The organism is Chitinophaga sp., from assembly GCF_039596155.1.
In the GTDB taxonomy this organism is placed as follows: Bacteria; Bacteroidota; Bacteroidia; order Chitinophagales; family Chitinophagaceae; genus Chitinophaga.
In genome coordinates, this window is sequence record NZ_JBCNKF010000001.1 from 346,029 (window position 1) to 403,699 (window position 57,671).

Consider the following 57,671-nt stretch of genomic DNA (forward strand, 5'->3'; position numbering starts at 1 on the left):
AGGGAATATTACCATTCGCCAGCTCTTTTCGCATACAAGTGGTTTTCCCGGTAACAGTCCGAACCACTATGAATCCAGTGCATTCATGACACTTGCATCAGCGGTAGATTCTATTGCTGTCAATACAGCACTCATTCACGCCCCCGGTGAAAAATTCAACTATGGTGGAGTAAGCATGCAGATTGCAGGTAGAATTGCTGAAATAGTATCCGGTAAATCCTGGCAGGAATTGTTCAACGAAAAAATAGGAAAACCCTGTGATATGAAAGCGAATTATATTATCATGAGTTTTCGCAATCCTATGATCGCGGGTGGTGTGAGAACCTCTGCTACCGATTACATGCATTTCCTGGAAATGATTGTGAACAAAGGTGTATATAATAATAAAAGAGTCCTAAGCGAAGGTGCCGTCAACACTATGCTGCAGGACCAGACCAACGGCGCTGAAATAGAAAATACTCCCTATCCCCGAAATCCGTTTTCACCTCAACCAGATAAACCCGTTCGGTATGGTATCGGTAACTGGATTGATGTAGTTACTCCTGATGGAAAAGTGCTGGAAACAAGCAGCCCAGGTGCTTTTGGTACCCATCCCTGGCAGGATGAAGTACATCACGTAGCCGGTATTATCTTTACCAGAACAGAATTAAAAAAGAGTTCACTCGTAAGTTTACAGATCCGCCAGATGATCAGAGACATCCTGAACAGCAAGCCTTAACAATTTCTTAATATTAAAGCTGTTTCTTTGCCATCAGTATGCGTATCATCTTATTGTGCTTATTATTGGCAGTGAACAGTGCTTTTGCACAGGAGGTAGATCAATCGGAACAGACTACGCTCGAATTTCCCGACTCCGCCTTTTCGAAATTAAAGGAAGTATACAGTAAATCTATTGAAGAAAAAGATCATGTCACTACCGGCGTGTCACTTCAAAAGATGGGTAATATCTGTTATTACCTGGGCAATTATCCACAGGCACTGGAGTATCATCTCAAAGCTGACAGAATATTCCGTGAACAAAACCGGAAAGACCTGCTTGCTGCCAATCTGAATGATATGGGGATCTTATATTATTATAACAGGCAGATCCCGCTTGCCCGTAAACAATATGATGAGGCCTTATCAATATATAAGCAAAGCGGAAACAGGGAAGGGCTTGCGGTAACTTACGGCAAGATTGGACACTTATATGAAAAAAGCGCTAAATACGACAGCGCTTTTGCTTACCAGCGTAAGGCTTTATCGCAATACAGCAGTCTTGCGATAAAACAGGGGATGGCTAAGATCTACGAGAACATAGGCAGTATCTACGAAGACCTCTCAAGTTTTGACTCTGCATATTATTACTATAGTCATGCATACGATCTCTATGAACAGGAGCACCAAAGTGTAGCCAGCATAGAAGTGTTAAATAACCTGGGAGACATTTTCCGTAAAACCGGCCGATACAATGAAGCCCTCTCCCGTACCCGGCAGGCACTCATACTGGCAGAAAAGACAAATGACCTCTACGAAAAAGGCGCCGCTTACAGGGACTTAGGCAAGACCTATGCGCTGATGCAGCAAAAAGACAGTGCTTACCTGTATGCAGAACTCTCCCGCAAAGCCACTATCGATATTTACTCCCTGGAAAATAACCGGCAAACCGCCTTTCTCAGTGTATTGTTTGATATTAATAAAAAAGATGCTGAGATCATCGGACTGGAACATACCAGAGACATACATATTATAGTGACCATCGCCACCGTTGTAGTCATTATCTTATTATTGGTATTAGGAAGGGTGGTCCTCAGCCGCCAGCGGTTAATGCATGCTACACAGCAGAAACTGATGCAGACTGCACTGGAAAATAAAGAACTACAGGAGGATAAACTGAGACAGGAACTGGAGATAAAAGGAAAAGAACTGGCATCCAATACCCTTCATATGATCCAGAAAAACCAGTTACTGGAAGAGCTGAAAGGGAAACTGGAAGTAATGGCCCGGGATGATAAAAGGGACCAGAAAAAACAGATCCAGCAGGTACTCCAACAGATCAATGTAAGCTTTAATCACGACGAGTATTGGAATGAGTTCAGAGATGTTTTTGAACAGATCCACCAGGATTTCTTTGCAAACCTCCGGAAGAAAAAAGAAGACCTCAGTTATAATGATGTGCGCTTAGCTGCCCTGATCAAGTTAAATATGAACTCAAAAGATATGGCCACCTTGCTGGCAATATCCCAGGATAGTTTGCGGGTATCGCGCTATAGGTTGCGTAAAAAATTGGGTTTGGATGAGGGAGAAAGTCTCTCTGCTTTTATTCACTCGTTGTAACAAAACAGGTGCTGTGGAAGGCAAATACAATCGCACAATACCACCGCCTTGTTACGGTAACAATTTGTTAATGTACAATGTGGTGATTGGTTTTCAATGACTTAAAGTGTGTTGTTGCTGTCTTGTATACGCTCCTGTTCACGCTGTTACATTTTGTTTACGCCTGTTTTTGGGTTTCGAAACGCACATTTTTCAACTTGCAGCAGCTTTTTAAAACTGCTACAATGAAGCGACAATTCTTTCTTTTTATCATGCTGATTGTTGGGACACTTTCAGCCTTTTCTCAAAAGATCAACATGACCGGTCTGGTCGTTGATCAACTTTCCGGCGACCCTTTATCAGGTGCCAGCATCACCATCGAAGCCGGAGGAAAACAACAATCTGTAGTTTCTGGCCTGAATGGCGCTTTCATTTTTAGAAACCTCCCTGAAGGTTCTTACCCCGTACATGTAAAATATGTAGGATATAAACATTTCTCCGGTACTATTTCAGCCGGTGCACCGCTCCGGATATCCCTGGAAAGAGAAGAACGCGCCCTTCATGCTGTAGACGTATCCGGTAAACATGATAAAACAACTGCCGCCTCCGCTATGCAGGCCGACAGAAGAGCCAACGTAGTGATGAACTCCATTGCTGCCAGAACAATTGAAATCTCTCCTGACCTCTCCGTTGCAAACGTTTCTCAGCGTATTTCCGGCGTTTCCCTTGAAAGAAGTACAAATGGTGAAGGACAGTATCCGATCATCAGAGGGATGGACAAACGTTACATTTACACCCTTGTAAATGGTATCAAGATCCCCAGCCCGGACAATAAGAACCGTTATGTACCACTGGATATCTTCCCTGCTGACCTCCTGGACAGACTGGAAGTGATCAAGTCGCTCACACCTGACAGGGAAGGTGATGCCATCGGTGGTGCGATTAATATGGTGATGAAAGATGCGCCTGATCAACTGACCATCCGTGCTAATGCTGCTGTAGGCTATGCCGATAAATTTGCCCATCAGGACTTTACCACCTTCGATCACAGCGCAAGCCTCGATCGCTCGCCAAGAGCTACCAATGGTGCCGGTTATCAGGCTACTATGAAGGACTTCCCTAACAGTGCCTTCACTTACAATACGAAACAAAATCCGATCAATACCCTTTTCAACCTGTCTGCAGGTGGTCGTGTGTGGAAAGATAAACTGGGTATCATCGTAGCCGGGAGCTACCTGAATAACTACAGGAATGTAAATTCTGTATTCTTCGATACTGAAACAGATATGAACAATGGCGACGCGAAAGTAACCAGCATCGAAGCCAGGAATTATTCTATTCAACAGCAACGTAGCGGCCTGCATACCAAATTTGACCTCAAACTGAACGATAAGAACCAGGTCAAATTGTATGTAGCTTATATGAACCTGGCTAAGAACGAATTCAGAAGTAAATCTGACACCAACCTGATCCTGGGTCGTACCGGCGAAGGTACAGGTCGTATCAGTAACAGTTACAGAACTTACCACGATGTACAGCAGATCTTTAATACTACCCTGAGTGGTAACCACGAGATCGCCCCTCATTTGCACATGGACTGGTCTGCCGTGTATAGCAAAGCATCTGACAACAGACCTGACGAAGCTACCCTGAGCCTCACTACCGGCGTAAGCAAAGATGCAACCACCGGTGCACTGGTACAGGCTCCGCTCTACCTGGATGGTACTTCTACCCGCGAGTTCACCCGTAACTCAGATCAGGATAAAGCAGGTTACCTGAACTTCACATATAAAACAGCGATCGCAGAGGCCAAAGTTGACTGGTCTGTAGGTGGTATGTACCGCAACAAAACCAGAACCAGTACGTATGATGCATACACCCTGCGTCCTACCGATCCAAGCACGCAGACTTACAACGGTAATATCAATAATAACAACTTCACCGTATTCAATGGTGAAGGTACTTCTACCAACGCACTCAACTACGACGCTACTGAGAACGTAGGTGCCGGTTATGCCATGGCAAAGATCAGCTGGCGCAAGCTGGAACTGACTGGTGGTGCCCGTTATGAGCACACTGACCTGAGCTGGAACAGTGCAGTACCTAAAACCGTTTCCGGTAAAACCGGTTCTATTAATTATTACGATGTGTTACCCAGCGGTTTGTTGAAATACACCATCGATAAGCACCAGGCACTTCGCTTATCTTATTATTCTGCTATCAGCCGTCCAAACTTCTACGAAGTGATCCCACATACCGGCGGCGATCCGGATGCTGACTACCAGGAAAGAGGGAACTCTAACCTGAAGAGAACGACTGCTGACAACTTTGACCTCCGCTATGAATATTATCCTCATGGACTGGACCAGTTACTGGCAGGTGTATTCTACAAAAGGTTGAACAATCCGATTGAATATGCCCTGGAAAACGTGGGTACCAACGTATACTATATGCCTGACAACTTCGGTAAGGCCAGCAACTACGGTTTTGAACTGGATGTTACTAAATACCTCCGCAAGTTTGGTGTAAGAGCAAACTACACATATACACATTCTGCAATCACGACTGCAAAGACTTTATACTATAGCACCGGTACAGGTACATCGCAGAAACAGGTAGATCAGACAAGACCATTACAGGGCCAGTCAGCACACGTCGCAAACGTTTCCCTGTTATTCAAGGATGACAACAAACTCGGTCTGAATGCGCAGCTGGCAATGGGATACACCAGCAGAAGGATCAATACTGTATCTCAGTTCCTGGACAATGATATCTGGCAGAAAGGTTTCACACAGATGGACTTCTCAATCGAAAAGAGGTTCTGCAGGCGTTTCGCGGTATATGCAAAGGTGAACAACATCCTGAACACACCTTACGAACTGGAGATCAGGCAGCCTTATACTGCAAGCGGTGTGACCGGTAGTGTACCTCACCAGACACTGGGCAGGAACACATTTGTTCGTAAAGATACCTATGGTGCAAACTACCTGCTGGGAGTAAAATTCAAATTATAAGACCAACAAAATCAGACTACAATGCAAACGAAGAATATACTGCTGTTAGGCTTACTGGGAGTTGCTTTCAGTGCCTGTCATAAAGAAGAATCTGTAAAGGTATCTACAGCCGCTGTCACTGTAGGTCAGACCATTACTTCAGATACTTTGTCCGGCTCTGTAAAAGGAACCCTGGTATCTGGTCACACTTATTATTTCAGCTCTGATATCACGATCAATGCAGGTGATACGCTGTTGATGCAGGAAGGTACTAAACTGATTGCACTGGGTGACGGTAAAACGACCGCAACAAGCCCTCAGATCACGAATAACGGTACCTTCATTAGCCTCGGTACACAAGACAAAAACAACTTCATTACAGTACTGGACAGCCTCCGTACTACCTCACATATCGGTGCCGGTTTCTGGGGAGGCATTCAGTGCGGAGCAAGCAGTGGAGATGTGATCATCAAATGGACACACCTGGAATTTGCCGGTGGTCCTGCTGGCGATGGCGCCGATCCGGCTGTATTTGCTTCCGGTGATCCACGTAACTTTTTGAGCTATACGAATATCAACGGTCATGTGATCGTAGAAGATTCCTGGTTCTATGGTAGCACCGATGATGGGATCCGTATCCTCCACGGCAACATCAGCTTCATGCGTAATACATTTGAAGCATGTGGAAAAGCTGGCGGCGAGTCATTGAACATGAAAGCAGGCACAGTGGGCGATGTAGCGTACAATGTGTCCATCGGTGCTGCAACCAATTCATTCAAGGCTTCTAATAGTGGAGGTGCCACTATTCAGACAAATGTGTATGTATATAACAATACTATCCTGAATGGAGGGATGCGTCAGGTAAAATCTGGCCGTGGCGGTTCTATCAACTTCGAAAAAGGTGCACAGGGTAAGATTTACAATAATATTATCATAAATTGCCGGTTTGGATTGAGAATTACATCAGATGCAGATACAACCGACATTGCGCATAACAACCAGTATTATTATGCGAATGCAAGTTACATGATCAAGCAGTTCAATGCCACTGATGGTGTAGCAAAAGCAGGCAGTGCAGACATTAGCAGTGCAGCAGTAAAAGATAAGAACCCGCTCTTTGGTTCATATGATGTGGATCAGTTTGATTTCTCTACAGTGACGCCTCCACTGGATATCTCAAAAATGCCGTTGACAATCATCACTGCCAACGCTTACAACTGGACACTGCTGCCAGGTTCTCCGGGCCTGAGAAAAGGAGACGCAGATAGCTTCAAAGCGCAGGCGAAAGTAACAACAGGCGGTATCTATGGCGCTACCATTCTTCAACCAGGTGTCGATATGGGTGCTTATCAGTCCGATGGAACAGGCAACCAGCACTATACTACCAGTTTAGCTTCTAAATAATGAGCATGTATAAGATCGTATTCTTTTTATTTTTGAGTGTGACTGCTGCAGGGCAGAATTATACAGGAACAAAAACGCCATATCCATTTAAACAGGCTGATTATACACCGGTGCCCAAAGGATACAGTGCTGTATATGTGAACTATACAGGCCGGCATGGTGCACGGTTTATGACGAAAGCTGGTAGTGATGTAAAACTCCTGGCATTGCTGAATAAATCATCACTAACACCGCTGGGTGATAGTATAAAGGTGATGACGGCACAGTTCCTGGAGATTGAAAAAGATAACTACGAAAATATCAGTTTGCTGGGCGATGCAGAACAGCATGACATAGGAGCACGCTTGCGTAACAGAGAAGCCACCGCTTTCATTGGCCGTGGTGTAACAATTGAAGTAACGCATAAAAAGAGAACCCGGCAGAGTGCAGACGGCTTCCTGAAAGCATTTGCTGATTACAAAGGAAAGAAGGAATTTAAATTAGTACAGGACACAAATGAAAATGTGCTTCGGTTTTATGACCTTTCACCTGCATATAATGCATATAAAGATGGGAAGGTGATCACCATAAGAATAGATTCATTGCTGCAGGATCCTCGTACTAAAGAAATCGCATCGCATGTAAGTAAAAGGATCTTTACCGGGCCGTTAGCTGAAAAGGAACAAGCTGCAGTAACTGAATGGTTATATGACCTCTACAGTATCCAGTTCTCTCTGGTAATGGAAATGCAGAAAGCGAATGTGCAGTTTGATTTCGGAAAGGCTTTTACAAAACCAGAGCTGCAATGGCTGGATAAGGTAAATAGCGCGGCTGATTTCCTGGAGAAGGGTCCAGGCATTGATACGTTGGGGATACAAGCAAGAATAGCGGCTCCTTTATTGCTGGACCTGGTGACTTCAACTGACAACCTGGTAAAAGGAAAGGTAAAGAAAGATGCTTTATTAAGGTTCTCCCATGCAGAAGCAATATCCCCGTTGGCTACACTAATGGGAATCCCCGGGGCCAGTGTACCCGCTGCCAGTATTTTTGATTTTGATAAACACTGGCATGCTGAGGATATCATTCCTTTGAGCGCGAATATCCAGTGGATTATTTATAGTAATGGGAAACAATTTCTTATCAAAGTTCTTTTGAATGAACGGGAAGTAGCCCTGCCGGTAAAAACCAATACTTATCCATATTATAAATGGGAAGATGTGAAAAACTACTACCTGTCCAGGTTGAAAAAGATAGGAGTGAAGCCGGGAGATGATATGCATAAATACTTATTGAACGTACAATAAACATATTCAATTGAATTGCCGGGGCCAGGCCCTCCCAAAAATGCTTCTGCCGAAAGGCAGAAGCATTTTTTTTGTTATTTAAAACCAATCCCTATATTTGTGTAATAATTACATTATTGTGCACCTATGGCCTAGTCATGTGATAACCCATTAATAACAATTTAGAGGACAATATAATATATGAATCGACATCTATTTGCCACTGTATCAGTATTGTTATGGACTTTGTTTGTCAATGCCCAGGATAAGGATACAATCACCCGGAAGAAACTAGACGAAGTAGTTATCTACAAAGCCAACACCATCACACCGGTCACCTACCAAAACCTGAACATGAAAGTCATTGACCAGAAAAACACCGGTCAGGAACCTCCATTCCTCCTTTCTGAAACGCCCTCTGTTACCGTGTATTCAGATGCCGGCTCCTACCAGGGCTACTCCTATTACCGGATGCGCGGCATGGACCAGACCCGCATCAATACCACCCTCGACGGTATGCCGCTCAACGAACCGGAAGACCAGGGGGCTTACTTCTCCAATTACCCTGATATACTCAACTCAATCAGCAATATCCAGATCCAGCGAGGCGTCGGTACCTCTAAAAACGGTGCTGCCAGCTATGCCGGTAGCGTGCAACTCTTTTCACCCGACCTGCATGACACTGCAAAAGTGACCATCGGTGGTGGCTATGGCTCGTACAACAGCTATCGCGTTTTTGGTGAATACCAGACAGGGGTTAAAAATCACAAAGCCCTCTATGTACGTGCCTCACAGGTGGCTACAGATGGCTATAAGTATCATGCTGCCAACAACTCACAATCCATCTTCGTAAGCGGTGGATTATTCTATGATAAAAGCACCTGGAAACTCAACGTGATGGCTGGTCATCAAAAGAATGACATGGCATGGCTGGGTGTTGCCGATACACTTATCGCAAAAGACAGGAGAACCAATGCGAACCTGCCCGATGAAAAAGATCACTTCTTCCAGGGCCTGGTGCAATTACAAAATACCTGGCAGCCGACTGCTCACACTACGATCAGCTCCAGCGTGTATTATACTTACCTGAAAGGCGGTTACGGATTTGATGTAAACAATTACATGGGCCTTCCATCAGAAGGCTACCTCTTTGATTACAATTTCCAATCCCACTTTGTAGGTTTATTCAGCAACTATACGCTGTCAAAAGAACACTTCAAATGGACGACCGGCATTCACGGTAACCTATACAACCGTCGTCACCTGGGTACCGACAATGTAGATGGTGAACTGTATCGAAACAAAGGATATAAAAATGAATTAAGCGCGTTCAGTAAAATTGAATATTACCTGAATCGCTTCACGCTGTACGCAGACCTCCAGTATAGGGTCACTACCTTTGATTATAAAGGCAGCGTACCATTTAATGAAATGCACTGGCAGTTCTTTAATCCCAAAGCAGGGATGAACTACGCTGTTAATAATTACACCAGCATCTACTACAGTATTGGCCGCACAGGCCGTGAACCCACCAGGAATGACCTGTTCGCAGGCAACGACGATCTGCCTGCAAACAGTACCTTCCAGCAGCAAGCTGAGTCTGTCGTGGATCAGGAACTGGGTGTCCGGATCAATCGGCAACATTTCAATGTCCAGTTGAACGGTTATTATATGAACTTCAATAATGAAATCGTATTGAACGGAAAGATAGGTCCAAATGGCCTGTTGCTCACAGACAATGTAAAGCGTAGTTACAGAACAGGCATTGAACTAAATGCATCCTACCAGTGCCACGCATTCCTTTTCAGCAACAACAGTGCTTTCAATCACAGCCGTATTGAAGAAGAGAAAACAACTTTCAGCCCTATTCTCACTCCCCGGTTTATCATCAACCAGGAAGTTGCCTATCAGTATAAAAAACTGGATCTGGCAGTCTCCGGCAGATACCAGGACCATTCTTACCTGGATTTCGCAAATACCAACACCATCAAAGGATACGTTTTAGTGAATGCCAGGGCTGCATATACCATCGGTGGCTGTACACTCAGTTTGTTCGTGAACAACATTACCGGTGCTAAATATTACAACAACGGTTATGTAGAAGCAGATGGTACCCGCAAATTATTTGTACAGGCACCCACCAATGTGTATGCTGCTTTTAAATACAGCTTCTGATGAATTATCTGGATATACACAATATTGCCTGCACCATCATGGGATATCCACTCAGTTATATCGAACTGCTGGCTACCCTGTTCGGCCTGATCTCTGTCTACTATGCATCCCGGGGTAATGTACTTACCTGGCCCACAGGTATCATCAACGAAGTCGCACTGGCCGTTTTATTTTACCAGGTGCAGTTGTATGCCGATATGTTCTTACAGGTGTACTTCTTTATTGTAACGATCTTTGGATGGTATCACTGGAAAAGTAATACCGCCGATGTACCTATTACAAGACTTAATTCCAAAGGGGTACAGCTATACATTACCTGTCTCGTTATTGGTACGATTATTTTAGGTACGGTGATCAGGCAATTACATGTGTGGCTCCCTGCATATTTTACTATGCCTGCAGCTTATCCATATGCTGATTCTTTTGTGACCGTAGCCAGTATTCTGGCAACCATGCTGCTCGCAAAGAAGCAACTGGAAAACTGGATGTTCTGGATTGTCGTAGATGTAATTAGTGTAGTACTATACCTTATCAAGGGAATTAATTTTTTATCATTAGAGTACCTACTTTTCCTGGGACTCGCATCCTGGGGATTGTGGCAGTGGCGTAAAAAAGTGCGTTATGCGTAAGGCGTTTGTATTCGGAAAATTTATGCCTTTTCACAAAGGTCATGAGGCAATGATCCGTTTTGCCCTCACCAAATGCGATTTCCTGACAGTATTGATCTGTGTCAGCGACCAGGAGGCAATGCCGGACGTTTTAAGAAAATCCTGGATGGATGAGACATTCAGAGAGGAGCAGCGTGTTGAAATCCTGACGTATCATTATAATGAGAACAAGCTGCCCAGTACTTCTGTCACCTCCGAAAGTGTATCCCGGGTATGGGCAGCGGCATTCAGGGAATTATTGCCTGGTTATTCTCTCTTAGTCACTTCGGAACCCTACGGCGAACTGGTAGCGGGCTTTATGGGTATCACACATATCCCTTTTGATCCGGAGAGAAAACTATTTCCTGTATCTGCTACTATGGTGAGGAATCACCTATGGGAAGCATGGCCTTACCTGCCTGACAGTGTAAAAAATACGCTGGTAAAAAAAGTCGTGATCCTGGGGACAGAATCTACCGGGAAGACAACACTCACCGGCCGGCTCGCTGCACACTTCAATGCAGCAGCCGTGAGCGAGGCAGGGCGTGATATCGTAGCAGACTCCAACGATTTCAGTATGGATGATCTGTATGCCATCGCTACCTCACATGCTAATAACATCCGGGCAGCCGACGCTCCTTTACTCATCATTGATACAGATATTCACATCACCATTTCCTATGGTGAATATACCTTCGGGCAAACAATGCAGGTGGATAAAGACATCTTCGCTATCAACAAAGCAGACCTGTATCTCTATCTGGCGAATGATGTTCCGTTTGTACAGGATGGTACACGTATGGATGAAGCTGCAAGAAATGAATTGGATAGCTCACATAGGCTGGTACTTGCAAAGTATGGGATTACATACGAAGTGGTCAGTGGAGATTGGGGAGAACGATTTGAGCAGGCTGTAAGTTTAATAAATCGCCTTGTAAACTTTCGTTCACAAGGCGTAAACTTTTCAAGTGTCACACACAGTTAAGAGAACAAATTGTGGGACAGATGTGACCGCAACTGGAATTACTGGCAGCGTCTTTCACGTTGTTGTTTCCTTTAGCTTGATTGTCAGTGGCTAAGCTGGAGATTTTAAGCTTGCCCAATTGGAGTTTTTTTGAATGGTTCTTTTTCATAAAATAATGGATATTTTGATCTACAGAAGATAATATATTTTCTTCTCAATAGCAAAAACGGCCGGCTTACCAAAGCCGGCCGTTGCTGTTTAACAGGTTACATCCCGAAACAGGTAAAAAGCATCAATCAAAAAAACTATTACGCGTTAGGACACTTATTAGAAACCGAGAAGCCTACCGCTTTCACGCCATACCACGGGAATTGTGTATTACTGTTCAGGATTACCCTGGTCTGTGCAGAGATGCTCAAAGCATATCCACAGGTATCCATTTGCTGCACATCCAGTTGCCAGGGCAGGCTCACATCACCCGTATCACCTATTGCATTATAATGGTGATGCAGTGGTACCGGCGCTGCGCCATTGATATGTGCTGCCGGCTGCAGATCGAAATCCCAGGCGGCAAAGTAAGGATGCGTAGCCCGCAGCTCACCATTGATGAGGTGATTCGTATTTGTTTTATCATAGCAGTGGCAATCACCACCAGTAATGATCAGGTCAATAGATTTAGTGAGGTCCAACGATGTATTCGCTGTGGGACTGATCGTCATTGGTTCATTGCAGATCACGACAGAAAAGGTGTCTGGATATACCACTGTTCCGGTTGCATCATAATGTGAGAAACGAATGGTATAATTACCATCAGCCAATCCGCCAGTGCTCCAGCCAGCGAGGTAATTGTTTTCATTGTAAATGCCCAGTGCCGGATTGGCTTTGTAAATAAACCAGCCATCCGCAGGACTTTGTGAATCTACATATTCCAGGTTCGGATCCGGATTGAAATCGATCATCGAAAAGTTTTCCGCCGTAGATACAGGTGCATACGTATTGTCTGCTGCACCATATTTCTTGTACTCAATCCGGTATTTGAGTTCACCGTTGAAACCATTCCGGTTGATGATGCCATGGAAGCTGACCCATCCGCCATAAGGACGGTTGTTGTCTTTGGTCGGGGTAGAAGAGGCATTCACCAGGAAGCTCACAGGATCAATAGTATCCCGGTCTACACCACCTACCAGCGTGATTTCACCTTCTACATGTGCAGCCTGACCTGTGCGGATCTGTACCACCGCGTCTACCCGGTTTCCCCAGGTGTTCAGTGCATTCGGATCTGTAGTAGAAGGGAGAGCAGACCAGGATAAGACTGCGCGTACCCTGATAATATTAGGAGTAATGCAGCTTTTGATATGCTTGCTCAGGTTAACGGGCAGCTCTACATGGTAACAGATACCCTCCGCGGGAATGTTACTGATATCGTGCACCGTTACACTGGCGGTACCTAAATACTCTGTAAATGTGCCGTTGTTATCCCAGTCGGCCCAGAAGGCAACATGCTCCTGTGAACCCGCATGACACATATCGCCGCTAAAGCCGCTGTTCTTTTTAACCCTGATCACTGCGCCCAGCGTGTCCTGTGCAGTATTTAAACCCACACAGGTCAGTTCTTCGAAGGTCACATCCGCCTGGCCTGCAGGTTGCAGTATAAGCTTGGAGATTGCGCTGATATCTACCTTCAGTTTTGAAACGTCTGCCAGGTTGTAGGCGGCAGCTGCTTTGTAAAATTTTGTCCCATTACTGATCTTCGATGCAACAGTAGCATAGAATGTGCGATGGTCCGGTACAGCTGCCCGTTGATAGGTTGCATACAGTTGTTCCAAAGGTGGCACAGGCCCTACAGGAGGTAAATCAACTTTTGCCTGTAAGTCTATATTTGCCAGAAAGTCTGGCTTTTCTTTCACATTCAGGGCTGTGAAGATGTCTTTCCAGATGATGAATTTTTTGCGGGGAAGTTGAATATTGACGTCTTTCACATTGCCATAATATGGTGTAGCAGTTGGATCGGCAGCGGGAATGCTGTTCCATGATAACACCGCTCTTACTGTAGGTATTACAGCCTGGTTACAGGAAAGGAAACGACGATATTTCTCATCATTGATGTACAGGGAGGTCATATACTTCAACGGATGTTGCGGTCCGGCAGGTACTTCCGAAATATCAGCAACCTTGAAGCTGGTATATCCCATGTCCTGAAAACCGCTGCCATCTTTGAAATCAACAAAGAAGCGAACATACTCTTTAGAGCCATTGCTGCAGAGGCCTCCGCTGTAACCGGTGGCTTGCTTAATACTTACAATCGCATTTAGTTTTCCTTTAGAAGGATTATAACCTACACAGGACAATTCTTCCCAGGTAGTATTGCTGTTAGTAAGAGCAGACTTCGAAATAAACGACTGCAATAGAAAGGTCTGACGGGTAAATAGTTGCTCCGCTGACAGACCGGGGATCTTCAGATTTTCCATGACGTTTTTTTTGGGGTGACGAAACTTAACTTCGTTGTGGTGAAACAAAGTTAGACTCCCCCCAAAAAATCGCCTAGCGTATTAATACGTAATTTGAACAGGTAATACTTCCTAAATACGATATAAGCAGTTTTGCTCCCTGGGATATCCTGGTAAAACTAGCCGCTGCAGCCTGCATCAATCAGCTGTCCATAAATTCCCAGGCACTTTTATAAGCATCTCTGCCTTCCGCATATGCTATGAAGTCTGCATAGAAAGGCAGCTGAGACAGCGTAGCACTATCTCCGATCACTACCAGTTTCTTCCTGGCCCGGGTCATAGCTACATTCATACGACGGATGTCAGACAGGAAGCCGATTTTACTATCGCTATTGCTTCTCGTCATACTGATATAGACGATATCTCTTTCCTGCCCCTGGAAGCTATCGATTGTATTGACCGTGATCCTGTCTCCGAAAGGCTGTAATTCCGGAGAATGTGCCAGTTGCTCTTTCAGGAGCTGGATCTGCTGTTTATAAGGAGAGATAATTGCAATACTGGGGAAATCTGCCGGCTTGTAATGGGTGTTCAATGTAGCTGCAAACTGTGAGAGGTGTTTGAAGAGGAACGCCGCTTCTTCCGGATTCGTGGTACTGGTTCCTTCGGTCTGTTCATCGAAACCGCAACCAGCAGTATCCACGAAAGACAACGGACTATCCCCGGAGAAGAGCAGGTGTGCTGCTACAGAGGCATGTGCCTTCAGTTTATCTTTGTAAAAGATGGAAGAAGAATACCCCATGATAGTGGCATGCATCCGATACTGTTCTTCCAGCAATACGACTGCTGCAGGATGCAATTCAGTACACTTCTCTAATAATGTATAAGCAAGACCGTTACGTGCTGCTTCCTCCGATTTGATGGTTGGGGAGAGCTGGCAATGGTCTCCTGCCAGTACTACTTTCTCTGCTTTCAGGATCGGGATCCAGCAGGCCGGCTCCAGTGCCTGTCCTGCTTCGTCTATTACGACAGTATGATATTTCAGCTGCTTCACAGTGTAATGATTAGCCCCCACCAGCGTGGCAGTGATCACCTGTGCTTTATTGATCAGGTCTTCGGCGATGTAGGACTCTGTGTTTTCCACCGCCTTCATTATATTACGGGCTTCGTCAAAAAGCGCTTTGCGCTGTTCACGCTCTGCCTTGCCAAAATTTCGCTTGTACTTATGCGCCATATCCCTGAACTCACTCGCCTGTTTACGCAGCCGCTTTACCTCTTTCATGCTGTTATGTTCAGCCATTTTACTGTCGAGCGTGAGCGACATCAGTTTTTCAGACACCCTTGCCGGGTTACCCACACGTAATACATTCATGCCTTCGTCACTGAGTTTTTCACTTAGCAGGTCTACCGCGGTATTACTGGGAGCAACTACGAGGATCTGTTTACGGTCCTGTGCATACAGGGCTTTAATTGCCTGTACAAGGGTAGTGGTTTTGCCGGTGCCCGGAGGGCCATGCACAATAGCCAGTTCGTTGGCCGCCAGGATCCTGTTTACAGCATCCTGCTGAGAGGCATTGAGCCGGGGATGCGTAAACCGGGGCAGTTCATTATTAAAGGTCGGTGCTTTGGCACCTGTGAGGATTTGTACCAGCTGGTTTTTTTCAGCGCCTGATGCCTGTTTTAAGGCATTTGTCATCTCTTCGTAGCTGTTGTCGTCAAATGACAGGTCAATGCCTAATTTGCCGTCATTTGCCCATTCAGGGAGCTCATCGGTGCGCAGGGTGATTTTCAGGCGATTACCGCTTTGGTAAGAGACAGTACCTTCTATATTATCTTTCTTCGGGTCATGGTTCGAGAACAGCACCGCAGATACCCCAAAGCGCAGTTGATGGGAAATATCCTGATGGGTAGTGCGTTCTACTTCGACGGTCAGATAGTCGCCACGGCTCATTTCTGTTCCCCTGATGGCAATAGGATACCAGGTAAGGCCATTGGCGCGGCGTTCTGCTACAGATGTCTTTTCTGTTAATGATATGTAGGACTGGCGATCTTCTTCTCTTTCAATCTTCAGCAGATCCAGCAACTTTTTGAAATAATCCATGGGCGCAAAGGTACGCCTTTCAGCAATTACATGGCCTTCTCAGGCGATTCGATCACTGACAGGATATTGCCCGCAGGATCCTCAAACCAGGCGATCAATGGACCCCCTCCTCTGAAAATGCCTTTTTCGTCGGTTTTGATTTCCCCGCCGTATTGAATGAACCGGATACCTCTGCTACTTAGTTCATCTACCGCCTGTTCAATGTTGTCTACCGGGAAATTCAATACCGTATAAGATGCAGGAGAGTGGGTGGGCTTTGGATAGATCAATACCTTCGAATCATTATTGATGTGCAGCTCCATCACGCCCATCGGCCCGTCAGTCACTTCCATACCCAGTTTATCCTGGTAAAAGGATTTCGCTTTCTTGATATCGTTTACTGAGAATCCACTGAAAGCTTTGTTAGTTAGTATCATAACGAGGGTTTTGTTGAACTAACAATTTAAGCATATTCTGCCACCGGACCATGCACCAACCGCTACTATAGCCAGATAAAATCCGGGATGATGTGATGACCACATCTCTACCATTTAAAAAAGTTGTATCAGCAGCCCCGCAGGATCGAAAATCAAACAGCGCCACTACAAAAAATTTAATAAGTTTGCCGGAAACTAACCTACAAACCCGCATGGAAACGAATGTACTTGTACCTACACTGGCCTCCCACCTCGCGACCGCTGTTCAATCGTTTGATTTTGAAGTCCCCGTTACCCTCACCATCGAAGCAGTAAAGGAGACCGTTTATTTACGGGAACTCGAGCTGGAAATTGTTTGTGACGTACTTGGCGAACAGGATCATGGCAATGACGTGAAAGTATATCACCTGGCCTTTTTGATCCGCCTGAAGGGAGATAATATCATGTACGAAGAAATGGCGGCCATAGGTACTAACCCTGAGGAGGCTATGAGCCAGGGAGCTTATACGTTTTTCAGGGGTTTTCTCACTGGTTTCTTCCAATGCCTGCTGGGTTACTATGAACCGGTCTATGAACTGAAAAGTCCTGCCGGCGACAAGTTCCATCTCAACTACAGTCACCTCCAGGTGCAGGGGGCTTTTATGGACGATATGGAAGAGCACCACGACAATACGTTCCCTGACATTCTTTATCCGGCTATCAAAGAGGTTTTTGAAAGAGAGATCACAGAACCTGGTCATGACTACAAAGATTTCTACTGGATCAAAATTTATCTGAGCAGACAACCGGGCGGTAAGTTTATCGGTGAATGTCGCTTCGATAATAATATATGGGATTATGCGCTCAATGAACTCATTGAGTATGATTATAAACTATGGAAAGAAACAGATCGTTTCCTGGGTAAAAAGCAATTCATTTTTATCCGCAGATGCCCTGAATGATAGAATGGAGTTCACTTTAGCAAACATGTATGGGCATTTGAAAACAACACATATCCCTGGTCGGTCAGGCATGCGCATTGTAAAACTGGTGTGGTTTGTGTGGTGATCCATCAAAATTTAAGCATATGTGGTTGCGACCCAAACCTGCATTAACCCAGACAGATGTAGACAATGGACTCCGTATGGTTATCGCGGATGGTTTGGCAGCAGAGGCGATGACAACATTGACGGGTGGCGCTTTTCTTACAGCAATGGCCTTACTGATGGGTGCTTCCAATTTATTAATTGGTATTATCAGTGCACTGCCGGCCTTTACAAATATCTTTCAGTTGTTATCCATCTGGCTGGTACGCCGGTTCAATAATCGCAGGCTCATCTGCGTGGCTTGTTCCTTATTTGCCCGTGTTAGTTTGTTGGTGATCGGTGCAAGTATTCTCCTGGCAGAAAAGTCGCTGACCACCATGATCATCTTTCTTTTTTTCTACTATTTCTTCGGCTCTATTGCGGGGCCCAGTTGGAATGCGTGGATGAAAGACCTCGTTCCGGAAGAAACACTGGGTACCTATTTCGCAAAAAGGACCAGTTACCTGCAAATGCTGAATGTGGTACTGAGCCTGTTTTGTGCGGGGTTAATTGATGTGATCCGCAACAGGTATATATCATTTGAACTGGATGCTTATGCCATCATGTTTGTATCAGCGGGTATATTGGGTATTATAGGTGCTGTTTTTCTCGCCAGAACGCCCGAACAGCAATCTTATTTGAGCAGGGAAAATATGTTCAGGCTCTTCAGTCGTCCGCTGAAAGATAGCAACTTCGTCCATATGCTGATCTTTCATTCTTTCTGGGTATTTGCATTAAATATAGCCACACCATTTTTTACGGTTTATATGATGAAGGGATTGGGCTTGTCTATCTCGTATGTGATCGGATTGAGTGTGATAAGTCTGCTGTGTAATGTCTTTTCTGTAAGGGTATGGGGGTTCTTTTCTGACAGGTATAGCAATAAGACAATACTCGCTCTTGCCACGCCTTTGTATGTAGCCTGCGTGATAGGATGGTGTTTTGTGGGGATCTGGTCAGCATTATGGCCTAACCTCATACTGTTGCTCGTTATTCACATTTTTACAGGCTTGTCATTATCAGGAGTCAACCTGGCACTGGTGAATATTGGTCTCAAGCTGGCGCCGAAAGAATACGCTATCGTTTACCTGTCTACACAAAATATGGTCACAGCTGTGTTCTCTTCGGTTTCACCACTGATAGGGGGCCTGCTGGCAGATTATTTTACCAGTCGTACGCTGAAGATCGATGCCCTGTGGACAGGACCGCATACACATAAACTGTTTCACATAGTGAACCTGAATGAATGGACCTTTTTATTTCTGATCAGCGCGGTATTATTGTTCATAGCAGTAGAGTTACTGGTACAGGTGAATGAGACGGGAGAAGTTGACAAGGAAATGGCTAAAAGAGTGATGAAAAGTAGTATCAAGAACAGCTTAAAGGATTATTTCCTGATCGGGAATATGATAACATTACATGAGCAGTTGTGGGGGATCCTGAGAAGAATACAGCAAAAGAGGAGCGCAAAAAAAACAGGCAGTGTCGTATGATACTGCCTGCTTGCTTTTTGTTTAATCACCACTATTATTTAAGTGGTTTGTGCTGCGGTTGCATTGTATTGTCTCTTTCGTTTCTATGCGTATCCGCAGTTTTTCTCTCATTTTTATCACCTTCCTGCATTCTGTTTCGTCGCTGATCATCAAAGGCCTTTTGCCTGTTTTGCTGATCCTGGGAAGGATGTTGATCATTTGACTTTTTCATAAAATGAAGTTTTAGTGAATAATAAAAATACCGCAAATACAAGGCCAGAAAGAGCGCCAGCATGTTCAGCCACGACTATTTAATGGGTGGCTCATCTGTCCGCATAGTATTGGATCCTGTACGGTTGTCATCGTCGGTCCCCTTATTATTAGAGCCGGTATCAGCCGCATTGGTGATATTTTGCTTACCACCTTTTTTACCTTCAGGTCCCCATTCTATACTTTCGGCGTCATCTTCAGAAATATCATTTTCTTCCAGATCTGCTTCATCCAGAATCGGTGAACCATCCTCTTCTTCGTCGTCATTTACATCCGCATCATTTTCTTCATTCTCATTTGCCTGATCACCTTCATACGAAGCCTTGTTCCTTTGATCATCAAATGCCTGTTCTTTCTGATCTCCTACCGGATTTTCCAGTTGTTCGTTTGTCTTTTTCATAACTACACTTTTTTAGGGTAAAGAATTAATTCCAGCAGAACATAGTGCAAACTTAACGCCATGCCATACGTAGTCTTTTTTCGCAGGTATTTACGTGAGTTATTTCCCCGCATCCCGAAGTGAAAACTACTTCCTGCTGTGTACATGGCATGGCCTCATTATTGTTGATTTAAAAGAAAACGAATTTTATGGCAAACAAGACAAAAAGCACAGCAGATATACAGGATTCCAGGCGCGATCAGGAACGCATGAAACCAGCAACTACCATTATAGACATGCCGGAAGTAAGTGATATACCTGGCCAGGAAGACGTGGAACCGTTGCCTCCCGGAACAGGTCGTGTTGCGACACCTGCATCTGACGATGAAGAAGGTTATGGCGTGCTCGACGACCTGAATGGCAGTCCTGAAGATGCAATAGAAACAGACGATGAACAACTGATTACAGACGAGGGTAGCAATGTAACGCGCCAGGAAAGAAAAGACTTATACGACAGTGCAAACGTAACACCTGGCGATGAAGGTGCCCGTGACCTGAAGCGTGCTCAGTTGACGAATGTCGATGATGAAGGTGAATTGCTGGAAGAAAGGACCAGTCAGTTATCTGGTGAGGACCTGGACATACCAGGTAGCGAACTCGATGATGATAATGAAGAACGGGGTGCAGAAGACGAAGAAAATAATCCTTACAGTGTAGGCGGTGACAGAAATGAATTATAATATGAAACATACATCTCTTGATAAACAAAAGGTACAGGTAGATTTCACATCGATGAATCTACCTGCACCTGTTGCTAATTTCCGGCCTGAAGTATATACAGACGGTGAATTATATTATTGCGTATTAGGGGCCGGAACAGAGCAGGCAATCTTTGGTGAAGGCAATACCCTGGAAGCGGCTTTATTAGACTGGGAAAAGGCATTTCATGAGCGTTCAGGTAAATAATTCCTGCTCGTCTGTATAGTATGTTTTCCTTGAACCTACCTTGTGCGATTGAATAGGAGATCCTCCAGGGCTCTTTTCTTTCCGCGCATGATGTACTTTCATAAAGTCCCGGTATTCTCCACTGATCAGCTGCTTGTCATGTTTGAGGATCTGTTTGATACCGTCTTTCAGTACTTTCTTAATACTGGCAGCCAGTATCTTTATCTTCGAAGCCGGGATTTTATCAGCAATGGAATAAGGAGAAATACGCGCTTCATACAGGATCTCATCTGTATAGGCATTACCCAGACCACGGATCAGGTCCTGATCCATCAATACGTCTTTAATCTTTTTTTTAGAAGATGCCAGGGTTGCAGTAAGAAACTTTGTATTCACCTGTTTGGACATGGCATCCGGTACTTCACTCTCTTCAGGGTTGAGGGTGACCATTGCCTGCCCCTGAAAATCGGTCATGGCCAACCCGCTGCCATCGGCGAATTGCAAAGCGATGATCGTCCATTTAGGGTAATCTTTTCCTTCAAAAAGTGCAGGTTCTCCATGCAACATCAGGTGCCATCCCAGGCGGGCTTTATTATCAAATGCAAGCCGTAGCTGTTTCCCCTCACGATAGATTTCGGTGAGTGTTTGCTTTTCAATCTGCTTTTTGAGCGCAGCTACGGTCGTCTTTAATTTTTTGGGGTACGGTACTTCCAGCTTTTTTACCACTTTCCCCTTCAGCATTTTCGTGAGGTTCATACTGAACACTTCAAGGTCTGGTATCTCAGGCATAACAACAAAGATTTATTCACGCTTAAAATTAACATATCATGAGCAGCTTATCAAATACAACTACTGATCATGAAACGATCAGGAAATGGGTAGAAGAACGAAAAGGAAAGCCGGCACAGGTCGAAGGTACCGGCAATAAGAAAGAACCCGGTGTGCTGCGGATAGACTTTCCCGGCAACGATTCCGGGCGACTACAGGAAATATCCTGGGATGAATTCTTTAAAAAGTTTGATGACGAAAGCCTCGCTTTTCTCTACCAGGAAAAGACTGCAGACGGTGAAGTCAGTTATTTCAACAAGTTAATCAGCAGGGAAAACGAAAGTAAATGAGACAAAAGGGAGGCAATAGTCTCCCTTTTTAATGCAGCCTCGGCTACGGGTTTCAGGCGATCTGATCCTTTACTTCACCTTGTTCCCATGGTTCCTAGAAGTGGGGAACAACTTGCTCAGTTCCTTGCAAACCCCCGCCCACTGCGAAACACTTTCATCCAAACAAACGCCTGTTCACAGTACGTTTCTAAATCATTGAGTACTGTTGGTTTGCTTCTTGTTAATATATAGTAAAGGCACTAAACACTATCCGACGAACATTCCACTTGGTACTTGGCTGAGATCTATCAACGATGCGAAATATATTCACTCACTATAAAATCAAATATCTCTTTGTATGATGACCCGGGTTGGTTCTGAAAATAGATTGAAAATCTTTACATGGCATATTCACGGTAGCTATTTGTATTATTTGTCACAGGGGAATTATGATATATATATCCCGGTAAATGATGAGCGTACACCCGGTTATTATGGTCGTGGGAGGACATTTCCTTTTGGAAGTAATGTAATTGAGATACCTGCTGATATGGTGAAAAGTTACGACTTTGACGTTATCATGTATCAGTCAGTGAAAAATTATCTCGTGGATCAGTACGAGATCCTGACACCTACGCAGCGCAGGCTGCCCAGAGTATATCTGGAACATAATACCCCGCTCAAGAGCCCTTTTGGCACCCGCCATACGGTAAATGACCGTCGTATCTGCCTTGTGCATGTAACACATTATAATAAGCTGATGTGGGATAATAACCGTACGCCGGTTACCGTGATTGAACATGGTGTAACAGATTCAGATATTCCTTACACAGGAGAACTGGATAAAGGTGTAACCATCATTAATCACCTGCCGCAAAGAGGGCGTGCGCTGGGCTGGGATGTGTTCCAGCATGTGGCCAGACAGGTGCCCGTAGACCTGGCAGGTATGGGTAATGAGGCTGTAGGAGGAGGAGAGGTGTTACACCCGCAACTACCTGCTTTCAGAGGCAGGTATCGCTACTTCTTCCATCCGGTACGCCATACCAGTTTAGGGCTGGCTGTATGCGAAGCGATGATGCAGGGATTGCCTGTTATCGGACTCGCCACTACTGAACTCGTTACCGTGATCGAAAATGGAGTGAACGGTTTTGTGCACACGGATCTTGATTTCCTGATCGATAAAATGAAACTACTGATGAATGATCCTGAGCTGGCTGCTCAAATGGGCAAAGCAGCAAGGGAAACCGCTCTCAGACGCTTTAATATAGACCGCTTCACGGCGGATTGGGAAAACCTGTTCAATGCTGTTTGCGCCAATGTACCCGGACAGCCATTCAATATAGACACCTGCAATGCGAATGTAAGCGGAAAAGAAAAAATCATGTAGGATATGAAAAAGAGGATTGCATTTATCAGCGAGCACGCTTCCCCTTTAGTTACCCCGGGAAGTGTAGATGCCGGCGGACAGAATGTTTATGTAGCAGAACTGGCAAAGCAGATGTCCCGCATGGGATATTTGGTAGATGTGTTCACTCGCCGTGAAAGCCCGGAGATGCCATCTGTTACTCCATGGATGGAAGATGTCAGAGTGATCCAGATAGATGCAGGCCCGGCAAAAGTAATGGCGAAGGAAGAACTGTTGCCATATATGGCAGCTTTCAGGGAGGAGATGATCAGCTTTATGGAAGAAGCGCAGGTAACTTATCATCTCGTACATGCCAACTTCTTTATGTCCGCACTCGTAGCGATGGAACTGAAACAACTGCTGGGTATTCCCTTCGTAGTTACATTTCATGCACTGGGACACGTGCGTAAAATGTACCAGGGTGATCAGGACCGCTTCCCGCCCGAGCGCATAGATATAGAATCAGAAGTGATCCTGCAGGCCAGCCAGGTGATAGCAGAATGCCCGCAGGATAAAGAAGACCTGGTTAATTTTTATAAAGCACCGCTCAATAAGATCACTATCATTCCATGTGGAGTGAACCTTGAGGAAGTATATGCCGTGGACAAGGCCAAGGCAAGGGAAGTATTACACCTGCCAGCTCATGATAAGATTATCTTACAATTGGGAAGAATGGTGCCCCGCAAGGGAGTGGACAATGTGATCAGGGCGTTGGGCCACCTGCAAATGGAAGATGTAAAATTGGTCATTGTGGGAAGTAACGTACCTGCATCATCTGCAAAAGCGGATCATGAACTGGAACGGTTACGTACACTGGCAGGTGAACTGAACGTGAGTGACCAGGTAATATTTGCCGGTCAACGGGACAGGCATGAATTAAAACATTATTACTCTGCGGCAGACCTTTTCATTACGACTCCCTGGTATGAGCCATTTGGTATCACACCACTGGAGGCGATGGCATGTGGCACGCCCGTGATAGGGAGTGAGGTGGGTGGTATTAAATACAGTGTGGCAGATGGCAGAACAGGATTGCTGGTACCTCCCAGGGATCCGGTATCATTAGCAGCTGCTATCTTTAAATTACTGCAGGATGATCACTTGCGTCAGGAGATGAGCAGCAATGCCATTAAGCGTATTCATGCCCTGTTTACCTGGGAATGTGTAGCGCGCAAAATGAAGTACCTGTACCAGCAGGTGATCAACGAGACTTATTATGAGAAAAGCCATATTTATTGATAAAGACGGTACGCTGATTCAGGATGTACCTTACAATGTAGATCCTGAGAAAATGGTACTGGAACAATATGCAGGCATGGCTATGCAGCTTTTTCATAAGCAGGGATACATGCTGGTGGTCATCACGAATCAGTCGGGTATTGCAAGAGGATACTTTAAAGAAGAACAATTAGCAGGCGTACAACAAAAAATCAATGAATTGTTACTTGAGTATAATGTACTACTCGACGGGTTCTTTTATTGTCCGCACCATCCAGAGGGAACCATATCTCCATATGCAATCAACTGTAACTGTCGCAAGCCAGGTCCTGGTATGCTACAGGCTGCAGCTGAACAATTAGGTGTTGATTTAAAACAATCGTGGATGATTGGCGACATCCTCCACGATGTAGAAGCCGGTAATCAGGCTGGATGTCGCTCGCTGCTGATTAATAACGGGCACGAAACGGAGTGGATGATCAACCCTCGGCGAACGCCAACATACATTGCCAGCGATCTGCTCGATGCCGCACAATTTATCACTAAAGTAAATGGACATGACACAACAATTTCATTCACTGGTTAATGGTTTGCATCAACCTTCGGTTTTGGTATTGGGCGATCTCATACTTGACACCTATCTCAGGGGTGCCAGCACAAGATTAACACCTGAAGCACCTGTGCCGGTTGTCAATATCACCTCTCACACCTGTGTGCCCGGTGGTGCCGCCAATACGGCTATCAATCTCCGGTACCTGGGGGCAGATGTGACCTTTGCAGCTATAGTAGGAGAGGATACTGCGGGAAAAGATGCACAGGCCTTGCTTTCAAAAGAAGGTATTCATACTTACCTGATCAATTGCAACAGCCGGCATACAATCGTGAAGACACGTGTGATAGCTGGCAGCCAGCTGCTGACGAGATATGATGAAGGCACGGAAATAGCAGTGCCTGATGGTTGTGAAGAAAAACTCATCTCCTTCCTTGAATCCAGTTTTGATAATTATGACGCGATCGTGATCGCTGACTATAATAAAGGTGTAATTACACCAGGTATCATCGCTGCATTGGAAAGATTGAATGCTGATAAAAGCAAGTTCATCGCGGTAGATGCAAAGCGCCTTGATCTTTATCGGCACTTACGCCCATCATTGGTGAAACCTAACTATCATGAGATGATGGAACTCCTGCAATTGCCGGAAACATCCGCTGATCGTGCAGCACAGCTGCGTGATATGGGAAGTACTATAGCCCGCATAACAGGTGCCGGCATTGTAGCACTAACGCTGGACGCAGAAGGCGCATTGATCTTTGATAACGGAGAAGTCGTTTGTCATACACCGGCCTACCCGGTTTCACAGCTAAATGTATCTGGCGCCGGCGATACATATATCAGTGCATTTACGATGGCGTGTTTATCGGGGATGGAGCTCTGCGATGCCGCAGAGATGGCTGCAGCTGCTGCTGCCATTGTGATCGATAAAGATGATACCGCTTATTGTGCCAAAGGCGAGCTGATGGCATTCTACTCTATGCATAATAAGTACCTGGATAGTGTAGACCAGCTGAAAGAAGTATGTGCGGTATACAAAGCCCAGGGAAAACGCATCGTATTCACAAACGGTTGTTTTGATATCCTGCATAGTGGACATGTAAGCTACCTGACCCGTGCACGGGAGTTAGGAGACATTCTCATCGTAGGCATCAACAATGACGAAAGTATTAAACGGCTAAAAGGCAGTACCCGGCCTATTAATCAGCTACAGGACAGAATGGAAGTGCTGGGTGGTTTGGGGGCTGTTAACCATATTATACCCTTTGGTAACCCCGGCGACGATACCCCGATAGAACTGATCAGAACAATCGCTCCCGATGTGTTTACCAAGGGAGGCGATTACACCCGTGAAGGACTACCGGAGGCCGAAGTAGTGGAAGAACTGGGTGGCGTAGTAACGATACTGCCGGTTGTACCGGATAGATCTACGACCTCACTGATCCGCAGGATCCACACATCTCCCGTTTTAAAAGTAGCACAAGCATGAGAGAAACAACTGTTGCTCACCGGCAATGGGCTGGTTGCAAACGAATATTGGTAGTACGGCCCGATAACATGGGCGATCTGCTCATGAGCGTACCTGCTATCAGGGCATTGAAACGAACATTTGAATGTGAGGTTACCGTGTTGACATCCTCCCGGGGTGCAGTGATTACCGATAGCATCCCTGAAATAGATGATACGATTGTTTTTGATGCTCCCTGGGTAAAGACAGCATCTACTGACGACTATAACGAAATCATCGCGTCATTAAGAGCGGAGCAATTTGATGGTGCAGTTATTTTCACGGTTTACAGTCAGAATCCATTACCTGCTGCCATGCTGGTATACCAGGCCGGCATTCCTTTACGCCTGGCTTATTGCAGGGAAAACCCTTACGGATTACTCACCCATTGGGAACCTGAAAAGGAACCTTATGAATATATCCGCCACCAGGTACGGCGTGACCTTGACCTGGTGAGCAGCATCGGGGCTTTTACGGCAGATGAGCAATTACGGGTGGAAGTAGATGAATCTTTATGGGCGGGCATCCGGAATAAGATAGCCGCTACAGGTATGGATATTGAAAAGCCATGGATCATCCTGCATCCGGATGTGTCTGAAGAAAAACGGTTATATCCCGTAGCAGAATGGGCTGCAGCTGTAGAGAAATTATCTGCTAACATAGATTGTCAGTTTTTGTTGACAGGATTACAACCTAATGAAGAACTGATCCAGGCTTTGGAAAACTTTCCTGTGTATTCGCTCACAGGACAACTAAATATTCAGGAATTAATTACATTGGTCAGTCATGCAAGACTGGTCATTGCTGTAAATACAGGTATTATCCACATTGCAGCCGCTACCAATACATCTGTACTGGTGATCTATGCGCTGACCAATCCTCAGCATACACCATGGAATGTGCACAGCAAAGTATTGTATTTCGATGTGCCTGAAAAGCTGCGGAGCAGGAACGAAGTGGTACGATATGCGTACCATATTTCAGCACAAAAGATGCTGCCTCCGGCTACGCCCGAATCTATTGCAATATCGGCCGCTGCGTTGTTTGAGCAAGCAGGTGCTCACTCCAGTTCAGCACGCGATCATAACGCTGCTCTTTTGTCCAATCAATAGTGTAATGCAATTGCTTGTTCAACGGCCCCCAGCGTTCAGGTTCGCCATCCATACTGATCACTATACTCGGCGTTTGCAACGCCGCCGCAATATGCGAAATGCCGGTGCAGTTAGAGAACAATGCCCGTGCATGTTTCACCATCACAGCCAGACTCCCCAGCGTAGTAATGCCTGCTGCATTGATAGCAGTATATTGCATGTGTGATGCAACTTCCAGGGTCAGGGGAATTTCTTCCTTCGTACCTGTAATAACTATCTGCCAGCCTAACGACGCAAAGTGATCTGCCAGCGAAGCGAAAAGCACCGGCGGCCACTGGCGCCAGCTACCTCTTGAACCGGGATGAATACAAATGTATTCCCCCGGGATCAACGGCAACTGCAATTGCTCAAATTCATCTTTATCCTGCGCTGTAATGGGAAATTCCAGTTCCTTTCCCTGTGATGGAATTCCCAGGTGATGCATCAATGCCAGGTGTCTTTCAATTTCATTGATATGTTCCGGGTACTCCAGGAACAATGCCGGATCCGGACAATAATCCTCTTTACGCCAGTACCCCGCGGTATATCGTGCGTTCAACAAAGCCAGCATCGGGTTGACAACGGACCCATTTCCCTGCAGTTGTAATACAAGGTCAAACTGCGCTGCCTGCATAGCCTGTAGAAAAGCGGGGAACCCCGCTATATCGGGTGCCTGTTCTGGTAAGCCCGGATACCCCGGAAATTGTACAAAGGCGTCAAAATAGCCCGGGAACCGTGCTAATAACGATTGCTCCCATGGCAATCCCAGGAGGGTAATATGTGCATCAGGGAATACCGTACGCAAGGCACGGATGGCCGGTATTGCACATAACATATCACCCAGTTGTAAGGCCCTGAAAATGGCAATTTTCTGAAGGTCACCAACAAAGTTCATAAAACATATATGTATTAAAGGAAAAATACCCTGTACCGCCATGCGCCGTACAGACTCCAATAGATGGCTACAAACGGAATAGCCATAGATGTGATGATCATCTCTACCACATGTGCCCTCCGCCGCGTGGTATCTGAAAGTCGCTTTGTGATAAACAACCCCAGCATGATCAGCCAGGTTAACAAACAGAGACTTACCAGTACCATCAATCCTTCGGCAAGACAGATAGCTGCCAGCAGTATCATCGCGATCATAGCATAGTAATTCCATGCAGGTCTGCGCTGAATTTTGCGGCGGTACATGCCGGGAAATTTTTTGTACAACAGTGCATTGTACATGTTCTTCTTCTGTTCCCGGATGCTTACCCCCCATTCTGCTTTGCGCACAGGATGTACGACTACTGCTTCCAGTAGTTTTACTACCGGTACTTTCAACGCCAGTAACCGGAATTCCAGGTCACTGTCTTCTCTCCATGCAATTGTGAATCTTTCATCAAATCCGTGTAAGGCATTCAATACTTCCTTTGTAACAGCACAGTTGGCCGTTACAAAATCAGCGGTCGCTAACTGTGCCGTATTACGCTCATAGTCCGTTGGTTCCCTGGGAATAGGTACAACCACTTTCCCGGAGAATGCAATGGCCTGTCTGCCATCCCAGGCTTTTAAAAAACTGCTGAGCCAGCGACTGTCAGGGAGTGTATCATCATCTGTAAATGCGATGAGTGGTGCAACGGCAGCTTTCCAGCCTTTGTTACGCGCAGCTGCCGGACCTTTTTTCCTGTTCAGTGGAATATATCGCAGGTCCAGCAACCGTTTTTGATGCCAGTCATCTATAACAGTCCGGGTACTTACATCAGGACCGTCGCTTACTACGATGACTTCGAATTCATCTTTGTCAAGGTCTTGCCGTGACAGTGCTTCCAGGCAGGCAGTTAATAAATGCGGACGCCTGTATGTCGGGATAACAACTGATATCTTCATGCCAGGTTTATTTTTCAACTAAAAATGATCCGATGACCAACGCATCGAAAGGTGAAGACCAGAAGCATTCAATAGCATCGCGTGGTGTGCATACAATGGGCTTTCCTAAAGTATTGAATGATGTATTGATGAGCACAGGCACGCCTGTCTTATTGTAAAATGCTTCCAGCAGGTTGTAGTACTGCTCGTGCTGTTGTCTGTTGACGGTCTGAATCCTCGCTGTTCCATCCACATGAGTCACCGCAGGAATCATACCTCTTTTTTCTTCCTTCACGTCATAGACGAACAACATGAAAGGAGAATAGGATGCGCCTTCGAACCATTCACCTGCCTTGTCTTCCATGACCACAGGGGCTACGGGGCGGAAATCCTCCCTGTCTTTCACTTCGTTGAGCCTGGCCTGCATTTCTGCATGAAGGGGAGATGCCAGTATAGATCGGCTCCCCAATGCCCGTGGACCAAATTCCATCCTGCCCTGGAACCAACCGATGATTTTATCCGCAATCAACAATTCAGCCGTTTCTTCTGCAATGTTCGTCATCTTGCGGTAAGGCGTCTTGGTCCATTTCAGGAAAGATTCAATTTCATCATCACCATATTCAGGCCCCCAATATGCATGGTCCATTTTAAAATCCTTCCGGGTACTCCTGCGTTCAGTAGCATCTACCCACATCGCAGCACCCAGGGCTGTACCCGCATCTCCCGCAGCAGGTTGTACCCATATATTTTTGAACAGCCCTGCATCGCGCAGTTTTGCATTTAATACACAGTTGAGCGCAACACCACCGGCAAAGCACAGGTTGTCTGCTCCTGTTTCATTTTTTAGCCAGCTGGCCAGTTCCAGTACGGACTCCTGCAACACCAGCTGTAACGAGTGCGCAATGTTAAAATGATGATCCGTAAAAGGATCGCCTTTTTTACGTGCAGGCCCCAGCAGTTCAACCATTTCATCATCATTGATCGTATAGATCCCGTTATTACGCATGTTGATCATCGATCGGAAGGCATTCGTAAATACAGGCTTGCCATAAGAAGCCAGCGCCATTACTTTGTATTCGTCAGAGGAATGGAGGAAGCCGAGATGAGAAGTGACTTTTTCATACAGCAGGCCTAATGAATGCGGCATATCTACCTGGCTGATTCTACGGAGATCATTGCCACTGCCCATACTAAAAGTCGTCGTTGCCTTTTCTCCACGTCCATCTACTGTAAGTACCGCTGCCTCCATGTAAGGAGAGGGCAGGAAGGCACTGCTCGCATGGCTGAGGTGATGTTCAATAAAGTGCCAGCGATCTTTTGTTACCCCGGCATCTCTGAATCTTTCCTGCAGGTGATGTGGATACCCGTCTATCAGTTGGCCGGGCGCGTTGATAATAGAAGAGAGAAATAAAGGATCCCATGGTGATAGCCACTTCTCAGGCATCAGTCTTTTAGCAGGGTCCAGCGGTAATTCAACTTTCTGTTGGACGACATCATTAGGATCCATCAGCAGATAAGGATCAAAGGAGTAAGCAATATGATCTACATCACTCAAATGGATGTTGGCTGTTTTCAGACAATAATCGATCGCATGGAAAGGTAATTCATATGCAGAAAAAGGGATGGGCCGTTTCCCGTGTTTCACATGTGTAAAACGTTCGTCTTCTGCGGCTGCCAGTAATTGTCCGTTTTTAAGGATGCAGGCAGCGGAATCATGAAAAGCTGCATTGATGCCCAGCGTGTACATAAGCAAAGTTTTTTGTGTCCGGGGTTGCAGCACAAATACCTTGCAGAATGCAAAAAGCACAGCCATGCTGTGCTTTAACTGTTCAGTGTTATAAAATCATGAGAGTTAATTACCCATAGGCAGCATGCTTGCCTACATACCCGGCAGTTTAATGCCATTTTCACGCAAACTATGGATCACCCTGGCGTTGAGATCAAATTTTGTTTCGTCAAATTCCTGCTGAGTCGTCCATGCATAGATCATGATGTGCCATCCATCAGGTTCCAGGTTAGATACGATTGCTTCCGGTTTTGGATCATTATGTACATTGGGAGTTGCTACTGCTTCTTTGAGCACAATAGGTTTCACCTGTTCCGGTGGATAGGCATAACTCAATTTGAGATCTATTTCAATCCGTCTTGTTGCCGTACTGCTGTGATTAATGATCACTTCATTCGAAAGTTTGGAATTGGGAATGATGACAGCCCTGTTATCTGTTGTAATGATGATGGTATTGAATAACTGTATAGAGCTCACAATACCTGTCTGCCCCTGTGCCATAATGGTATCGCCCGCCTTGTAAGGTTTAAGTAGTAATATAATGATGCCACTGGTGAAGTTCTGTAGTGTGCCGGAGAGCGCCAGGCCCGCGGCCACACCGATAGATCCTACTAAAGCGGCGAAGATAGTCATACGGATATCTAACATCTGCATCACGCCCAGTAGCAGGAATATCTGTAAGGTAGTTGTGATAAGGCCGGTCAGAAAAGGGCGTAAGGTAGTGTCTTCACGATGTTTCATCAGGGTTTTTAACAACCATTTCTTTAAAACATGAATCGCCCATTGTCCTGCTAACAAAACAAACAATGCTAGTGCTATCCTGGGTCCGTAGAGAACAAGCCAATGGTAAGCGTTCTCAAGCATTTTATCCATCATAAGTAAGCCATTTTTTATTAACCTTATATGAAATATCATACCAGTCTTAGCAATCGCGTGGCCTCATCTTTGTACCTCCCTTTGTATAAAAAACTAAATTATGGAACCCGTTAATGTAGAGAACAGAAATAAGTATGCGCTGATAACAGGCGCCACCAGTGGAATTGGCTTTGAATTGGCGAAATGCTTTGCACAGGATAGTTACAACCTGATCCTGGTTGCACGTAATGAAGAACGGCTGAATGAAGTGACGAACGAGTTGAAAAAAAATTACTCCATTGAGGTGACTCCCATAGCAAAGAATTTATTTGCACCTGAATCTGCGGAAGAAATCTACGAACAGACAAGAAAAATGGGAATTACTGTGGATGTATTGGTCAATGATGCGGGGCAGGGAGAATGGGGCCCGTTTGTGGATACCAGCCTGGAGCGTGACCTGGATATCATACACCTGAATATAATCGGCCTGCTGTCACTCACGAAATTATTTCTGCGTGACATGGTACGCCGCAATGAAGGTAAGATCCTGCAGGTAGGTTCCGAAGCAGGGACCACACCGATGCCCTTATTGTCGGTGTATGCTGCTACCAAGGCATTTGTCCTGTCATTTAGTGCTGCATTGGCCGAAGAGTTGCGCGACACGAATATTACGATCACTGCACTGCTGCCCGGCGCGACAGATACAGACTTTTTCCACAAAGCAGGGCAGGAGGATACGGTTACTTACAGGGAGTCTGAGTTAGCCGCTCCTGAAGTAGTGGCGAAAGATGGATACGAGGCATTGATGAAAGGCGAAAGAAAGATTATCTCCGGTAATAAGACTAAATTACATGTGTGGATGAATGACCTGTTAGGATCCAGAATATCTGCATCCAACGCACGTAAGCTGAATGAACCGAGTCATAATACGGCAGGGGAAAAGCTGCCGCAGCACGAAGCCTCGCTGAATGAGCGGGAGTATATTTCACAGCAGAGTGGTGAACGGGATGGTGATCTGATCGTGGGAAGGAAGTATAAGGATCGTGGAGCATCAGATGACCCGGTACTCACAAAAGAAAACTTACCTGACGCGACAAATGAGTCTACTGGCAAAGTAGGTTCAGGTCAGCGACAAGACTCAAATTGATATGAAAAAGAAAGATTTCCCGGTAGAAGACGTCAGACGATTTTTAGAACCAACACCAACAGTACTTGTTACATCTGCCTATCAGGGCAAACAGAATATTATGTCGATGGGATGGTACACAGTCATGGAGTTTGTACCATCCCTTATTGGCTGTATGATCACTGGTAGCAATTACAGTTTTGACCTGATCCGTAAAAGCGGGGAATGCGTGATTAACATCCCTGACGCAGGTCTCGCTAAAAAAGTGGTCGCTGTGGGGAACTGTACCGGGGCAGACACGGATAAATTTGCCGCGATCGGCTTCACGGCGGAACCTGCCAGTTTGGTCAAGGCCCCGTTAATTAAAGAATGTTTTGCCAGCTTTGAATGTAAGATCTATGACCGTAAGCTTGTCAATGACTACAACTTCTTCATCTTCGAAGTGGTCAAAGCCCATGTGGCTTCCCGGCCTAAATATCCTGAAACGATCGCTTACCGGGGCAATAGTCAGTTTGTGCGCTCCGGGAAGAATATCCGTATTCATTCAGATAAGTAGCATGTTCATTACCAGCCAGAGATGATGACCCTGGGCCATGTCTTTTACAGGAGAAAAGGAGCAGGATTGCCTGGCGGATATAATTGACCGTATTTATATCCGGAAGGGAGATGTCGGGATGACACACCATACAGGCGATGGCAGTGTTCAGAATAGGCGCTTTCACCCGTATGCTTTCCCGGGAATACCACTTCTTCACATCGCCGTAAGGAGGGTATTCTTGTTTAAGGAAATTGTATCTTCATCCTATGAAAAAGTTATTAACATTTCTCCTGTTGCCCTTTGCCTTGCATGCGCAGACCACTATCCCGCAAAAAATGGAAGCGTACATGCGTGCACAGTCTACTATTGCACATTTCAGTGGTACGGTATTAGTCGCCCAGAAAGGAAAAGTCATTTATAGCAGTGCTTTTGGCGAAGCAGACAGGGAGTGGCATGTGAAAAATACGCTGGCCGGTAAATTCCGTATTGGCTCAATTACGAAGCAATTTACAGCCGCATGTATCCTTGATCTGGAGGAGCAGGGTAAACTTAGCCTGGATGATAAGCTGAATAAATATATTCCTGATTATCCAAAGGGTGACCAGGTCACCATTCATATGTTGCTGAACCAGACTACGGGAATTAAAGATTACACCTCCCTGCCTGAAAGCGATCTGCATGCAGATGTGCTGGATGTAGCCCCGGCTGATTTTATCCGCACTTTTCAGAACGAACCTTACCTGTTTACACCGGGGTCCCAGTGGGCGTATAGCAATTCCAATTACTTCCTGTTAGGGTATATTGTAGAAAAAGTAACGGGGCATCCCTTTACAGATTATCTGAAAATAATTACAGATAAAGCGGGATTGAAGAACACGGGTATGGATCGCCCGGATACTGTTCTGCCTTATCGCACACATGGATATTGGGAGGATTACAATATTCCTTTTTATACCATGTCCGGTCCTTATGCTGCCGGTGGCATGTATTCTACAGCCGGTGATCTGCTGGCATGGGATCGGGCGTTATTAAGCAATAAAGTGCTGTCTGAAGCCACCACAAAGAAGATGACCACTGCCTATATGGGTAATTATGGTTATGCTGTATTTGTGGACAGCCTGGATACCCATCCAAGGATCTGGCACAGTGGTGGCATTCCTGGTTATCGTAGCATGATTAGCTGGTTTAAGGATGGAGATTTCAATGTGATCGTATTATCCAACAATGAGTCTAACGCGCCGTATATCGCTGGTGCACTCGCAGGTATCATGCTGAACATGCCGGTAGTAAATCCTTATGTTCATAAAGAGGTAGCTATTAACAATGCGGTGATTGATAATTATGTAGGGACTTATTTTTCGAAGACGTTCATAGAATTGCTCAGGAAAGGAGGGAAGTTATACCGTAAGGTGGATGGTGTGAATGATATCGAGTTGATCCCGGAATCAGAGAAGAAATTTTATTACGGAGATGGAACAGACAGGCAGATAGAGTTCGTGACAGATGCAGGGGGGAAGGTGGTGAAGGCCTACCTGATGACGGGAGGTCTGAAATTGCCATTGGAGAGAATAGCAGATTAGTATATATACTTTTAAGATAAAAGGGGACGTCTCAAGGCATTGGGACGTCCCCTTTTATTGTTTGCCCCCTGATGGAGAGAAATATCGTGGGCGCAATTACCACGGTGGCCGTTATTTAAGCGTCGCGGTTTATTTTTTTAATAAAGTCGGTTCAATCAACTTCTTCCAGATCTTATAACCATCTTTATTCAGGTGCAGCATATCGCTCTGAAAAATTTCGGGTCTTGAATTCCCATCCCTGGTCAGCATAGGCGTAAAAACATCCACCCATGTAATCTTGTGCTGCGTATTCAGGTATTCCTTTATCAGGCTATTGGCTGCTTGAACAGTTTGCCGGTATTGATCCCGGGAAGGACTGGGTTTGATAGAAATATACGTAACAGGTATTTCAGGCAGTTGGGCCCTGATGGCCGTGATCAGACGTTTTGTCCGCTCCAGCACGGTATCGGGTGTGGCACCAGCCGGAATATCATTTTCACCAACGTACAATACAATTTCCCTTGGATGATAAGGGAATACGATATCATTCAGGTAGAAGATAATATCATTCACCACCGCACCGCCGATACCCCTGTTCAGTACATCGTAGGCTGCAAAGGTTCTTTCAGCATCTTCCCATTTACGGATAGATGAGCTCCCGACAAAGAGGATAGGATTTGCGGGCGGGGCGTACATCTGATCGTAGTGTTTAATGGTTTGTACATCATCCCAGAAACGTGGCTTATCCTGCGCATGGCTGACCTGTATAACGGTCAGGGCTAACAGCAGCAGGAGTATGGATTTCTTCATAAACTTCGCTTTTAAAACGTCAAAATAAACAATTCTATACAGATAGCAACACGGCAACATAATGGCAGATGGCGGCGGCGAGCACGAAGGAATGCCATACGGCGTGTGTATAGGCTCCTTTTTCTTTCATATAGAAATATACACCAATGGAATATAGTACACCACCGATGGCGATCATGGTGATCACGGGCACAGGCAGGGCGGTAAAGAATGTCTTACCACCTACGACCATGATCCAGCCCATAATGAGGTAAATAATAGTACTCAATACGTTGAACCGCCCGGTAAAGAAAGATTTAAAGACCACGCCTATGGCGGTCAGGCCCCAGAGAATGCAGAGCAGGGTGATACCGAAGGCATTGTTCATAAACACGAGCAGAAATGGCGTATAGGTACCTGCAATGAGGAAGTAGATGCTGATATGATCCAGCACTACGAAGAGCTTTTTGACTTGTTGGTCCTGGGCGAGGTGGTATACGGTCGAGCAGGTGAATAAGAGAATAAAGCAAAAGCTGTAGATACCGGCGCCTACGATACCAGGGGTATTGCCGTGGGTGGCGGCGATGCCGGTGAGCACAGGGAGGGCGCTCAGGCCAAAGAGGATGCCTACGGCGTGAATGATGCCGTGCATGATCTCTTGTTTGCGGTTGTAAAATGAGTCTAAAACAATCATTGGTTAATCTTTTCGTCAGGTGCAAAATTAAAGAGAATAGGGGGTGCGAAGTGTTAAACAACAGTCAAATAATGTTGGTGACCCGCATATTTCCCGTAGATATTCCGCAGATATCCCGCCTCTTATTAGATGCGGGTTATAGGCGGCTTATAGGCGGGTTATCTGCGGGTTATCTGCGGAATATCTCCCTGATCGTGCTATAGACGGGAGCTTATCGCATGGTATGCGATTTATAGCAATGCTGATGGCAATAAAAGGAGATTTACTCTTTTAAGAGGTTCAAATCTGGCTGAGCGTATTTATAGACCTTGAAGTAGATGGTGGTATTTGTCTGGTAGACGCCTTCGATTTCAGACAATTGATTTACGAACTGTACCAGGTGGTCATTATCTCTGCACATGACATTGACCTCGAGGTCGTAGGCGCCTGAGGTCATGGCAAGAAAACTTACTTCAGGGAGTTGGGCGATTTGCTTGGACACCAGTTCTTTGAACGTGGCGGGCCGGATGTAGACAGCGATATGTGCATAAGACCTGAATCCTACCTTATCAGGATCTACTCTGCCGATAATGCTGATGGTACCTTCTTCAATGAGGCGGTTAAACCGGGTTCTGATGGTACCAATGGACACGTTCAGCTTTTCTGCAATGACGGTGAATGATACCCTGCCATCTTGTTGTAAATAGGATAAGATGGAGAAATCGAGATCATCGAGTTGGGCAGGTAAGTGCTCGGGTAGTTTGTGCTTCGCCATAACCAGGGTTGTAGTACAAAAAATGCAGAAATTTCAGAAAGTATGTGCTAAATGTACATTTTTTTCAGTAAATTGATGGTATCGTATTAAAAATGTCAGTGGCTAACCATCCACTTACAGCTTTTCACTCCAAATACCCCAGGCATATGAAATACGACCAATTGCAGAATTTTGTGAACGGGAGTTTTACCAGAATCGCTTCCGAACGTACTATTCCCGTCATCTCTCCAATTGACGGCACCTTATTAACAGCATTGCCCTGTTCTACAGCGGCGGATCTTGATCTGGCCGTACAGGCAGCAAAAAAGGCATTTCCTGGCTGGAGCCGGACGCCCATTAAGGAAAGGGTGCAGGTATTCTTCAGGTATAAATTCCTGTTAGAAAAAAACATGGATGCCCTGGCGGGTCTGATCAGTGCAGAAAACGGGAAGACGTATGGAGAAGCGGTGCAGGAGGTAGAGAAGTGTATAGAGCTGACTGAGTTTGCGACATCGTTGCCACAGTTGGTAACGGGAGAAGTACTGGAAGTGTCTAGTGGCGTTGAATGCCGTACTACGCATGTACCTGTTGGAGTGGTGGCTTCGATCGTACCGTTCAATTTTCCTGCGATGGTGCCTAACTGGACCATTCCGAATGCGCTTGCGCTGGGCAATTGTATGGTGATAAAGCCATCGGAGAAGGTGCCATTAAGTGTAGGGCTGCTGGCTACCTTATTGAAAGAGGCAGGATTGCCGGACGGTGTGTTTAACATCGTGAATGGCGATAGTGAAATTGTGAATGCTATATGTGATCATCCTGACATTGCGGCGGTTTCATTTGTAGGATCGACGAAAGTGGCGAAGTTAGTATACCAGCGGGCGACACAAAGTTTAAAACGTTGCCTGGCATTAGGTGGTGCAAAGAACCATCTGTTGGTATTACCGGATGCGAAACCGGATATGACGGCACAGAATATAGCTGCTTCAATGAGCGGTTGTGCGGGACAGCGATGTATGGCGGCATCGGCGATGGTAGGAGTAGGGGATGTAGAGCATATCATAGCGCGTTTATGTGAAGAAGCGAAGAAGATCATTCCTGGAAAAAATTTGGGAGCGGTGATCAATAAAGATGCAAAAACGAGAATAGAACAGTATATTACAGAAGCAGCGGAAAATGGCGCCCGTATATTGGTAGATGGCAGAGGCGCAGCGGTACCAGGAAAAGAAAATGGTACTTACGTAGGACCCACAATAATTGATTATGTTACCCCGGATATGTCTGTTGCGAAGGAGGAAATTTTTGGACCTGTGATTAGTATTCTTCGCACTTCCACTATAGATGAAGCACTTGATATAGAAAATGCGAGCCCTTATGGGAATGCTGCGTCTGTGTTTACACAGAATGGTAGTATGGCGCGTTATGTGGCGGAGCGGGCAAGTGCCGGGATGATTGGGGTGAATGTGGGAGTGCCTGTGCCGAGGGAGCCGTTTTCGTTCGGAGGGTGGAATGAGAGTAAGTTTGGGGTGGGCGATATAACGGGGAAGAGTTCGATTGAGTTTTGGACGAAGCTGAAGAAGAGTACGACGAAGTGGAATCCGGAGGAAGGGGTGAATTGGATGAGTTAGTCTAAGGGCAGGTGGTAGTGAGGAAGCGTGGGTTGGATGGATTGGGAGAGATAAGAGTATAACGAGGATAGCCCGTAGGAAGGGGGAATTGGATGAATGAGGGAAGATGGGATATACGCAAAGACATCCCGGAAAGGAATGAATTATCCGTAAGAAGAAATAAGAATACAAACAGGATAGCCCGGAGGAAGAGGTGAATTGGATGAATGAGGGAAGATGGGATATACGCAAAGACATCCCGGAAAGGAATGAATTATCCGTAAGAAGAAATAAGAATACAAACAGGATAGCCCGTAGGAAGGGGTGAATTGGATGAATGAGGGAAGATGGGATATACGCAAAGACATCCCGGTGAAAGGAATGATTTATATCTGTAAGAAGAAATAAGAATACAACCAGGATAGCCCGGAGAAACGGGTGATCAGACGAATCAGGAAAAATTAAAGTACGACCAAAATTTGACCCGTAGGAAGGGGTGAATTGGATGAATGAGGGAAGATGGAATATAATATACCCAAAGACATCCCGGTAAAAGGAATGATTTATATCTGTAAGAATAAATAAGAGTACAACCAGGATAGCCCGGAGAAACGGGTGATCAGACGAATCAGGAAAAATTAAAGTACGACCAAAATTTGACCCGGAGAAAGGGATGAACTGGATGAGCCAGGAGTATTTCAAGTCTGCTAAAAAATAATTGTATGTCAGCTATTGTTGACCTGTCAACCACACAGGAGATTATCCAGGATAATCTTGACTACACCCTGTTTTCATGGAGCCAGCAGAAAGGCTTGCACCCCATTGCTGTCAGGCATGCGGAGGGCGTGTACCTGTATGATTATGATGATAAACGATACCTGGATTTCTCATCCGGATTAATCAATGTGAATATCGGGCATGGCAACCAACGGGTCACAGCGGCGGTGGTCAGGCAAATGCAGGCAGTGAGCTATGTTACACCCAGTTGCGTAACGGAAGCACGAGGGGCATTAGGTAAGAAACTGGCAGAGATCTCTCCGGGAAATCTTACAAAAACACTTTTTACAGTATGTGGTGCAAGTGCAATAGAAAATGCTGTAAAACTTGCCAGGCTTTATACCGGAAGACATAAAATAATAACACGCTACCGGGCATTTCACGGTGCTTCTTACGTAGCCATGAGTGCGGGTGGAGATCCCCGCAAGTTAGCCGCCGATGCACAACAGGCACCAAATTTTGTACACGTGGAAGATCCATATTGTTATCGGTGTCCGTGGGGAAGGGAAATGAATTCCTGTTCCCGTGAGTGTGTAAGCCATGTAGAAAGGGTCATTGAGTTCGAAGGCCCTCAGCATATTGCGGCAATCCTGATGGAGGGAGAAAGTGGAAGTTCCGGCTGCATCAAATATCCACCTGATTACCTGCAGAAGATCCGGGCACTTTGCGATAAACATGGAATCCTGCTGATAGCGGATGAAGTGATGAGTGGGTTTGGCAGAACAGGGAAATGGTTTGCCTGTGACGTGCATGGTGTAGTGCCGGATATGATAGCGACCGCTAAGGGAATAACCGCGGGCTACCTGCCATTGGGTGCACTGATCGTAAGTGATCAGATTGCGGCACATTTTGATGAGAAGACTTTGTGGCTGGGGCTCACCTATTCAGCACATCCGGTGTGCTGTGCAGCAGGAGTAGAGGTACTGAAGATTTATGAAGATGAACATTTACTGGAGAACGCTGCCCTGATGGGAGAATATGTGACAAGGAGAATGGAGGAGATGAAAGCACATCATCCTTGTATTGGTGATTTTAGAACAACGGGGCTGCTGGGCTGCATAGAGTTGGTAAAAAACAGGGGCACCAAAGAGCCGATGGCACCATTTAATGCAAAGCCTGATGAGATGGTGGTGATGAATAAGGTGGCAGCAAGGATCAAGCAATTAGGGATGTATGCGTTTGTAAGGTGGAATTACGTGTTTATAGCCCCACCGTTGAGTATAACGAAGGAGCAGATGGATGAGGGATTGGGAATTATTGACGATGCATTGGGTATAGCTGATGCTTATGTGAACTGAGGTATTGGATATATTAACGTAATACGGTGAATAGGTCAACCGGATGACGGCAATTTTTTGAACGATAAATAGGTCAACCGGATGACGGCAATTTGTTGAACAATAAATAGGTCAACCGGATGACGGCAATTTGTTGAACAATAAATAGATCAACCGTAGGATCGCAATTTTTTGATCCGCATTTGTAACTGATTATGAATCGGTAAAATGAGCGGGTAGCGCTTACGAAAAACAGGTTTGTACATGCCTGCAGCAACAATCATCTGAGAACTAACTATTAATATATGCCTACCAATTTGTACAGTGACGACCTGGCCCCCGTACCTGCTGGCAGCAGGACCTGGAACACCTGGAACTATGCAGCGCTCTGGATTAGCATGAGCCTGTGCATTCCAACGTACATGCTCGCCAGCTCACTGATAGAAGGAGGCATGAACTGGTGGCAGGCTATCCTGACTATTTTCGCAGGCAATACTGTAGTGTTGATACCCATGATCCTGAACGGCCATGCAGGTACAAAATACGGTATTCCTTTCCCTGTATTCGCCCGTGCCAGCTTTGGTACTAAAGGAGCAAACGTACCTGCGCTGCTGAGAGCCATCGTCGCCTGTGGATGGTTTGGCATCCAGACATGGATAGGAGGTTTTGCCGTCTACCAGCTGTTACGACTATGGATCCCGTCTCTAGAAGGATTGCCTGTTATCTTCCCTGCTTCCTGGGGATTGGCAACAGGCCCCGCTATCTGTTTTATTCTTTTCTGGATACTGAATATGTACGTGGTATACCTGGGTATAGACAGTATCAAAAAACTCCTGGTGTTCAAAGCCATCTTCCTGCCTGTTGCGGCACTGGCCCTGTTGTATTGGGCTATACATGCAGTGAGTGGAGGATTGGGACCTATATTGACACAACCTTCAAAATTTACCAGTTCAGGTGCATTCTGGGCGTTCTTTATTCCAGGGTTGACAGGGATGGTGGGTTTCTGGGCCACACTTTCATTAAATATACCAGACTTTACACGTTATGCACGGAGTCAGCAGGCACAGGTGAAAGGGCAGGCGCTGGGCTTACCAACATCTATGACGTTATTTTCGTTCATTGGCGTAGTTGTCACCTCCGCGACTACAATTGTATACGGCACTACCATCTGGGATCCGGTCGTCCTGGCCGGAAAGTTTGATAATAAGATCCTGGTAAGTATTGCGATGATAGCAGTAGCGATTTCAACACTCGCCACGAATATAGCAGCGAATATTGTAAGTCCCGCCAACGACTTTGCCCACCTGAATCCTGCAAAGATCAGTTTTCGTACAGGTGGTTTTATCACGGGCATTATTGGTATCCTGATATTTCCCTGGAAGCTGGTGGCGGATCCAGGCGGGTATATATTTACCTGGCTGGTAGGGTATTCAAGTTTGTTAGGCCCCGTAGGTGGGATTATGATTGCTGATTATTATATCCTGCGGAAACAGCAACTGGAACTGGATGAATTGTACCAGCACGATGGGCGGTATAGCTACACCAATGGCTACAACAGGTATGCGCTATTAGCACTGTTGCTGGGAATCGTGCCGAATATACCCGGTTTTCTGGCGACTATACATGTAATAGCGGCGGACACCCTGCCGGCATGGCTGACGGGAATGTATAGTTATGCGTGGTTCGTAGGGTTCTTTGTTTCAGGGATTGGATATACACTGATGATGCGTTCAATAAAATCTATCGAATATGTCACTGCTGATTAAAAACGGAAGAATCATAACTGCTGCTGAAGACTATGTGGCTGATATCTTTATAGAAGACGAAGTCATTACCGCCATAGGAAAAAACCTGCCAGTCTCCGCTACCAGGGAAATAGATGCCAGCGGTCATCTCATCTTCCCCGGTGGTATAGATCCACATGTCCATTTGGCCATGCCTTTCATGGGCACTTTCTCCAGCGATACCCATGAAACAGGCACCCGTGCCGCTCTCTTTGGAGGTACCACCACCGTCATCGATTTTGTTTTACAAACCCAGGGCCACTCCCTCAAAGAAGCCCTTGATGACTGGAATAGCCGTGCCCGCGGCACCGCCGTAGGGGATTACAGCTTCCACATGGCAGTGACCGATTTTAATGAAAACACAAAAGCTGAAATTAAAACCATGATAGTCGAAGAAGGCATTACCTCTTTCAAAACATTCATGGCCTACAAAGGTGCATTGATGATTGACGACAGGCAGATGGTCGCACTCATGCAGGAAGTAAAGAAACAGGGTGGTATGGTAACCGTGCATGCCACGAATGGAGACATGATTGACTACCTCGTTGCCCAGAACAGGGCTAATGGCAATCTTTCTCCCCGCTACCATTACCTCTCACAACCAGAAGTGACCGAAGCTGAGGCCTCCGGCCGCTTTGCAGATATTTCTGATTATACGGGTTGCCCCGGATATATTGTTCACCTTACCTGTGAGGGCGCTTTGAATGCGGTTCGCAATGCCACCCGGCGCAATCAGCATGTATTTGTAGAAACCTGTATTCAATATTTATTATTGGATAGATCTTATTACGATAGGGGATTCGAAAGTGCGAAGTGGGTTATGAGCCCACCATTGAGAGAGCCAAAGGATCAGGCCACCTTATGGGCCGGGATCAACCAGGGATTGGTCAACGTGGTGGCGACAGATCATTGCCCATTTATGTGGGAGCAGAAGCTTTTAGGGAAAGACGATTTTTCAAAGATTCCCAATGGACACCCGGCCATAGAAAACAGGATGGAGTTATTGTATAGTGAAGGCGTACATGGAAAGCGGATTACGCTGAACAAATTTGTGGAAGTCGCCTGTACCAACCCGGCAAAGATCTTTGGCATGTTTCCCCGCAAAGGGACGATTGGAATAGGCAGTGATGCAGATATCGTCATCTTTGATCCGAATGAAGAACATGTATTATCGGCTAGTACCCACCATATGAATGTGGATTACTCGGGTTATGAAGGCTGGGCTGTAACAGGCAAAGTAAAGACGGTGTTGCTGCGCGGCCAGGTCGCTATAGAAAAAGGCGAGTGTTTGTTACAGAAAGGTGCCGGGCAGTTTATTAAGAGGAATAAGGTGAATGGGATGATTTAAAGAGAAGTATATGCCAGTGCAGATAGCAGCTACTTAATAATACTCACTTCTTCAGGGCGGTTTTTCTCCCAGGCCGCACAACATGTCGTAAATCTTCAGTGTTCGCATTGACAGAATTATTTAACCAAAATCATAGAACCGCATGTCACGCATTATCAAATCCGGCTTAATTCAGATGAGCTTACCAAAAACAGAAGGCGAAGGCACCATTGAAGAAATAAAGGAAGCCATGTTTCAAAAGCATGTACCGCTCATAGAAGCAGCTGGTGAGCAGGGGGTACAGATCCTTTGTTTACAGGAAATCTTCAACACACCTTATTTCTGCCCGGGACAGAACAGCGATTGGTATCAATCAGCCGAGCCGGTACCTGGTCCGACGACTGATCGTATGGCAGCCTATGCGGCAAAATATAACATGGTAATTATTGTGCCGGTGTATGAAAAAGAGCAGGCCGGCGTATTGTACAATACAGCAGCTATCATTGATGCAGATGGTAAATACTTGGGCAAATACAGGAAGAATCATATCCCACATACCTCCGGCTTTTGGGAGAAATTCTTCTTCAAACCCGGCAATCTGGGGTATCCGGTATTTCAGACACGATATGCTAAAGTCGGGATTTATATATGTTATGATCGTCACTTCCCGGATGGCGCAAGGGTATTAGGGTTGAATGGAGCAGAGATCGTATACAATCCATCTGCTACAGTGGCGGGACTTTCGCAATATCTATGGAAACTGGAACAGCCTGCCCATGCAGCAGCCAATGGATACTTTATGGGGTGTATCAATAGGGTAGGAGAAGAAAAACCATGGAATCTGGGTAAGTTTTACGGCTCTTCTTATTTCGTAGACCCGCGTGGGCAGATCTTTGCGCAGGCTTCTGAAGATAAAGATGAACTGCTGGTGGCAGAGTTTGATCTGGGCATGATCGATGAGGTGAGAAGTGTATGGCAGTTTTTTAGGGATAGAAGACCGGAGACGTATGGGAAGCTGACGGAACTATAGCCCGCTTGTGGAGCATGAGCTAATGCGTTCTTGCTGAGTAAAGAAAAAGTTGTATCCGGCTTTACAGTCCCCACACATCGCCATTCTCAGAACTATAAATTATTGTTATGGCCCTTCTCAATCACAGGTTAACTAATGAGGAATATGACAAGCATTTCAGCGATATACATCCTCCATTCGAAACCCGCAATGCAGCACTGGTCGAAGCAAATCGTTGCCTGTTCTGCTATGATGCACCGTGTACAAAAAGTTGTCCAACCAGTATTGATGTCCCCAAATTCATTAAACAGATTACAACCGGGAATCTGAAAGGAGCGGCCTATACTATTTTCTCTGCCAATATCATGGGAGGCGGTTGTTCAAAAGTATGCCCGGTTGAAAAATTATGTGAGGGTGCATGTGTATATAATCTCATGGAAGAGGCACCTATTCCTATTGCAAAATTACAGCGCTATGCCACAGAACCCGCCATCCATGAGCAATGGCCGTTATTTACCAGGCAACCTTCAAACGGTAAGAAGGTGGCCGTCGTTGGTGCAGGGCCGGCAGGACTGAGTTGTGCTCATGCGTTGTCAAGGGCGGGGGTGGACGTGACGATTTATGAAAAAGAGAGCAAAGGTGGAGGACTGATGACCTATGGTATTGCAGCTTATAAAGTGACACCGCAGTTCTGCCAGGAAGAAGTGGATTATATTACTTCGATAGGTGGAATAGATATATTGTACAATATGCAGCTGGGTAAGGATGTATCATTGGCAACACTGCAGCAACAGTATGATGCAGTATACCTGGCATATGGTGTGGGGCTGGCAAGACAATTATCTATCGATGGCGAGCAATTAGAAGGCGTGGTAGACGCCATTCGTTTCATATACGAGATCCGGACAAAAGGCTATCCGGAGGTGCCGGTAGGAGAATCAGTGGCTGTTATCGGAATGGGCATGACAGCCATAGATGCGGCCACCCAGGCGAAGCGTTTGGGTGCAAAAGAGGTAACACTTGTTTATAGAAGGACAGCGGCAGAAATGCCCTGTACACAAGCAGAATTGGATATTGCGAAACTGGATGGATGTGATATTATCTGGCTCGCCGCACCGAAAGAGATAACAGGAGAGAACGGGCAGGTAAAGACATTGGTATGTGAAGTGATGAAGTTGGACGAAAAGAAATCGCCTGTGGGCACAGGAGAGCTGATCACCCTGAATGTGGATATGGTGATCAAGGCGACGGGGCAGCTACCTTACATGGTGGCGTCTCCGGATATCGACAATGATCAGGGGAGGGTATTGATCAATGAGCAGGGGGCGACCAGCTTACCAGGGGTCTTTGCAGGGGGAGATTGTGTGAATGGTGGGAAGGAGGTGGTCGATGCGGTGCAGGCAGGCAAAGAGGGGGCAAAAGCGATCATGGAATATTTGTTTGAAAAGTGATAGGTATTTTTTTACACCTGTATGAAACATAATTTATGGCAGACCTTTCAACCGATTTTTTAGGCATTAAATCTCCCAACCCGTTCTGGTTAGCCAGTGCCCCGCCAACCGATAAACAAGTAAATGTGCTCCGCGCCTTCGAAGCCGGCTGGGGCGGGGTTGTCTGGAAAACACTGGGTAGCCAGGTGAAAAACGTATCGTCCAGGTATTCTTCAATAGATTATAACGGCTATCGTGTCATGGGCCTGAACAATATAGAACTCATCAGCGACCGGCCATTAGACATCAACCTGAAGGAAATAAAAGAATGTATCCGCTTGTTTCCCGACAGGGCAATGATTGTATCCCTCATGGCAGATAATAACAGGGAAAGCTGGCATGAATTGATAAAAAAGGTAGAAGACACAGGAGCTCATGGACTAGAATTGAATTTCGGCTGTCCGCATGGCATGACAGAACGGGGGATGGGCGCAGCAGTAGGGCAGGATCCTGAAATAGCAAAGATGGTAGTTGAATGGGTGATGGAAGCCGCACACATTCCTGTCATCACAAAACTAACACCCAATGTACATTCCGTCGTTCCCACCGGCAGAGCCGCGGTAGCAGGTGGCACCAATGCCCTGTCACTCATCAACACCATTCAGTCAGTAACAGGGGTAGACTTAGACACCTTTATACCCAACCCGAATGTAGGTGGCAAATCGACTTTTGGCGGCTATTGCGGCCCCGCGGTAAAACCAATTGCCCTCAAGTTTTTAACGACCATCAGTCAGGATCCGATCACTTCCGTTGTACCGGTATCAGGAATTGGTGGTATCAGTACATGGCGTGATGCAGTCGAGTTTATGCTGCTGGGAGCAACCAGTCTGCAGGTATGTACAGCCGCTATGCGATATGGATTCAGGATCATTGAGGATTTCTGCGAAGGATTGAATAACTGGATGGATGAAAAAGGGTTCGCTACTATTTATGATTTTATTGGTAAATCAGTGCCTGCACTGACGCAATGGGAAGAGCTGGATATTAATTATCATATTGTGGCGAATATCAATCAGGATAAATGTATCCATTGTGGATTGTGTTATATCAGTTGCGAAGATGGTTCTCATCAGGCAATCAGTTTGTCTTATGGTAAGCCATATAATACGTATGCTATTAAGGAGGATGAATGTGTAGGGTGTAACCTGTGTAAGTTGGTGTGCCCGGTGGATAATTGTATTACGATGAAAGAGCAGCGTCGTGGAGATGAATATCTTAACTGGAAGGAGTTTCAGCGACGGGGATTGCCGTTAAATGATCATTGACCGGGGAAATGATTTTCTTGATTCAAGGCAGTTCAATGACTATTCTGATAAATTATTTTTTATGTTTTGGAAAAGGTGGATCTGTTTAGGTTTGCCTTTTTATTTTTTAAATTGTTTGATCAGGATTACCTCCTGATTTCTATTTTCTACAACAACAAGAACGCTATCAACGCTCCCGCCGCCGTATTGGAAAAATTCACAACATTATTCCCAATAACTCCTTTCCTCTCCAGCGTCGCCCCCAGTACTGAATCAATCACATTCCCACCTACACCCGCTACCGTTATAATCCATAAACTGCTGTCCCACATATAGATCCCCGCAATAATGAACGCTCCTGCCGCCCCTATTAAGGTTCCTTCGATACTAATCACCCCATCCAATCCCTTTGCCTCTCTCCTGAACGTTAGTATATTGAATGTTCGCTTCCCGTACACCATTCCTAACTCAGACGACAACGTATCCGCAATTGCTGCTGCCAGCGATCCCGCGATCATGAGTGTATATACTGCTGTATGATCGTAGTCGATCATCGCACACACTGCCAATATCGCAGCTACGCCACCATTTGCAAACACCTGGAATGCATCCCGCATTTCACCATGTGCCTTTCCTTTTATTGCCCGTCCATGTCGCGTAGCCAATACTGACAATACAAAGAATGTAAACAACTGCAACTCCCCCACATACCCGGCTCCTGCGAATATCAGCCATCCTACTACAATTGCAGCTACTCCTGCCGCAGGTGTTAACTTTTTGGCAAGGACACATAGCACTGCTACAACGAGCAGCGCGGTCAGAATGAACACGTTATTAAAAAATGTAGGCAATAACATAGCCCACAAAGGTAGCCATTCCTTGTTTGGATCAGCGGCATGGAATAATAATAATGAAAACGCATACATCCTCCCACCTGTCCAGGTGTATGAAGGATATATGAATTATGGCATAGTATTTACGGTTGGTGTATTATGACAATTTTAGATAACCCGGTATGGCATGCATTACAGACAGTACACCGCACATTGGCACAGGGAACACCCATTGTACAACGATATAGACGAGGGGTATTGCAGGTGATGGGGGCTGCACACCCGGAAACGGCACCGTACAATGAATTGAGCGACTGGCTGGCAGTTGGTGAGAAGATGTTTACCGTAGGGGATGTGCCTGTGATGCCGAAGAATTGGAAATATTTAAGACAGGTGGATTGTTTGCAGATGTTATGCGAGGTGAAGCCTGCCGTGTCATCGGCGGAAGTAGTTAAATTGGAGGATAAAGACCTGCCTGGCATGTTGACGTTGATCAATATTGCTTTGCCTGGTTTTTTTCATGAGGAGACGCCGTTGCTGGGTGATTATTTCGGGATCTTCCAGGCGGGACGTTTGGTATCGATGGCTGGAGAAAGGATGAAGTTAGAAGGATACACAGAGGTGAGCGCAGTGGCAACACATCCGGATTTTACCGGTAGGGGTTATGCACAGCAATTGGTGGGGCATGTGGTAGCAAGGAACCTTGACGCGGGGATCGTTCCGTTTTTGCATGTGACAGCAACTAATGAGCGGGCGGTGAAGGTATATGAGAAGTTAGGGTTTAAGTCGCGAAGGAGGATCGCGTTTACACAGTTTGAGCTGCTGGGATGGGAAAGATAACCAGGATCGTTCCGTTTTTCATGTGACAGCAACTAATGAGCGGGCGGTGAAGGTATATGAGAAGTTAGGGCTTAGGTCGCAAAGGAGGATCGCGTTTACACAGTTTGAACTGCCGGGATGGGAGAATAGATAGATTCGGTTAGCATTCTTTCAACGGGAGGGCGTATTGTGTATTTTCCTTTGAAAAGTGTAATTTTGAACATGGCACATCCAGATTACGAGTTACTGAAATTTGAGCAGATCGGGGGAACATTCCGCATCGCCGCTACAGGAGAGAATCAATGTACCCTTTCGTCCTATACCCGGCGGGATTTCTATAAGATTTCCCTGATCCTGTCAGGTGGCGGGGAGCTATTCTATGCCAATAAGAACATCAAATTTGATCAGCCTGCCCTGATCTTTACCAATCCGATGATTCCCTATAGCTGGGCAGATAACGCGGACGTGGAAGTGAGTGGCTATTTCTGTGTGTTTACTGAAGCCTTCCTGTTTGAGGGCGGGCGTATGGAAAGTCTGAAAGACTCCAGTTTGTTTAAACCTGGCGGGGATCCCGTGTATTTATTGAGCCCGGAGCAGACAGACTACCTGAAAAGTATTTTCATGCGTATGAGAGATGAAGCTGCCAGTGAATACCTCTATAAGTATGAACTGATGCGGAGCCAGGTGCAGCTGATCATCCATGAAGCCATTAAAATGGAACCGGCAGTTGCCTACGCACCGCCAAAGAATGCTGCCGGCAGAATTACCCAGTTATTCCTGACCTTACTGGAACGACAGTTTCCGGTAGACCCGCCCCGGTTTACCCTGCAATTCAGGAAAGCGGGCGATTATGCTGACCAGCTGGCTGTGCATGTAAACCACCTGAATGCCGCCGTGCAGGAAGTGACAGGAAAGTCGACCACAGCACATATCAATGATCGTATAATGGCGGAGGCAAAGTCGTTGCTGAAGCATACAGATATGAGTGTAGCCGACATTGCCTATGGCCTGGGCTTTGAATACGCCTCTTACTTCAATAACTTTTTCAGGAAGCATGCAGGCGTCACCCCGTTAAAAGCCCGGAACGAGGTGAAACTTTAAATTAATCCTTTGAAAAGTATAATTTCTCCGGATCCGCTTAGCCTAATTTTGATGTCATAAAACAAATATCGTTATGGCAATCAAAAGAGTAAAATTAGGCAACCAGGGACTGGAAGTGCCTATAGAGGGCTTAGGCTGTATGGGGATGACTCCTACCGGAGGTAACGACATCTATGGCAAGGCAGATGAATCAGCCGTTATTGCGACTATACACCGCGCACTGGAACTCGGTATTAACTGGCTGGATACAGCAGATGCTTATGGTCCTCTTCTGAATGAAAGGTTAGTAGCAAAAGCGATCAAAGGAAACCGGGAGAAATTTATCCTCGCTACGAAATTCGGTTTTTACATCGATGACAATGACAACCTGGATTGGAGCGTGATCAACGGCCGTCCTGAATATGTACGCAAAGCAATTGAGCGTTCCCTGAAGAACCTGGGCACCGATTATATAGACCTGTATTACCTGCATCGTGCAGATCCTGCCGTGCCTATTGAAGAAACAGTGGGCGCGATGGGTGAGCTGGTGAAAGAAGGGAAGGTAAAATACCTGGGCCTTTCTGAAGTATCGCCTGACACACTCCGTAAAGCACATGCGGTACATCCTGTTTCTGCATTACAGACTGAATATTCCCTTTTTGAAAGGGAAGTGGAGACGAACGGAGTATTAGATACAGTTCGTGAACTAGGGGTAGGTTTTGTAGCTTATTCGCCCCTGGGCAGAGGTTTTATTACAGGGGAACTGAAAAGCCCTGACGATTTTCCGGCAGATGATTTCAGGAGATATATTCCACGGTTTCAGGGAGAGAATTTTTACACGAACCTGGAGTTGGTAAAGGGTATCCAGGCTCTTGCAGCCGCAAAGGGGCTGACGCCTTCACAGCTGGCAATGGCGTGGGTGTTTTCGAAAGGCGTAACGGCCATTCCGGGTACAAAACGTGTTAAATACATTGAAGAAAATGCTGCTGCAGCCGAAGTGGTCTTGTCACAGGCAGAAGTTGCACAGCTGGAATCATTTGGGACTGCCGTTGGAGACAGGTATGATTCATACAGTATGAATCACCTGAATGTTTAAGGTGTCGGGTATAGATCACTTGAATACCTAAGGCGTCAGGTATGATTCATACAGTATGAATCACCTGAATGTTTAAGGTGTCGGGTATAAATCACTTGAATACCCAAGGCGTCAGGTATGATTCATACAGTATGAATCACCTGAATATTTAAGGTGTCGGGTATAAATCACTTGAATACCCAAGGCGTCAGGTATGACACACAAGTATAAATTCATTGAATGCTCAGGTATAGATATGATTCGCACAGTACAATGCCGATGGGTGCTTAATACGACAGCTCCATCAATTTGAACTGTTGAATACCCACAGGGCGCATTACCATGCTCCGTATATAATTTACCAGCACCTGAATCAATCAAATAACAACTACCGGATAACTAAAAAGTGGCATGCGTCGCCTTCAGGTACAGGCGCATGCTCTTTGCTTCCTCCCGTGCCCATACCCCATATTCTTCAATAGCCTGCAGCCTGGCAGCTTCTGTAATATACCCATCTGCTACCAGCTGGTTCCCCCTCGTCTCTGCTACTTTTTTCCAAAGCGAAATATGTGTATCAAACCCTTCCATCCCACGCTCCATATACTCATCCTGCTGAGACACATTGATCTTTAACGCCTGCACATGCACCAGGTCAATCACATGGTCTGCAATAGCATTATCCATACCAGCATCGGCCCGCCATTTCAGGAAGGCAGCATAGAAATCCAGCATAGATTGCGGCGGTGCCGGATCCCACCTGATGGCTTCATGGTTATAATCAAGTACACAAAGTACCCCTCCTGGGTTCAACAAGGTCACCATTTTTTTGATTACAGCCTCCGGGGCAGCGATCCATTGCAGTGTACGGGCGGTGGTGATGATATCAAATTTTTCTTCCGGCGAATAATCCATAATATCCCCCACCAGGAAGTTAACATTGCCTGCATTCGTTTTTGCCAGTGAGATGAGCTCTTCACTTCTATCTATCCCGGTCACTTTCCCTGCATATTTTGCTATGCCTTTTGTAATTGTACCACTGCCGCAACCTACATCGAGTACAGATAACCCGGGTTGTAAAACGGATAATAGATTAGCGTTGGCATTTTCTACGGTACGGGTGTCAAGTACTGCGGCAGTACCCTGGGGCATGGCGGCACGTTCATAAGAGGTGGAAGTTTTCATATTTTAAATATAAAACAATTCCCCGTCATCAGGTACCCGGACATTTTGATCCGGGAAGGCTGCTTTTATCTGCTGGCGCCCCTCCCTGGAATGGTTCACGGCTTCAAGATGTACGATGATCAACTGTGCGTCCGGTGCATAGTCGCGGACCTTTTTGATATCAGCAATACTCATTACAATCGGGTCACCTTTTACAAATTGTGCGGCGCCACCATTGAGCACTATATGTTTGGGCTGGTAACTATCAATAGCGGTTTTTACTTCTTCGCACCAGATGGTATCTCCTGCAAGATACAGGTCATTGATCACGTAACCGGATACTTTGCCCATCAGGGTACCTATTTCACCGGTACCATGCTGACCACTGGTTCTGTATATGGTCAGGCCCTGCCATGTTGCAGACTGACGAATGGGGGTAACGTTGGTAAACCCTGCTTCCCGAACCTTGTCTTCGTCTCCTGTCTGGCAGAAGAGCGGGATGTGCTTAGGAAGTAGTTCTCTTGCTACAGGATCCCAGTGGTCATTATGCAGGTGTGTTAACAGCACCGCATCGATCTGTCTGATCATGTCCTGCGGGTCTACGGGCAGGTCCACCAGTGGATTTCGGAGGCCATTATCTGTCATAATGATGGTATCATAAGCGCCTTTGGGTCCCAGCATCGGGTCAATAAGGATATTTTTGTCATTGACGGTCAGTATCTGTGTCGCATTTCGCAGCAATTGTAACTTCATGGTAATTCCTTTAATTTTGACAGGACGAAGGTCAGCTGATTTTGTAGAAAACGGATGAAGTTGACAGAAAGGTAACCAGTATACTTTTTTGTAACCATGAATTATACGGAGTTTAAACATTGCGGGTTGAATGTGGCATTGGAGGTATTGTCGGGGAAATGGAAGCCGATTATCCTGTTTCATTTGTTTCACCAGGAAGAGATCCGGTTTACAGATCTGTGGCGCAATATTCCCAGGGTGGCGAAGAAAGTGTTATTGGATCACCTGAAGCAGCTGGAGGCAGATGGTCTGATCGTCCGGGAGGAGCGGCAGGTATTTCCGCCGGAAGTATATTACCGCATTTCGGAGAAAGGGAAAGCACTGGGTCCTGCACTGGCAGCGTTGGAGAATTGGGCCAATGTGCACGCAGCAGCGCAGGTGCAGGACCTGAAAGACAAGAAGAAGGTAGCGAATGGTCAGCGGTAACGCCACCATTTGTTGACTACGAAATGGGTAACTTCAATTGATTTTTCAGGTAGTAAATGAGGATACCTAATAAGGTAACTCCCATTCCAGCCAGCATCATGATACCACCTGTAGAACGGAAGATACCAATCCAGATGAGGATGGCCAGAATGACCGGTAAGGGGTAGAGTGGCATTTTCCACTGCATAAAGTTCCTGCCTTTACGCTTACTCAGCACCAGTAACCCAATAGCCTGCCCGATAAACTGAATTAAAATACGCATGGCCAGAATGGCACTGATCACTTCTTTCAGTTTAAAGAACATACTGAATACAAATGCAACGCCTCCCAGTACCAGGAGGGAGATATATGGGAAGTTCTTAGTAGGATGCAATTTGGCAAAGACCTTGAAGAATGCGCCATCTTTTGCTGCTGCATATGGGATACGGCTATATCCCAACGTCGCAGAAAATACAGAGGCAAACGCAATCCAGAGAATGAGTACCGTAGCTATCATTGCAGCTGTAGGACCGGCGAGTTGTTGAATGAATTCACTGATCACGAATTTGCTTTGCTCGATCTGGGCTAAAGGCAGTACGGAAGCCACGCTGATATTCATGCAGAGATATAGTACAGCAATACCTGCGATAGAGATGAACATGCTGCGGGGGATATTCTTCTGCGGGGCAATGATCTCACCGCCGAGATGACATACATTGTAATACCCCAGGTAACTGTATACGGACTTCACACTGGCAGCACCCAGCGCTGAGCCAAATACCATATTGAATTCAAGGCCATCATTGATATGTTTGACTGGCTCCAGGAAATGGCCCTGGGTCATACCGCCGCCGATGATCCAGATCATGGTGACCAGTACGCCTATCCAGAGTGTGACACTGATCTTGCCAATGGTTTCAATATTCCTGTAAAGCATGAATACGATGAGGATGATGACTGAACCGCTGACGGCCTTCGTTTCCCAGAAACCTAGCGGATGCAGGTAACTGGTATATTGTGCAAAACCAATGGCTGCAGATGCGATGACCAGCGGGGCCTGAATCATGGTTTGCCATACGAACAGAAAACTCATCAGTTTACCTGTGCGGGGACCAAAGCTCTCTTTCAGAAAATTGTAGCTGCCACCTGCTGCGGGGAAGGTGGTACCAAGTTCACTCCAGACCATAGCGTCGATGAAGGAAAGGATAGCACCAGCTATCCAGGCGTAGAGGAACCACGGACCATGCATAATTTCTGCGACTACGCTCAGGACAACGAATGGGCCGATGCCGACCATGTCGGTCATATTGATGGCAGTTGCTTGCAGTAAGGTAAGGTGACGGGAGAGTTGAGATTGACTCATATATACGTAAAAGTAAAACTTTTATCTCATTTTTTGTAGTCAGTGGGTTGGGGAGTGGATGGCATGTGTTGGGAAGCAGGTGGGGTTTCGCCGGAGGCAGCAAGGGCCTGTGATTGTCAGCAGCGTATTTATTTCCCCGTTGGTTCCATCGCGTCACAAATTTTTGCCAGATACTTTTCAGCTATCTCTATATAATACTGCTGTTTTTCCTCCGGGATCTTTAACATTGACAACCGTGCATTGTTCTTAATCAGATCGCGATGCACATACATAAACCGCCAGAAAAGGGCGTCCCAGATCTCACACCACGGGCCGCGCCTGTAGTTACTCATTTTCAGGATATAATTTGAAGATGAGATATAAGGCTTTGTACTCATCAGGCCTCCATCTGCAAACTGGCTCATGCCATATACATTGGGTACCATCACCCAATCATAGGCATCAATAAAGTACTCCATGAACCACCGGTATACATCGTCCGGATCAAACTCACATAGCAACATGAAATTGCCCAATACCATCAATCGTTCTATATGATGTACATAAGCACGCTTCTGCAAATTACGAATGGTATTGTCTATAGGTGGAATACCTGTTTCTCCTGTATAGAAGCAGTTGGGGATTTTGCGGGTAAAGCCAAAGAAGTTGGTAGTACGTTGTTTTACGCCCTCTCTTATATATACAGCACGCATAAACTCACGCCATCCAATCACCTGCCTGATAAATCCTTCCAGTGCATTGAGGGGAATACGATGCCGGCTGCCATAACTGATCGCTTTTTTAATAATCGTTTCAGGAGAGAGTAGCCCTATATTCAGGGAGGAAGATAAAATGGAATGAAAGAGGTAATGTTCTTCCCGCACAATTGCATCCTGGTAGGCCCCAAAATGTGTTAGTTTCTCTTTGAGGAAAAAGATCAGCATCCGTTCTGCCTGCCGGTGTGTAACAGGGTAATTGAATTGGGAAATATTTCCCCTGTTACTTCCAAAATGCTGCTGTACATAATGCTTTGCGGCATCAAAGTTATCATAGTGAAAGCTGGGCATAGCTGGCACTGCTATATTGGGGGGCATCTTTTTCCTGTTCTCTGTGTCAAAGCTCCATTTCCCACCCGCAGGGTGAGCGCCATTCATGAGCAGGTTCAACCGCTTCCTTTCAGATTTATAGTAGGAAGCCATGAAGTATTTATTGTCCTGGTCAAAGTACGACAAATCGCCGATGAAGTTGGGAGAGGGACAGCGGTGGAGGGTGATCTTGTATTGCCCGCTATACCGTTTTATTCTTCTTTCCAGCAGGTAATCAGTCGTGTCTATATAATGAACGGCGGAGACATGATGGGAAGAAAAGTATTCAAACAGGTGACGGGTCTGTGCCCGCTTATCATGCGCTTCAATATAATGTACTACATGCCCGCCAGCTTTCAGCCGGCTGGCGTAGTACTGCATAGATGCCCTGTGCAATAATATCTTCTGCTGGTGAAAGTTGTACTGTGAAAAGTACAGTTCATCTTCCACCACATATACATGCGGGGGCAGGTGGCAATAATGCTTATATAACTGATGCGGATATATGAGGCCAATCTCCATCTGATCAGGAAGGACGGTCTTTTGTATTTCTGATCAGGCCCATGCCGGAGAAAAAGAATACCATACCCAGCAATGTGTAAATGACGATCATCTTTACACTTCTGGTACCGCCGCCGGCATTTACAAAATTAACCGCGGCCATTACTAATCCCAGGGCGCCCAATATGGTGAATACAACGCCCAGTACGCGCTTTTCCATATAGATTGTGTTTTACTAAGGAAGATTACAAATAATATGCCGCTGCGGCTGGCACGTTTATAGTAGAATGCGCCGGATTTATTATTTTTATAAAATGAGTGATTTTAACCAGATGAAGGCCGCTGTATTCAGTTTTCAGCCACTTGGTGATGCTGAATGGACGGACTTTGC

General features: G+C 45.9%; 52 protein-coding genes (2 of these 52 cut by a window edge). 33 read left to right on the plus strand and 19 right to left on the minus strand.

Translation table 11 applies throughout. From position 1 onward, the window contains the following. The 8 genes from ABDW33_RS01315 to ABDW33_RS01350 all read left to right on the plus strand — a co-directional run. Positions 1-718: the 3' portion of a serine hydrolase domain-containing protein gene (locus ABDW33_RS01315; protein WP_343688263.1), read on the plus strand. 317 nt of this gene lie to the left of the window's left edge; the window shows 718 of its 1,035 coding nt (coding positions 318-1,035); its start codon lies off the left edge, out of view; its stop codon occupies positions 716-718. Positions 719-756: 38 nt separating this feature from the next. Next, positions 757-2,316 (plus strand): tetratricopeptide repeat protein, encoded by a 1,560-nt coding sequence (locus ABDW33_RS01320; protein ID WP_343688264.1) that lies wholly within the window; start codon positions 757-759, stop codon positions 2,314-2,316. Positions 2,317-2,540: 224 nt separating this feature from the next. Next, a complete protein-coding gene (locus ABDW33_RS01325) occupies positions 2,541-5,309 on the plus strand; it encodes a TonB-dependent receptor (protein WP_343688265.1) in 2,769 nt (922 codons plus the stop codon). A 21-nt stretch (positions 5,310-5,330) separates the two neighbouring features. After that, positions 5,331-6,692, plus strand: coding sequence for a hypothetical protein (locus ABDW33_RS01330; RefSeq protein WP_343688266.1), 1,362 nt, complete (start codon positions 5,331-5,333; stop codon positions 6,690-6,692). Between the two features lie 5 nt (positions 6,693-6,697). Beyond that, complete coding sequence (locus tag ABDW33_RS01335) at positions 6,698-7,975, plus strand: histidine-type phosphatase (RefSeq protein WP_343688267.1); 1,278 nt, start codon at positions 6,698-6,700, stop codon at positions 7,973-7,975. Positions 7,976-8,155: 180 nt separating this feature from the next. Further along, complete coding sequence (locus ABDW33_RS01340; RefSeq protein WP_343688268.1) at positions 8,156-10,129, plus strand: TonB-dependent receptor; 1,974 nt, start codon at positions 8,156-8,158, stop codon at positions 10,127-10,129. Next, the gene (gene pnuC, locus ABDW33_RS01345; protein ID WP_343688269.1) at positions 10,129-10,758 is read left to right on the plus strand and encodes a nicotinamide riboside transporter PnuC; all 630 of its coding nucleotides are present in this window, start codon (positions 10,129-10,131) and stop codon (positions 10,756-10,758) included. Before ABDW33_RS01340 ends, pnuC begins: the two co-directional genes overlap by 1 nt. Further along, complete coding sequence (locus ABDW33_RS01350) at positions 10,751-11,761, plus strand: AAA family ATPase (RefSeq protein ID WP_343688270.1); 1,011 nt, start codon at positions 10,751-10,753, stop codon at positions 11,759-11,761. The genes pnuC and ABDW33_RS01350 overlap by 8 nt, the downstream gene beginning before the upstream one ends. Positions 11,762-12,048: 287 nt before the next feature. Here the strand turns inward: ABDW33_RS01350 and ABDW33_RS01355 are convergent, their stop codons facing one another. The 3 genes from ABDW33_RS01355 to ABDW33_RS01365 form a co-directional block, all read right to left on the minus strand. Beyond that, positions 12,049-14,208 (minus strand): hypothetical protein, encoded by a 2,160-nt coding sequence (locus tag ABDW33_RS01355; protein WP_343688271.1) that lies wholly within the window; start codon positions 14,206-14,208, stop codon positions 12,049-12,051. 181 nt (positions 14,209-14,389) lie between these two features. After that, complete coding sequence (locus tag ABDW33_RS01360; protein WP_343688272.1) at positions 14,390-16,285, minus strand: AAA domain-containing protein; 1,896 nt, start codon at positions 16,283-16,285, stop codon at positions 14,390-14,392. A gap of 26 nt (positions 16,286-16,311) precedes the next feature. Further along, complete coding sequence (locus ABDW33_RS01365; RefSeq protein ID WP_343688273.1) at positions 16,312-16,701, minus strand: VOC family protein; 390 nt, start codon at positions 16,699-16,701, stop codon at positions 16,312-16,314. Between the two features lie 212 nt (positions 16,702-16,913). On the opposite strand from ABDW33_RS01365, the gene ABDW33_RS01370 reads away from it, so the two are divergent. Then, on the plus strand, positions 16,914-17,642 hold the full coding sequence (locus ABDW33_RS01370; protein WP_343688274.1) for a DUF6348 family protein: 729 nt from the start codon (positions 16,914-16,916) through the stop codon (positions 17,640-17,642). A 125-nt stretch (positions 17,643-17,767) separates the two neighbouring features. After that, positions 17,768-19,258, plus strand: coding sequence for an MFS transporter (locus tag ABDW33_RS01375; RefSeq protein ID WP_343688275.1), 1,491 nt, complete (start codon positions 17,768-17,770; stop codon positions 19,256-19,258). Between the two features lie 34 nt (positions 19,259-19,292). On the opposite strand, the gene ABDW33_RS01380 is transcribed toward ABDW33_RS01375, so the two are convergent. Beyond that, positions 19,293-19,469 (minus strand): hypothetical protein, encoded by a 177-nt coding sequence (locus ABDW33_RS01380; protein ID WP_343688276.1) that lies wholly within the window; start codon positions 19,467-19,469, stop codon positions 19,293-19,295. Between the two features lie 75 nt (positions 19,470-19,544). Continuing rightward, positions 19,545-19,907, minus strand: a complete 363-nt coding sequence (locus ABDW33_RS01385; RefSeq protein ID WP_343688277.1) for a hypothetical protein — start codon at positions 19,905-19,907, stop codon at positions 19,545-19,547. A 188-nt stretch (positions 19,908-20,095) separates the two neighbouring features. Between ABDW33_RS01385 and ABDW33_RS01390 the strand changes: the two genes are divergently transcribed. Both ABDW33_RS01390 and ABDW33_RS01395 read left to right on the plus strand, forming a co-directional pair. Continuing rightward, the gene (locus ABDW33_RS01390) at positions 20,096-20,626 is read left to right on the plus strand and encodes a hypothetical protein (RefSeq protein ID WP_343688278.1); all 531 of its coding nucleotides are present in this window, start codon (positions 20,096-20,098) and stop codon (positions 20,624-20,626) included. A gap of 1 nt (position 20,627) precedes the next feature. Next, positions 20,628-20,852, plus strand: coding sequence for a hypothetical protein (locus ABDW33_RS01395; protein ID WP_343688279.1), 225 nt, complete (start codon positions 20,628-20,630; stop codon positions 20,850-20,852). On the opposite strand, the gene ABDW33_RS01400 is transcribed toward ABDW33_RS01395, so the two are convergent. After that, positions 20,841-21,620 carry a DNA-formamidopyrimidine glycosylase family protein gene (locus ABDW33_RS01400; RefSeq protein ID WP_343688280.1) on the minus strand — a complete coding sequence of 260 codons (780 nt, stop codon included), beginning with the start codon at positions 21,618-21,620 and terminating at the stop codon, positions 20,841-20,843. The genes ABDW33_RS01395 and ABDW33_RS01400 overlap by 12 nt on opposite strands. A gap of 38 nt (positions 21,621-21,658) precedes the next feature. On the opposite strand from ABDW33_RS01400, the gene ABDW33_RS01405 reads away from it, so the two are divergent. The 6 genes from ABDW33_RS01405 (at position 21,659) to ABDW33_RS01430 (ending at position 27,723) form a co-directional block, all read left to right on the plus strand. Continuing rightward, positions 21,659-21,949, plus strand: coding sequence for a hypothetical protein (locus tag ABDW33_RS01405; RefSeq protein ID WP_343688281.1), 291 nt, complete (start codon positions 21,659-21,661; stop codon positions 21,947-21,949). A 337-nt stretch (positions 21,950-22,286) separates the two neighbouring features. Next, positions 22,287-23,315, plus strand: coding sequence for a glycosyltransferase (locus ABDW33_RS01410; RefSeq protein ID WP_343688282.1), 1,029 nt, complete (start codon positions 22,287-22,289; stop codon positions 23,313-23,315). A gap of 3 nt (positions 23,316-23,318) precedes the next feature. Further along, positions 23,319-24,572, plus strand: coding sequence for a glycosyltransferase family 1 protein (locus ABDW33_RS01415; protein ID WP_343688283.1), 1,254 nt, complete (start codon positions 23,319-23,321; stop codon positions 24,570-24,572). Beyond that, a complete protein-coding gene (locus ABDW33_RS01420) occupies positions 24,550-25,137 on the plus strand; it encodes an HAD family hydrolase (protein WP_343688284.1) in 588 nt (195 codons plus the stop codon). Before ABDW33_RS01415 ends, ABDW33_RS01420 begins: the two co-directional genes overlap by 23 nt. Continuing rightward, complete coding sequence (rfaE2, locus tag ABDW33_RS01425) at positions 25,109-26,593, plus strand: D-glycero-beta-D-manno-heptose 1-phosphate adenylyltransferase (protein WP_343688285.1); 1,485 nt, start codon at positions 25,109-25,111, stop codon at positions 26,591-26,593. Before ABDW33_RS01420 ends, rfaE2 begins: the two co-directional genes overlap by 29 nt. Next, positions 26,590-27,723, plus strand: a complete 1,134-nt coding sequence (locus tag ABDW33_RS01430; RefSeq protein WP_343688286.1) for a glycosyltransferase family 9 protein — start codon at positions 26,590-26,592, stop codon at positions 27,721-27,723. The genes rfaE2 and ABDW33_RS01430 overlap by 4 nt, the downstream gene beginning before the upstream one ends. Here the strand turns inward: ABDW33_RS01430 and ABDW33_RS01435 are convergent. From ABDW33_RS01435 to ABDW33_RS01450, 4 genes are all read right to left on the minus strand, one after another. Further along, the gene (locus tag ABDW33_RS01435; RefSeq protein ID WP_343688287.1) at positions 27,629-28,636 is read right to left on the minus strand and encodes a glycosyltransferase family 9 protein; all 1,008 of its coding nucleotides are present in this window, start codon (positions 28,634-28,636) and stop codon (positions 27,629-27,631) included. The genes ABDW33_RS01430 and ABDW33_RS01435 overlap by 95 nt on opposite strands. A 14-nt stretch (positions 28,637-28,650) precedes the next feature. Continuing rightward, positions 28,651-29,616 carry a glycosyltransferase gene (locus ABDW33_RS01440; protein ID WP_343688288.1) on the minus strand — a complete coding sequence of 322 codons (966 nt, stop codon included), beginning with the start codon at positions 29,614-29,616 and terminating at the stop codon, positions 28,651-28,653. A 7-nt stretch (positions 29,617-29,623) separates the two neighbouring features. Beyond that, positions 29,624-31,342 (minus strand): carbamoyltransferase C-terminal domain-containing protein, encoded by a 1,719-nt coding sequence (locus ABDW33_RS01445; protein WP_343688289.1) that lies wholly within the window; start codon positions 31,340-31,342, stop codon positions 29,624-29,626. 132 nt (positions 31,343-31,474) lie between these two features. Then, positions 31,475-32,257: a mechanosensitive ion channel family protein gene (locus ABDW33_RS01450; protein ID WP_343688290.1), complete on the minus strand. Its 783-nt coding sequence runs from the start codon at positions 32,255-32,257 to the stop codon at positions 31,475-31,477. Positions 32,258-32,357: 100 nt separating this feature from the next. Here ABDW33_RS01450 and ABDW33_RS01455 point away from each other — a divergent pair, with 100 nt between their 5' ends. The 3 genes from ABDW33_RS01455 to ABDW33_RS01465 all read left to right on the plus strand — a co-directional run bounded on the left by ABDW33_RS01455 (position 32,358) and on the right by ABDW33_RS01465 (position 35,480). Further along, the gene (locus ABDW33_RS01455) at positions 32,358-33,383 is read left to right on the plus strand and encodes an SDR family oxidoreductase (RefSeq protein ID WP_343688291.1); all 1,026 of its coding nucleotides are present in this window, start codon (positions 32,358-32,360) and stop codon (positions 33,381-33,383) included. Between the two features lies 1 nt (position 33,384). After that, the gene (locus ABDW33_RS01460; RefSeq protein ID WP_343688292.1) at positions 33,385-33,918 is read left to right on the plus strand and encodes a flavin reductase family protein; all 534 of its coding nucleotides are present in this window, start codon (positions 33,385-33,387) and stop codon (positions 33,916-33,918) included. Between the two features lie 248 nt (positions 33,919-34,166). After that, a complete protein-coding gene (locus ABDW33_RS01465) occupies positions 34,167-35,480 on the plus strand; it encodes a serine hydrolase domain-containing protein (protein ID WP_343688293.1) in 1,314 nt (437 codons plus the stop codon). Between the two features lie 129 nt (positions 35,481-35,609). Here the strand turns inward: ABDW33_RS01465 and ABDW33_RS01470 are convergent, their stop codons facing one another. The 3 genes from ABDW33_RS01470 to ABDW33_RS01480 all read right to left on the minus strand — a co-directional run bounded on the left by ABDW33_RS01470 (position 35,610) and on the right by ABDW33_RS01480 (position 37,696). Next, positions 35,610-36,269 carry a GDSL-type esterase/lipase family protein gene (locus ABDW33_RS01470; RefSeq protein WP_343688294.1) on the minus strand — a complete coding sequence of 220 codons (660 nt, stop codon included), beginning with the start codon at positions 36,267-36,269 and terminating at the stop codon, positions 35,610-35,612. A gap of 34 nt (positions 36,270-36,303) precedes the next feature. Beyond that, entirely contained in the window at positions 36,304-36,942 is a 639-nt protein-coding gene (locus ABDW33_RS01475) for a hemolysin III family protein (protein ID WP_343688295.1), read from the minus strand. 262 nt (positions 36,943-37,204) lie between these two features. Beyond that, the gene (locus ABDW33_RS01480) at positions 37,205-37,696 is read right to left on the minus strand and encodes an Lrp/AsnC family transcriptional regulator (protein ID WP_343688296.1); all 492 of its coding nucleotides are present in this window, start codon (positions 37,694-37,696) and stop codon (positions 37,205-37,207) included. Between the two features lie 146 nt (positions 37,697-37,842). Here ABDW33_RS01480 and ABDW33_RS01485 point away from each other — a divergent pair, with 146 nt between their 5' ends. The 7 genes from ABDW33_RS01485 (at position 37,843) to preA (ending at position 48,208) form a co-directional block, all read left to right on the plus strand. Beyond that, on the plus strand, positions 37,843-39,300 hold the full coding sequence (locus ABDW33_RS01485; protein ID WP_343688297.1) for a CoA-acylating methylmalonate-semialdehyde dehydrogenase: 1,458 nt from the start codon (positions 37,843-37,845) through the stop codon (positions 39,298-39,300). A 701-nt stretch (positions 39,301-40,001) separates the two neighbouring features. Next, positions 40,002-41,354, plus strand: coding sequence for an aminotransferase class III-fold pyridoxal phosphate-dependent enzyme (locus tag ABDW33_RS01490; protein ID WP_343688298.1), 1,353 nt, complete (start codon positions 40,002-40,004; stop codon positions 41,352-41,354). 284 nt (positions 41,355-41,638) lie between these two features. Then, the gene (locus ABDW33_RS01495; RefSeq protein WP_343688299.1) at positions 41,639-43,099 is read left to right on the plus strand and encodes an NCS1 family nucleobase:cation symporter-1; all 1,461 of its coding nucleotides are present in this window, start codon (positions 41,639-41,641) and stop codon (positions 43,097-43,099) included. Next, positions 43,083-44,465, plus strand: coding sequence for a dihydropyrimidinase (gene hydA, locus ABDW33_RS01500; RefSeq protein ID WP_343688300.1), 1,383 nt, complete (start codon positions 43,083-43,085; stop codon positions 44,463-44,465). The genes ABDW33_RS01495 and hydA overlap by 17 nt, the downstream gene beginning before the upstream one ends. 142 nt (positions 44,466-44,607) lie before the next feature. Then, positions 44,608-45,474, plus strand: coding sequence for a nitrilase-related carbon-nitrogen hydrolase (locus tag ABDW33_RS01505; RefSeq protein WP_183285999.1), 867 nt, complete (start codon positions 44,608-44,610; stop codon positions 45,472-45,474). A 107-nt stretch (positions 45,475-45,581) separates the two neighbouring features. Further along, positions 45,582-46,904: an NAD(P)-dependent oxidoreductase gene (locus ABDW33_RS01510; RefSeq protein WP_343688301.1), complete on the plus strand. Its 1,323-nt coding sequence runs from the start codon at positions 45,582-45,584 to the stop codon at positions 46,902-46,904. Between the two features lie 35 nt (positions 46,905-46,939). Next, complete coding sequence (gene preA, locus ABDW33_RS01515; RefSeq protein WP_343688302.1) at positions 46,940-48,208, plus strand: NAD-dependent dihydropyrimidine dehydrogenase subunit PreA; 1,269 nt, start codon at positions 46,940-46,942, stop codon at positions 48,206-48,208. A gap of 146 nt (positions 48,209-48,354) precedes the next feature. Here preA and ABDW33_RS01520 read toward each other — a convergent pair whose 3' ends face one another. Beyond that, entirely contained in the window at positions 48,355-49,044 is a 690-nt protein-coding gene (locus ABDW33_RS01520; RefSeq protein ID WP_343688303.1) for a DUF92 domain-containing protein, read from the minus strand. Positions 49,045-49,179: 135 nt separating this feature from the next. Here ABDW33_RS01520 and ABDW33_RS01525 point away from each other — a divergent pair, with 135 nt between their 5' ends. From ABDW33_RS01525 to ABDW33_RS01535, 3 genes are all read left to right on the plus strand, one after another. Beyond that, positions 49,180-49,860 carry a GNAT family N-acetyltransferase gene (locus ABDW33_RS01525; protein ID WP_343688304.1) on the plus strand — a complete coding sequence of 227 codons (681 nt, stop codon included), beginning with the start codon at positions 49,180-49,182 and terminating at the stop codon, positions 49,858-49,860. Between the two features lie 201 nt (positions 49,861-50,061). After that, positions 50,062-50,940, plus strand: coding sequence for a helix-turn-helix domain-containing protein (locus tag ABDW33_RS01530; protein ID WP_343688305.1), 879 nt, complete (start codon positions 50,062-50,064; stop codon positions 50,938-50,940). A 73-nt stretch (positions 50,941-51,013) separates the two neighbouring features. Continuing rightward, positions 51,014-52,015 carry an aldo/keto reductase gene (locus tag ABDW33_RS01535; protein WP_343688306.1) on the plus strand — a complete coding sequence of 334 codons (1,002 nt, stop codon included), beginning with the start codon at positions 51,014-51,016 and terminating at the stop codon, positions 52,013-52,015. Positions 52,016-52,393: 378 nt separating this feature from the next. Here ABDW33_RS01535 and ABDW33_RS01540 read toward each other — a convergent pair whose 3' ends face one another. Beyond that, positions 52,394-53,176 carry a class I SAM-dependent methyltransferase gene (locus ABDW33_RS01540; protein ID WP_343688307.1) on the minus strand — a complete coding sequence of 261 codons (783 nt, stop codon included), beginning with the start codon at positions 53,174-53,176 and terminating at the stop codon, positions 52,394-52,396. Between the two features lie 3 nt (positions 53,177-53,179). Then, on the minus strand, positions 53,180-53,908 hold the full coding sequence (locus ABDW33_RS01545; RefSeq protein WP_343688308.1) for an MBL fold metallo-hydrolase: 729 nt from the start codon (positions 53,906-53,908) through the stop codon (positions 53,180-53,182). 96 nt (positions 53,909-54,004) lie between these two features. Between ABDW33_RS01545 and ABDW33_RS01550 the strand changes: the two genes are divergently transcribed. Next, positions 54,005-54,373, plus strand: coding sequence for a helix-turn-helix domain-containing protein (locus ABDW33_RS01550; RefSeq protein ID WP_343688309.1), 369 nt, complete (start codon positions 54,005-54,007; stop codon positions 54,371-54,373). Positions 54,374-54,389: 16 nt separating this feature from the next. On the opposite strand, the gene ABDW33_RS01555 is transcribed toward ABDW33_RS01550, so the two are convergent. From ABDW33_RS01555 to ABDW33_RS01565, 3 genes are all read right to left on the minus strand, one after another. Beyond that, on the minus strand, positions 54,390-55,715 hold the full coding sequence (locus ABDW33_RS01555; RefSeq protein ID WP_343688310.1) for an amino acid permease: 1,326 nt from the start codon (positions 55,713-55,715) through the stop codon (positions 54,390-54,392). 128 nt (positions 55,716-55,843) lie between these two features. Further along, positions 55,844-57,301 carry a cryptochrome/photolyase family protein gene (locus ABDW33_RS01560; protein WP_343688311.1) on the minus strand — a complete coding sequence of 486 codons (1,458 nt, stop codon included), beginning with the start codon at positions 57,299-57,301 and terminating at the stop codon, positions 55,844-55,846. Positions 57,302-57,305: 4 nt separating this feature from the next. Then, positions 57,306-57,500, minus strand: coding sequence for a hypothetical protein (locus ABDW33_RS01565; protein WP_116852099.1), 195 nt, complete (start codon positions 57,498-57,500; stop codon positions 57,306-57,308). A gap of 94 nt (positions 57,501-57,594) precedes the next feature. Here ABDW33_RS01565 and ABDW33_RS01570 point away from each other — a divergent pair, with 94 nt between their 5' ends. Then, on the plus strand, positions 57,595-57,671 hold the beginning of the coding sequence (locus tag ABDW33_RS01570) for a Crp/Fnr family transcriptional regulator (RefSeq protein ID WP_343688312.1). 505 nt of this gene lie beyond the right edge of the window; only the first 77 of its 582 coding nucleotides appear in the window; its start codon is at positions 57,595-57,597; the stop codon falls past the right edge of the window.

What these genes read in the sequence shown, in the direction of transcription:
- ABDW33_RS01320 (WP_343688264.1), top strand. Translation starts at nt 757, where the DNA reads ATGCGTATCATCTTATTGTGCTTATTATTGGCAGTGAACAGTGCTTTT.
- ABDW33_RS01325 (WP_343688265.1), top strand. Translation starts at nt 2,541, where the DNA reads ATGAAGCGACAATTCTTTCTTTTTATCATGCTGATTGTTGGGACACTT.
- ABDW33_RS01330 (WP_343688266.1), top strand. Translation starts at nt 5,331, where the DNA reads ATGCAAACGAAGAATATACTGCTGTTAGGCTTACTGGGAGTTGCTTTC.
- ABDW33_RS01335 (WP_343688267.1), top strand. Translation starts at nt 6,698, where the DNA reads ATGTATAAGATCGTATTCTTTTTATTTTTGAGTGTGACTGCTGCAGGG.
- ABDW33_RS01340 (WP_343688268.1), top strand. Translation starts at nt 8,156, where the DNA reads ATGAATCGACATCTATTTGCCACTGTATCAGTATTGTTATGGACTTTG.
- pnuC (WP_343688269.1), top strand. Translation starts at nt 10,129, where the DNA reads ATGAATTATCTGGATATACACAATATTGCCTGCACCATCATGGGATAT.
- ABDW33_RS01350 (WP_343688270.1), top strand. Translation starts at nt 10,751, where the DNA reads ATGCGTAAGGCGTTTGTATTCGGAAAATTTATGCCTTTTCACAAAGGT.
- ABDW33_RS01355 (WP_343688271.1), bottom strand. Translation starts at nt 14,208, where the DNA reads ATGGAAAATCTGAAGATCCCCGGTCTGTCAGCGGAGCAACTATTTACC.
- ABDW33_RS01360 (WP_343688272.1), bottom strand. Translation starts at nt 16,285, where the DNA reads ATGGATTATTTCAAAAAGTTGCTGGATCTGCTGAAGATTGAAAGAGAA.
- ABDW33_RS01365 (WP_343688273.1), bottom strand. Translation starts at nt 16,701, where the DNA reads ATGATACTAACTAACAAAGCTTTCAGTGGATTCTCAGTAAACGATATC.
- ABDW33_RS01370 (WP_343688274.1), top strand. Translation starts at nt 16,914, where the DNA reads ATGGAAACGAATGTACTTGTACCTACACTGGCCTCCCACCTCGCGACC.
- ABDW33_RS01375 (WP_343688275.1), top strand. Translation starts at nt 17,768, where the DNA reads ATGTGGTTGCGACCCAAACCTGCATTAACCCAGACAGATGTAGACAAT.
- ABDW33_RS01380 (WP_343688276.1), bottom strand. Translation starts at nt 19,469, where the DNA reads ATGAAAAAGTCAAATGATCAACATCCTTCCCAGGATCAGCAAAACAGG.
- ABDW33_RS01385 (WP_343688277.1), bottom strand. Translation starts at nt 19,907, where the DNA reads ATGAAAAAGACAAACGAACAACTGGAAAATCCGGTAGGAGATCAGAAA.
- ABDW33_RS01390 (WP_343688278.1), top strand. Translation starts at nt 20,096, where the DNA reads ATGGCAAACAAGACAAAAAGCACAGCAGATATACAGGATTCCAGGCGC.
- ABDW33_RS01395 (WP_343688279.1), top strand. Translation starts at nt 20,628, where the DNA reads ATGAAACATACATCTCTTGATAAACAAAAGGTACAGGTAGATTTCACA.
- ABDW33_RS01400 (WP_343688280.1), bottom strand. Translation starts at nt 21,620, where the DNA reads ATGCCTGAGATACCAGACCTTGAAGTGTTCAGTATGAACCTCACGAAA.
- ABDW33_RS01405 (WP_343688281.1), top strand. Translation starts at nt 21,659, where the DNA reads ATGAGCAGCTTATCAAATACAACTACTGATCATGAAACGATCAGGAAA.
- ABDW33_RS01410 (WP_343688282.1), top strand. Translation starts at nt 22,287, where the DNA reads ATGATGACCCGGGTTGGTTCTGAAAATAGATTGAAAATCTTTACATGG.
- ABDW33_RS01415 (WP_343688283.1), top strand. Translation starts at nt 23,319, where the DNA reads ATGAAAAAGAGGATTGCATTTATCAGCGAGCACGCTTCCCCTTTAGTT.
- ABDW33_RS01420 (WP_343688284.1), top strand. Translation starts at nt 24,550, where the DNA reads ATGAGAAAAGCCATATTTATTGATAAAGACGGTACGCTGATTCAGGAT.
- rfaE2 (WP_343688285.1), top strand. Translation starts at nt 25,109, where the DNA reads ATGACACAACAATTTCATTCACTGGTTAATGGTTTGCATCAACCTTCG.
- ABDW33_RS01430 (WP_343688286.1), top strand. Translation starts at nt 26,590, where the DNA reads ATGAGAGAAACAACTGTTGCTCACCGGCAATGGGCTGGTTGCAAACGA.
- ABDW33_RS01435 (WP_343688287.1), bottom strand. Translation starts at nt 28,636, where the DNA reads ATGAACTTTGTTGGTGACCTTCAGAAAATTGCCATTTTCAGGGCCTTA.
- ABDW33_RS01440 (WP_343688288.1), bottom strand. Translation starts at nt 29,616, where the DNA reads ATGAAGATATCAGTTGTTATCCCGACATACAGGCGTCCGCATTTATTA.
- ABDW33_RS01445 (WP_343688289.1), bottom strand. Translation starts at nt 31,342, where the DNA reads ATGTACACGCTGGGCATCAATGCAGCTTTTCATGATTCCGCTGCCTGC.
- ABDW33_RS01450 (WP_343688290.1), bottom strand. Translation starts at nt 32,257, where the DNA reads ATGATGGATAAAATGCTTGAGAACGCTTACCATTGGCTTGTTCTCTAC.
- ABDW33_RS01455 (WP_343688291.1), top strand. Translation starts at nt 32,358, where the DNA reads ATGGAACCCGTTAATGTAGAGAACAGAAATAAGTATGCGCTGATAACA.
- ABDW33_RS01460 (WP_343688292.1), top strand. Translation starts at nt 33,385, where the DNA reads ATGAAAAAGAAAGATTTCCCGGTAGAAGACGTCAGACGATTTTTAGAA.
- ABDW33_RS01465 (WP_343688293.1), top strand. Translation starts at nt 34,167, where the DNA reads ATGAAAAAGTTATTAACATTTCTCCTGTTGCCCTTTGCCTTGCATGCG.
- ABDW33_RS01470 (WP_343688294.1), bottom strand. Translation starts at nt 36,269, where the DNA reads ATGAAGAAATCCATACTCCTGCTGCTGTTAGCCCTGACCGTTATACAG.
- ABDW33_RS01475 (WP_343688295.1), bottom strand. Translation starts at nt 36,942, where the DNA reads ATGATTGTTTTAGACTCATTTTACAACCGCAAACAAGAGATCATGCAC.
- ABDW33_RS01480 (WP_343688296.1), bottom strand. Translation starts at nt 37,696, where the DNA reads ATGGCGAAGCACAAACTACCCGAGCACTTACCTGCCCAACTCGATGAT.
- ABDW33_RS01485 (WP_343688297.1), top strand. Translation starts at nt 37,843, where the DNA reads ATGAAATACGACCAATTGCAGAATTTTGTGAACGGGAGTTTTACCAGA.
- ABDW33_RS01490 (WP_343688298.1), top strand. Translation starts at nt 40,002, where the DNA reads ATGTCAGCTATTGTTGACCTGTCAACCACACAGGAGATTATCCAGGAT.
- ABDW33_RS01495 (WP_343688299.1), top strand. Translation starts at nt 41,639, where the DNA reads ATGCCTACCAATTTGTACAGTGACGACCTGGCCCCCGTACCTGCTGGC.
- hydA (WP_343688300.1), top strand. Translation starts at nt 43,083, where the DNA reads ATGTCACTGCTGATTAAAAACGGAAGAATCATAACTGCTGCTGAAGAC.
- ABDW33_RS01505 (WP_183285999.1), top strand. Translation starts at nt 44,608, where the DNA reads ATGTCACGCATTATCAAATCCGGCTTAATTCAGATGAGCTTACCAAAA.
- ABDW33_RS01510 (WP_343688301.1), top strand. Translation starts at nt 45,582, where the DNA reads ATGGCCCTTCTCAATCACAGGTTAACTAATGAGGAATATGACAAGCAT.
- preA (WP_343688302.1), top strand. Translation starts at nt 46,940, where the DNA reads ATGGCAGACCTTTCAACCGATTTTTTAGGCATTAAATCTCCCAACCCG.
- ABDW33_RS01520 (WP_343688303.1), bottom strand. Translation starts at nt 49,044, where the DNA reads ATGTTATTGCCTACATTTTTTAATAACGTGTTCATTCTGACCGCGCTG.
- ABDW33_RS01525 (WP_343688304.1), top strand. Translation starts at nt 49,180, where the DNA reads ATGACAATTTTAGATAACCCGGTATGGCATGCATTACAGACAGTACAC.
- ABDW33_RS01530 (WP_343688305.1), top strand. Translation starts at nt 50,062, where the DNA reads ATGGCACATCCAGATTACGAGTTACTGAAATTTGAGCAGATCGGGGGA.
- ABDW33_RS01535 (WP_343688306.1), top strand. Translation starts at nt 51,014, where the DNA reads ATGGCAATCAAAAGAGTAAAATTAGGCAACCAGGGACTGGAAGTGCCT.
- ABDW33_RS01540 (WP_343688307.1), bottom strand. Translation starts at nt 53,176, where the DNA reads ATGAAAACTTCCACCTCTTATGAACGTGCCGCCATGCCCCAGGGTACT.
- ABDW33_RS01545 (WP_343688308.1), bottom strand. Translation starts at nt 53,908, where the DNA reads ATGAAGTTACAATTGCTGCGAAATGCGACACAGATACTGACCGTCAAT.
- ABDW33_RS01550 (WP_343688309.1), top strand. Translation starts at nt 54,005, where the DNA reads ATGAATTATACGGAGTTTAAACATTGCGGGTTGAATGTGGCATTGGAG.
- ABDW33_RS01555 (WP_343688310.1), bottom strand. Translation starts at nt 55,715, where the DNA reads ATGAGTCAATCTCAACTCTCCCGTCACCTTACCTTACTGCAAGCAACT.
- ABDW33_RS01560 (WP_343688311.1), bottom strand. Translation starts at nt 57,301, where the DNA reads ATGGAGATTGGCCTCATATATCCGCATCAGTTATATAAGCATTATTGC.
- ABDW33_RS01565 (WP_116852099.1), bottom strand. Translation starts at nt 57,500, where the DNA reads ATGGAAAAGCGCGTACTGGGCGTTGTATTCACCATATTGGGCGCCCTG.